Source organism: Pseudomonas sp. MPC6 (assembly GCF_006094435.1).
Taxonomy (GTDB): Bacteria; Pseudomonadota; Gammaproteobacteria; order Pseudomonadales; family Pseudomonadaceae; genus Aquipseudomonas.
Map to the genome: position 1 here is coordinate 962,865 of NZ_CP034783.1, position 57,671 is coordinate 1,020,535.

45 protein-coding genes, 2 tRNA genes, 3 rRNA genes and 1 pseudogene (2 of these 51 cut by a window edge) are annotated in these 57,671 nt (G+C 59.2%); 26 read left to right on the plus strand and 25 right to left on the minus strand.

Translation table 11 applies throughout. From position 1 onward, the window contains the following. Both ELQ88_RS06425 and pilB read right to left on the minus strand, forming a co-directional pair. Window positions 1-138, minus strand: partial view of a type II secretion system F family protein gene (locus ELQ88_RS06425; RefSeq protein ID WP_128870806.1) — the 5' end (the start) only. It extends 1,080 nt beyond the left edge of the window; the window shows 138 of its 1,218 coding nt (coding positions 1-138); the start codon lies at window positions 136-138; its stop codon lies beyond the left edge, outside the window. A gap of 2 nt (window positions 139-140) precedes the next feature. Next, the gene (pilB, locus tag ELQ88_RS06430; protein WP_138964222.1) at window positions 141-1,835 is read right to left on the minus strand and encodes a type IV-A pilus assembly ATPase PilB; all 1,695 of its coding nucleotides are present in this window, start codon (window positions 1,833-1,835) and stop codon (window positions 141-143) included. A 225-nt stretch (window positions 1,836-2,060) separates the two neighbouring features. Between pilB and ELQ88_RS06435 the strand changes: the two genes are divergently transcribed. Continuing rightward, complete coding sequence (locus ELQ88_RS06435) at window positions 2,061-2,480, plus strand: pilin (protein WP_138964224.1); 420 nt, start codon at window positions 2,061-2,063, stop codon at window positions 2,478-2,480. Between the two features lie 315 nt (window positions 2,481-2,795). Then, a complete protein-coding gene (locus ELQ88_RS06440; protein WP_138964226.1) occupies window positions 2,796-3,149 on the plus strand; it encodes a BON domain-containing protein in 354 nt (117 codons plus the stop codon). Window positions 3,150-3,458: 309 nt separating this feature from the next. On the opposite strand, the gene ELQ88_RS06445 is transcribed toward ELQ88_RS06440, so the two are convergent. The 14 genes from ELQ88_RS06445 to gluQRS all read right to left on the minus strand — a co-directional run bounded on the left by ELQ88_RS06445 (window position 3,459) and on the right by gluQRS (window position 23,739). Continuing rightward, a complete protein-coding gene (locus tag ELQ88_RS06445) occupies window positions 3,459-3,755 on the minus strand; it encodes a DUF2845 domain-containing protein (protein WP_128870675.1) in 297 nt (98 codons plus the stop codon). Continuing rightward, a complete protein-coding gene (locus ELQ88_RS06450) occupies window positions 3,755-6,706 on the minus strand; it encodes a DUF748 domain-containing protein (protein ID WP_138964228.1) in 2,952 nt (983 codons plus the stop codon). The genes ELQ88_RS06445 and ELQ88_RS06450 overlap by 1 nt, the downstream gene beginning before the upstream one ends. Before the next feature lie 92 nt (window positions 6,707-6,798). Continuing rightward, window positions 6,799-7,815 (minus strand): class I SAM-dependent methyltransferase, encoded by a 1,017-nt coding sequence (locus ELQ88_RS06455; RefSeq protein ID WP_138964230.1) that lies wholly within the window; start codon window positions 7,813-7,815, stop codon window positions 6,799-6,801. Between the two features lie 234 nt (window positions 7,816-8,049). Next, on the minus strand, window positions 8,050-8,916 hold the full coding sequence (locus ELQ88_RS06460; RefSeq protein ID WP_128870647.1) for an oxygenase MpaB family protein: 867 nt from the start codon (window positions 8,914-8,916) through the stop codon (window positions 8,050-8,052). 157 nt (window positions 8,917-9,073) lie between these two features. Then, complete coding sequence (gene acs / locus ELQ88_RS06465; RefSeq protein ID WP_138964232.1) at window positions 9,074-11,011, minus strand: acetate--CoA ligase; 1,938 nt, start codon at window positions 11,009-11,011, stop codon at window positions 9,074-9,076. A 322-nt stretch (window positions 11,012-11,333) separates the two neighbouring features. Further along, a complete protein-coding gene (gene pgi, locus ELQ88_RS06470) occupies window positions 11,334-12,998 on the minus strand; it encodes a glucose-6-phosphate isomerase (protein ID WP_128870649.1) in 1,665 nt (554 codons plus the stop codon). 470 nt (window positions 12,999-13,468) lie between these two features. Beyond that, a complete protein-coding gene (panC, locus tag ELQ88_RS06475; protein WP_138964234.1) occupies window positions 13,469-14,329 on the minus strand; it encodes a pantoate--beta-alanine ligase in 861 nt (286 codons plus the stop codon). Next, a complete protein-coding gene (gene panB / locus ELQ88_RS06480; RefSeq protein ID WP_128870651.1) occupies window positions 14,326-15,126 on the minus strand; it encodes a 3-methyl-2-oxobutanoate hydroxymethyltransferase in 801 nt (266 codons plus the stop codon). The genes panC and panB overlap by 4 nt, the downstream gene beginning before the upstream one ends. Window positions 15,127-15,492: 366 nt before the next feature. Further along, a complete protein-coding gene (gene folK, locus ELQ88_RS06490) occupies window positions 15,493-15,978 on the minus strand; it encodes a 2-amino-4-hydroxy-6-hydroxymethyldihydropteridine diphosphokinase (protein WP_138964236.1) in 486 nt (161 codons plus the stop codon). A 3-nt stretch (window positions 15,979-15,981) separates the two neighbouring features. Further along, window positions 15,982-17,382, minus strand: coding sequence for a polynucleotide adenylyltransferase PcnB (locus tag ELQ88_RS06495; RefSeq protein WP_128870653.1), 1,401 nt, complete (start codon window positions 17,380-17,382; stop codon window positions 15,982-15,984). 809 nt (window positions 17,383-18,191) lie between these two features. Continuing rightward, window positions 18,192-19,628: a sigma-54 dependent transcriptional regulator gene (locus ELQ88_RS06505; RefSeq protein WP_128870655.1), complete on the minus strand. Its 1,437-nt coding sequence runs from the start codon at window positions 19,626-19,628 to the stop codon at window positions 18,192-18,194. Between the two features lie 22 nt (window positions 19,629-19,650). Beyond that, window positions 19,651-22,605, minus strand: coding sequence for a sensor histidine kinase (locus ELQ88_RS06510; RefSeq protein ID WP_168187334.1), 2,955 nt, complete (start codon window positions 22,603-22,605; stop codon window positions 19,651-19,653). Next, window positions 22,589-22,765: a hypothetical protein gene (locus ELQ88_RS06515; RefSeq protein ID WP_003176118.1), complete on the minus strand. Its 177-nt coding sequence runs from the start codon at window positions 22,763-22,765 to the stop codon at window positions 22,589-22,591. Before ELQ88_RS06515 ends, ELQ88_RS06510 begins: the two co-directional genes overlap by 17 nt. Before the next feature lie 77 nt (window positions 22,766-22,842). Further along, window positions 22,843-23,739 carry a tRNA glutamyl-Q(34) synthetase GluQRS gene (gene gluQRS / locus ELQ88_RS06520; protein WP_128870657.1) on the minus strand — a complete coding sequence of 299 codons (897 nt, stop codon included), beginning with the start codon at window positions 23,737-23,739 and terminating at the stop codon, window positions 22,843-22,845. 53 nt (window positions 23,740-23,792) lie between these two features. Here gluQRS and ELQ88_RS34560 point away from each other — a divergent pair. Then, window positions 23,793-23,882 (plus strand): annotated as a pseudogene (locus ELQ88_RS34560) (outer membrane lipoprotein carrier protein LolA); the annotation flags it as partial. Window positions 23,883-23,959: 77 nt separating this feature from the next. Here the strand turns inward: ELQ88_RS34560 and dksA are convergent. Then, a complete protein-coding gene (gene dksA, locus ELQ88_RS06530) occupies window positions 23,960-24,400 on the minus strand; it encodes an RNA polymerase-binding protein DksA (protein WP_007902025.1) in 441 nt (146 codons plus the stop codon). A gap of 332 nt (window positions 24,401-24,732) precedes the next feature. On the opposite strand from dksA, the gene ELQ88_RS06535 reads away from it, so the two are divergent. Both ELQ88_RS06535 and sfsA read left to right on the plus strand, forming a co-directional pair. Then, window positions 24,733-25,905: a pyridoxal phosphate-dependent aminotransferase gene (locus tag ELQ88_RS06535; RefSeq protein WP_128870658.1), complete on the plus strand. Its 1,173-nt coding sequence runs from the start codon at window positions 24,733-24,735 to the stop codon at window positions 25,903-25,905. Continuing rightward, window positions 25,905-26,618, plus strand: a complete 714-nt coding sequence (gene sfsA, locus ELQ88_RS06540) for a DNA/RNA nuclease SfsA (protein WP_138964238.1) — start codon at window positions 25,905-25,907, stop codon at window positions 26,616-26,618. Before ELQ88_RS06535 ends, sfsA begins: the two co-directional genes overlap by 1 nt. Here sfsA and ELQ88_RS06545 read toward each other — a convergent pair. Further along, on the minus strand, window positions 26,615-26,932 hold the full coding sequence (locus tag ELQ88_RS06545; RefSeq protein WP_138964240.1) for a Rieske 2Fe-2S domain-containing protein: 318 nt from the start codon (window positions 26,930-26,932) through the stop codon (window positions 26,615-26,617). The two genes, sfsA and ELQ88_RS06545, sit on opposite strands and share 4 nt — an antisense overlap. 168 nt (window positions 26,933-27,100) lie before the next feature. Here ELQ88_RS06545 and ELQ88_RS06550 point away from each other — a divergent pair, with 168 nt between their 5' ends. Genes ELQ88_RS06550 through ELQ88_RS06565 form a run of 4 tightly spaced genes read left to right on the plus strand, consistent with a single transcriptional unit; the run spans window position 27,101 to window position 30,647 of the window. Beyond that, the gene (locus tag ELQ88_RS06550) at window positions 27,101-27,973 is read left to right on the plus strand and encodes an ABC transporter substrate-binding protein (protein ID WP_138964242.1); all 873 of its coding nucleotides are present in this window, start codon (window positions 27,101-27,103) and stop codon (window positions 27,971-27,973) included. A 50-nt stretch (window positions 27,974-28,023) separates the two neighbouring features. Next, window positions 28,024-29,007: an iron ABC transporter permease gene (locus ELQ88_RS06555; RefSeq protein WP_168187335.1), complete on the plus strand. Its 984-nt coding sequence runs from the start codon at window positions 28,024-28,026 to the stop codon at window positions 29,005-29,007. Continuing rightward, the gene (locus tag ELQ88_RS06560; RefSeq protein WP_128870663.1) at window positions 29,007-29,774 is read left to right on the plus strand and encodes a heme ABC transporter ATP-binding protein; all 768 of its coding nucleotides are present in this window, start codon (window positions 29,007-29,009) and stop codon (window positions 29,772-29,774) included. Before ELQ88_RS06555 ends, ELQ88_RS06560 begins: the two co-directional genes overlap by 1 nt. Before the next feature lie 21 nt (window positions 29,775-29,795). Then, window positions 29,796-30,647 carry a ChaN family lipoprotein gene (locus ELQ88_RS06565; RefSeq protein WP_138964243.1) on the plus strand — a complete coding sequence of 284 codons (852 nt, stop codon included), beginning with the start codon at window positions 29,796-29,798 and terminating at the stop codon, window positions 30,645-30,647. 413 nt (window positions 30,648-31,060) lie between these two features. Here the strand turns inward: ELQ88_RS06565 and ELQ88_RS06570 are convergent, their stop codons facing one another. From ELQ88_RS06570 to ELQ88_RS06580, 3 genes are all read right to left on the minus strand, one after another. Continuing rightward, window positions 31,061-31,333: a TfoX/Sxy family protein gene (locus ELQ88_RS06570; RefSeq protein ID WP_007971093.1), complete on the minus strand. Its 273-nt coding sequence runs from the start codon at window positions 31,331-31,333 to the stop codon at window positions 31,061-31,063. Between the two features lie 295 nt (window positions 31,334-31,628). Then, window positions 31,629-31,973, minus strand: a complete 345-nt coding sequence (locus ELQ88_RS06575; RefSeq protein ID WP_138964245.1) for a pentapeptide repeat-containing protein — start codon at window positions 31,971-31,973, stop codon at window positions 31,629-31,631. 91 nt (window positions 31,974-32,064) lie between these two features. Beyond that, a complete protein-coding gene (locus tag ELQ88_RS06580; RefSeq protein WP_128870666.1) occupies window positions 32,065-33,621 on the minus strand; it encodes a bifunctional aminoglycoside phosphotransferase/ATP-binding protein in 1,557 nt (518 codons plus the stop codon). Between the two features lie 118 nt (window positions 33,622-33,739). On the opposite strand from ELQ88_RS06580, the gene mrcB reads away from it, so the two are divergent. The 3 genes from mrcB to ELQ88_RS06595 are packed head-to-tail and all read left to right on the plus strand — an operon-like array spanning window position 33,740 to window position 37,150. After that, a complete protein-coding gene (mrcB, locus tag ELQ88_RS06585; protein WP_138964247.1) occupies window positions 33,740-36,064 on the plus strand; it encodes a penicillin-binding protein 1B in 2,325 nt (774 codons plus the stop codon). A gap of 16 nt (window positions 36,065-36,080) precedes the next feature. Continuing rightward, window positions 36,081-36,815 (plus strand): tetratricopeptide repeat protein, encoded by a 735-nt coding sequence (locus ELQ88_RS06590; RefSeq protein ID WP_128870668.1) that lies wholly within the window; start codon window positions 36,081-36,083, stop codon window positions 36,813-36,815. Continuing rightward, window positions 36,815-37,150 (plus strand): YqcC family protein, encoded by a 336-nt coding sequence (locus tag ELQ88_RS06595; protein ID WP_128870669.1) that lies wholly within the window; start codon window positions 36,815-36,817, stop codon window positions 37,148-37,150. The genes ELQ88_RS06590 and ELQ88_RS06595 overlap by 1 nt, the downstream gene beginning before the upstream one ends. A 115-nt stretch (window positions 37,151-37,265) precedes the next feature. On the opposite strand, the gene ELQ88_RS06600 is transcribed toward ELQ88_RS06595, so the two are convergent. Further along, window positions 37,266-37,688, minus strand: a complete 423-nt coding sequence (locus ELQ88_RS06600) for a DUF4124 domain-containing protein (protein WP_138964249.1) — start codon at window positions 37,686-37,688, stop codon at window positions 37,266-37,268. A 400-nt stretch (window positions 37,689-38,088) separates the two neighbouring features. On the opposite strand from ELQ88_RS06600, the gene ELQ88_RS06605 reads away from it, so the two are divergent. The 14 genes from ELQ88_RS06605 to ELQ88_RS06675 all read left to right on the plus strand — a co-directional run bounded on the left by ELQ88_RS06605 (window position 38,089) and on the right by ELQ88_RS06675 (window position 53,555). Next, window positions 38,089-39,813, plus strand: a complete 1,725-nt coding sequence (locus ELQ88_RS06605) for an acetolactate synthase 3 large subunit (protein WP_128870671.1) — start codon at window positions 38,089-38,091, stop codon at window positions 39,811-39,813. Between the two features lie 2 nt (window positions 39,814-39,815). Beyond that, window positions 39,816-40,307: an acetolactate synthase small subunit gene (gene ilvN, locus ELQ88_RS06610; protein WP_003176102.1), complete on the plus strand. Its 492-nt coding sequence runs from the start codon at window positions 39,816-39,818 to the stop codon at window positions 40,305-40,307. A gap of 48 nt (window positions 40,308-40,355) precedes the next feature. Next, the gene (ilvC, locus tag ELQ88_RS06615) at window positions 40,356-41,372 is read left to right on the plus strand and encodes a ketol-acid reductoisomerase (protein WP_122540428.1); all 1,017 of its coding nucleotides are present in this window, start codon (window positions 40,356-40,358) and stop codon (window positions 41,370-41,372) included. A gap of 144 nt (window positions 41,373-41,516) precedes the next feature. Next, window positions 41,517-42,371 (plus strand): CDP-diacylglycerol--serine O-phosphatidyltransferase, encoded by an 855-nt coding sequence (gene pssA, locus ELQ88_RS06620; protein ID WP_128870672.1) that lies wholly within the window; start codon window positions 41,517-41,519, stop codon window positions 42,369-42,371. Between the two features lie 58 nt (window positions 42,372-42,429). Beyond that, entirely contained in the window at window positions 42,430-43,443 is a 1,014-nt protein-coding gene (gene msrP / locus ELQ88_RS06625; RefSeq protein WP_138964251.1) for a protein-methionine-sulfoxide reductase catalytic subunit MsrP, read from the plus strand. Then, on the plus strand, window positions 43,443-44,063 hold the full coding sequence (gene msrQ / locus ELQ88_RS06630; RefSeq protein WP_138964253.1) for a protein-methionine-sulfoxide reductase heme-binding subunit MsrQ: 621 nt from the start codon (window positions 43,443-43,445) through the stop codon (window positions 44,061-44,063). The genes msrP and msrQ overlap by 1 nt, the downstream gene beginning before the upstream one ends. Window positions 44,064-44,607: 544 nt before the next feature. Then, window positions 44,608-46,144: ribosomal RNA gene (locus ELQ88_RS06640) — 16S ribosomal RNA — on the plus strand. An 83-nt stretch (window positions 46,145-46,227) separates the two neighbouring features. Continuing rightward, a tRNA-Ile gene (locus ELQ88_RS06645) sits at window positions 46,228-46,304 on the plus strand. A 34-nt stretch (window positions 46,305-46,338) separates the two neighbouring features. Then, window positions 46,339-46,414, plus strand: a tRNA-Ala gene (locus ELQ88_RS06650). A gap of 250 nt (window positions 46,415-46,664) precedes the next feature. After that, a 23S ribosomal RNA gene (locus ELQ88_RS06655) occupies window positions 46,665-49,556 on the plus strand. Window positions 49,557-49,725: 169 nt separating this feature from the next. Beyond that, window positions 49,726-49,841, plus strand: a 5S ribosomal RNA gene (gene rrf, locus ELQ88_RS06660). Together the 16S, 23S and 5S rRNA genes with 2 tRNA genes alongside form the textbook arrangement of a ribosomal RNA operon. A gap of 148 nt (window positions 49,842-49,989) precedes the next feature. Beyond that, complete coding sequence (locus ELQ88_RS06665) at window positions 49,990-50,649, plus strand: paraquat-inducible protein A (RefSeq protein WP_128873660.1); 660 nt, start codon at window positions 49,990-49,992, stop codon at window positions 50,647-50,649. After that, on the plus strand, window positions 50,636-51,259 hold the full coding sequence (locus tag ELQ88_RS06670; protein WP_138964255.1) for a paraquat-inducible protein A: 624 nt from the start codon (window positions 50,636-50,638) through the stop codon (window positions 51,257-51,259). Before ELQ88_RS06665 ends, ELQ88_RS06670 begins: the two co-directional genes overlap by 14 nt. After that, complete coding sequence (locus ELQ88_RS06675) at window positions 51,252-53,555, plus strand: MlaD family protein (RefSeq protein ID WP_138964257.1); 2,304 nt, start codon at window positions 51,252-51,254, stop codon at window positions 53,553-53,555. The genes ELQ88_RS06670 and ELQ88_RS06675 overlap by 8 nt, the downstream gene beginning before the upstream one ends. A 144-nt stretch (window positions 53,556-53,699) precedes the next feature. Here the strand turns inward: ELQ88_RS06675 and mksF are convergent, their stop codons facing one another. The 3 genes in view from mksF to mksB are tightly spaced (each overlapping or abutting the next) and all read right to left on the minus strand, a layout consistent with a single transcriptional unit that may run on beyond the window. Next, entirely contained in the window at window positions 53,700-56,540 is a 2,841-nt protein-coding gene (mksF, locus tag ELQ88_RS06680) for an Mks condensin complex protein MksF (RefSeq protein WP_138964259.1), read from the minus strand. Further along, window positions 56,537-57,238: an Mks condensin complex protein MksE gene (mksE, locus tag ELQ88_RS06685; RefSeq protein ID WP_128873663.1), complete on the minus strand. Its 702-nt coding sequence runs from the start codon at window positions 57,236-57,238 to the stop codon at window positions 56,537-56,539. Before mksE ends, mksF begins: the two co-directional genes overlap by 4 nt. Further along, a protein-coding gene (gene mksB / locus ELQ88_RS06690) for an Mks condensin complex protein MksB (RefSeq protein ID WP_224790917.1) crosses the window boundary here: on the minus strand, window positions 57,228-57,671 show its end. It continues 849 nt past the right edge of the window; 444 of the gene's 1,293 nt are visible here — the last part of the coding sequence; the start codon falls outside the window, past its right edge; its stop codon occupies window positions 57,228-57,230. The genes mksE and mksB overlap by 11 nt, the downstream gene beginning before the upstream one ends.

Below are 57,671 nucleotides of genomic sequence, written 5' to 3' on the forward strand. Positions count from 1 at the left end.
GGGATTGATCCCTTGTTTGCGCAACTGCGCCTTGATCAGCGCCGGGTTCTGACCGCTGAGTTCGCCGGTCATTTTCGAGCCTTTCCGGTCCGTGCCTTCCCAGGCATACACGCTGATTTTTGCTGCTTTGACCGCCATGTTCAGTCCTTGGTGACCCGGTTGATTTCTTCAAGGCTGGTGATGCCCTGCATGGCCTTGATCAACCCGGACGTGCGCAGGTCGTTGAACCCGTCCTTGCGCATCTGGGTATCGATTTCCAGCGAGTTGCCCTCGGCCATGATCAGCCGTTGCAATGCGGGTGTGTTCTTCACCACTTCATAAATCCCTACGCGCCCTTTATAACCGCCGTTGCAGTGATCGCAACCGACCGGTTCATAGATCGTGAACGAGCCGATGCGTTCCGCAGGAAAACCCTCCTTGAGCAGCGCCTCCCGGGGAATCTCGATCGGTCTCTTGCAATGGCTGCACAGTTTGCGCGCCAGGCGCTGGGCGATGATCAGGCTCACCGAGGTGGCGATGTTGAAGCCCTGGATGCCCATGTTGTGCAGGCGGGTCAGGGTTTCCGCAGCGCTGTTGGTGTGCAGGGTCGACAGCACCAGGTGCCCGGTCTGGGCGGCCTTGATGGCGATTTCCGCCGTTTCCAGGTCGCGGATTTCGCCGACCATGATGACGTCCGGATCCTGTCGCAGAAACGAGCGCAGCGCCTGGGCAAATCCCAGGCCCTGCTTCGGATTGACGTTGACCTGGTTGATGCCTTCCATGTTGATTTCCACCGGGTCTTCGGCGGTGGAAATGTTGATGTCCACGGTGTTGAGGATATTCAGGCCGGTGTAGAGCGACACGGTCTTGCCTGAGCCGGTGGGTCCGGTGACCAGAATCATCCCCTGTGGCTGCTTGAGCGCGGCCATGTACAGGTCTTTCTGGTCGGGTTCGTAGCCGAGGGCATCGATGCCCATTTGCGCGCTGGACGGATCGAGGATCCGGATCACCACTTTCTCGCCCCACAGGGTCGGCAGGGTGTTGACCCGAAAGTCGATGGACTTGCTCTTGGACAGGCGCATCTTGATCCGCCCGTCCTGGGGCCGACGCCGTTCGGAGATGTCGAGGCTGGCCATGACTTTCAGCCGCGAAGCGATGCGGTTGGCCAGTTGAATCGGCGGTTTGGCGACTTCGCGCAGCATGCCGTCGGTGCGCATCCGCACGCGGTAGGTTTTTTCGTAGGGCTCGAAATGCAGGTCGGAAGAGCCGCTCTTGATCGCATCGAGCAACATCTTGTGGACGAAGCGCACCACGGGTGCGTCATCGCTATCCTGGCCGGCGTCCCGATTGTTGTCGTCTACCGACTCGATGTCCACGCCATCGAGGTCAATGTCGGCCATGTCTTCCAGGCCGGTACTGTGGCTGTCGAAGAATTTCTCGATGGCGTCCGTGAGTTTTTCGTCTTCGACCAGAATGGCTTCGGTGCTGAGGCCGGTGCTGAACTGGATATCGTTGATGGCCTGGTGATTGGTTGGATCGGAAATCCCCACGAACAGCTTGTTGCCACGTCGCCAGAGGGGCAGGGCGTGGTGCTGGCGGACCAGTTTCTCGCTGACCAGCCCTTTGGGTTGTGACTCTTTATCCAGGCAGTGGAGATCCAGCAGCGCCATGCCGAAATGCTCCGAGGCAATCTCGGCAACCTGACGGCTATTCACCAGTTTGTTTTGCACCAGGTAGTTGACCAGGGAAATCCGGTTGCGCTGGGCTTGCTGATACGCCTGTTGCGCGCTTTTGTCAGAGAGCAGTTCGGCCAGGACCAATTGCTTGGCCAGGCCGCTAAGGGCGATGTCATTCATGGGGATACCGGACGCAAACAATGCATGACTTATAGCCTAGTCAAGCGGCGGAGCCAAACCTGTGGGGCTGAGGTGACAATAATTGTCAGATAGTGCGGATCCTGGGGGTAGGAAAAGGCGATTGCCTCGGCTCAACCCCTGAAAGCAGCAGTTGACGGGTTTGGCATGGGCTGTGCTGTGGCTCATTCAGATCATGAGATTTTGACTCATGCATGGAGCTTGACTATGAATACTCAGAAAGGTTTTACGCTTATCGAATTGCTGATCGTGGTGGCGATCATCGGGATTCTGGCGACGTTTGCGTTGCCGGCTTACTCGAAGTATCAGGCGAAGGCCAAGGTCACCGCTGGCCTGGCGGAGATTTCGGCGCTGAAAATACCATTTGAAGACCTGATGAATAACGGGAACGGTCCGGCAGATGTGACGGCAATTGGAGGAGTTACCCCAACCTCGAATTGCGCACTAACTGCTTCTGGAACAGCCACTAGTGGTGCTGGCACAATTGTTTGTACGATCGTTAACGCGCCTGCACCGGTTCTCAACAAGACGATCACGCTGACGCGCTCGAACACTGGCTGGGTTTGCACCAGCACTGCGGACCAGGACTTCTTGCCTAAAGGTTGCACCACTGCCGCTGGCGCTTAACGTTTCACAAAGCTTTAGTACGCAAAGCCCCGCCCTTAAAGCGGGGTTTTTTTTGACAAACTCCTTCGAATCTCCAGAACACAAGAAAACCCCGACAATTCATGGCCTTAGGCCCACGCTAAAACCCGCAACTTGCATGTAGATAATTTCGAAGTCATGCATTTTGCATGATTTCGAAAATCAGGTGATTTTCTAAGTTGCTGATTTATAACGATTTGTTGACTGTCTCAAACTTGGCACAGCGTTCGCAATATACCCAGTAACCCTGCTGACAAGACACGCAGCAGACTTTATGAAAAAACAGGAGTTACTCGTATGAAGAAGTTCGCTATCGCTGCCGCTACTGCTACCGCGCTGACCCTGACCCTGGGCAACGTTGCATTTGCCCAGACTCAAGCCACTCAAGCGCCAATGGTGCTGGCTGCCGGTGAAATGACCAAAGCCACAGAAGCTACTTCCGATACCTGGATCACCACCAAAGTCAAAGCAGACCTGGTCACCGAAAAAGGCATTCCTGGTACTGACATCAAGGTTGAAACCAACAAAGGTGTTGTTTCCCTGTCGTCTACCGTTGCCGTGACAGACGCACAGAAAGCCACCGCCGTGGCTATCGCCAAGAAAATCAAAGGCGTCCAAGCGGTCTCCGCTGACGGCCTTAAAGCCGAGTAAGGCAAGACTTCTCGCCTGGACCGGGAGAAGGCGCGGCAGACGGGCCGAGTCATACGCCTGCCGCAACTTGAGAGTTCATGCGAAAGGCCACAAGGACGTGGCCATTACAGGCCTCGGACATTCGTGTTCGGGGCCTGTTCTATTGGCAAAAGCAAAAGATAGCAGCTTCGACAGGTGTACGCCGATCCCCTGTAGGAGCCGGCTTGCCGGCGAAGGCGGTCAGTCAATAACAGTGTCGACTGACACACCGCCTTCGCCGGCAAGCCGGCTCCTACAGGTATTCAATCCATTTGGACGATCTTTTGATCTTCAGTTACCGCGTTTGCTGGTGATCTGTTTCAAGCGATTACCTTCAAACCGCAAATACTGGTACATCCCGCCATTGGGCCCATAGGTCCATTCCTCGACCTGGAACTCCTCCCGTCGATCGGCGCTGCGTTTGTAGCCCAACACATCACGGCTGACTGGCTCACCGCATTTCTGCAGCACCTCGCCGGACCTGTCCCCGACGCTTATCAATTGACTGCCGCAGCGCAGAGTCTCCGCGGCGCAGGCATGACTGGCGGCCAGCGCCAGAGCCAGGCCTGTCAGCAATCGTCTGAGCATCATTCGGCGTCCAGGTGCAGTGGCGTAATCACCCGACCGTCGCTTTCCGGCTGACCCAGGCTGGCGTCGACAAAGTACACGCGCTCGTCGGCCAACTGAGTCTTGTCGACCAGATAGTCCTTGATGCTGCTGGCGCGATCCTGACCCAGCTGTCGCAACAACACATCGCTGGAGCTCCAGAATTTGATCACGCCCTCACGCATTTTCGCGGTGCGTTCTTCCTTGCCCAGATCCTTCCATTCGGCGGGGGGTTGAGTCTTCAGGCGTGTGCGGTAAATGCCTTCCAGCAGCGGGCCTTTCTCGCTGTCCGGGACCTCCACCAGCGCGGCTTTGGCCGGTACCTTGTCACCGCGGCGTTGCAGCATTTTGTAGTAGTTGTACTTGTATTCCCGTTCCAGGCGTTGCTCGGCAATCAGCGGGCCATCGCTGCTTTGCGCAGCAGTCCCTTCGATCTCCAGGCGCAGGGCCGGACGTTCCTTGAGCGCCTGGGACAGTTTGATCAACGAGCCCTCGGCCTCCTTGCTCAGGTCGCTGGAACCCGGCGCAAACGAGACCGTGCCCAGATCTTGCGAACCACCGCCACTGACCAGGCCACCAATCATCTTGAATGGCGCAGCGGCAGCCTTGACGACCAGGTTGCGCAGGGTCTGCCAGATGATAGGCATGACGCTGAACTGCGGGTTGTTCAGGTCACCGGTCACCGGCAGCTCGATGGAAATCTTGCCGTCCACGTCTTTCAGCAAGGCGATGGCGAGTTTCAATGGCAGGCTTACCGCATCCGGACTGTCGACTTTTTCACCCAGTTGCAGCTGTTCGACCACCACCTTGTTTTCCGCCTTTAACTGGCCTTTGGTGATCATGTAGTGCAGGTCGAGATTGAGCCGGCCCTTGCGGATGCGGTAGCCCGCGAATTTGCCGGAGTAGGGCGTCAGGGTCGTCAGTTCCACCCGTTTGAAACTGGTGGCGATGTCGAGACTGGCCATCGGGTCGAACGGGTTGACCGAACCCTTGATGGTCACCGGTGCATAGCGGTCGACCTTGCCTTTGATGTCGACACTGGCCGGTTTCGCCTGGCGACTGTCGATGGTGCCGATCTGTCCATTGAGCTGTTGGACGGCAGTGGCGAAGTTCGGCGTCAGGCTGAAGTCGGCGAAGTTGGCCGAGCCGTCGTTGATGGCAATGCCGCCAATGTGGATGCCCAGTGGTTTGTCCTTGGCGGCGGGTTTGGCGGCGGCGGTCTTGGCACTGGCGTCAGGCGGTTGCGGGATCAGCAGGTCATCGACGTTAGTGGTGCGGTCGTCGTTGATCATGAAGCGCGCATAGGGCTGGAACAGGTTGACCTTGTCGATCGACAGGCTGTCGCCGTGCTGGTAGTTCAGGCCTTCGAGCACCAGTTGCTGCCACTTGAGAAAGTCACGGGTTTTCAGGGTGTCGAGGGTGTGTAGCTGATCGACCTGAGCGCGGCCAGTAACGCTGAATGCCAGTGGCTCGGTGCTTTTCAGATCGACTACCAGATCACTGCCGAGCATGCCACTGCGCAGTTCGAGGCGAATGAACGGGTTGATATAGGACTGCGCGACCCGCAGGTCGATGTCCTTGGTGTGCACGTTCAGTCTGGCGCTGACCGGGGCCAGGTTGACCTCTCCGTCCGCCAGAAGCTTGCCTTGCTTGCCCACGCCCGTATCGACCTTGAGTTTGAAGGGCGAGCCATTGAGGCTGTCGAAATTCTGCAAGTCCAGGTTCAGCGGGCCGACGTCCAGTGCCACGGGCGGTTGCGCCTTGCGGTCGGCCAGATGCACCTGGTAATCGCGCAGTTGCACGTCTTTGAGCAGCACTTGCCAAGGCTTGCTCGGCGGGGCAGGTTCAGGGTTTGGCGAATCGGCGGCGGCTGGCGTACTCACCGGTTCGGCTTTGGCTTTGACCGCCGCTTTGGATGGTTGGCTGGCGAACAGCTTCTGCCAATCGAGTTGTCCGTCCGCTTCAAGGGCCGCCCAGGTCTCCAGTTTATTGCTGCGGATCTTGCCGACCACTACTTGTTGCCTGGCCAGGTCCACTGTGGTTTCGCTGATGTCCAGGCGCGCCAGTTTCGCCAGCGGTCGGCCGTCCGGAGCCTTGATGGCGAAGGGCGCAACACTGACTGCGACGTTCCTCAGCAGCAGCTCGGTTTCCTTGGACAAGTTCAGCTTGTAGTCGGTGCTGAGGTTGAGGACGCCCTCTTCGAGCACCAGTGGCACTGCGTCGCGCACATAGGGCCAAAAGGACTTCATCTTGCCATCGGTGATTTTCAGCTTACCTTCGGAGGCAAGCGGGATCAGGCTGAAGTTGCCGGTCCAGTCGAGCCGTCCACCGCCCGGGCCGACGGCCATCAACGTCATGTCGGCACTGTCTTCGGGCAGGGTGCTGAGGTTCTTCAGCTCGAAGTCGAGCTTGTCGTAGAGGAACTCGATGGGTTCGCTGGGGCGTGCATCCTGGAAGTGCACGTAGCCGCGGGCCAGTTTGACGCGCTCGACCCGCAGGGGGAACGGTTTGGCATCCGGATCGGCCGGAGTCGGCTCGCTGGCGGGCAGTTTGAACAACCCCAGCAGGTTGAGCTTGCCGTCCTTGCCGAAGAGGATTTCAGTCTTGGGTTTGTCCAGCTCGATATCAGACAGGTGCAGCGCCTTGGTCCAGAGGCTGTCGATCTGCAGATTGGCGTACAGGCGCTCGAAGCCGACCTGTTCCTTGCCCGGCTCACCAATGACAAGGCCCCAGAGGGTGACCTCAAGGCTGAACGGGTTGAGCTCGATTCGCTGGATCGTGGCGGGCGTCGTGGCATAGTTGGCCAACTGCTGGTTGGCCACTCGCAACGCGATACCCGGCAAAATCAGAAACCCCAGCAGGCTGTAGAGGGCCAGCGCGGTCAACAGAGCGCCAATGGCGCGAATCAATCCTTTGGGCATGTGCGGCTTCATTTGTCTGAATCGGAGTGCCTTGGAGTATGGCACGCGATTCTGGTTCCGAAGTCACTGCGCTTTGAGGATTTGTTTTACGTTATTGCTGAATCTCAGAGTTGCAGGATCAGCGTTTTCAGCGGCGGCTGTTGGTCCATGGACGGGAAATCGCCGCCCGGCTTCATCACTGTCCACTCGCGCACCGGCCGCCCGGCCTTCTCGGCACAGCGCAAAACCTGTTCGCGCCAGTCGTCCATGCTGACTTTTGCCAGGTTGTTGCAGCAGATCAGCACGCCATCGTCGGCGGTGGTCAATAACGCCGGTTTCAGCAGGCTCTGGTAGTCGCGCAGCAGGTCGACGGTGCCGAATGCGCTCTTGGCCCAGGCCGGCGGGTCCAGCAGCACCAGATCGTACTGGCGTGGTTCCAGGCGCGGATAACTCGGTAGTTTCTGCCCGCGACGCTGGCTGATCGGCAGGCCGGCCAACTGCCGGATCGCCGGAAAGTAGTCGGACTGGATGAACTGCATGCCTGGCAGCTGCGGATTGAGCAGGCCGTTCTCGCGACCGACCGCCAGGTTGCCTTCGGCGAAGTCCAGGTTGCACACCTCGCTGGCACCACCGGCTGCGGCGCTCAAACCGACGGCGCAGGTATAGGCGAACAGGTTCAGCACTGTTTTGTCCTGGCTGTGCGCCTTGACCCAGCCCCGGGTGTTGCGCAGGTCGAGGAACAGCAGTGGGTCCTGGCCTGCATGGCGTCCGCGAACCCTATAGTTCAGGCCCCATTCATGGCCGATCAGGTCTTGCAGGGCGGCTTCATCGGCACGGTAGACCGCGTCTTCGCGGTCGATGCGCGAGTTGCCCCCGGAGCGGTCGTTGTACACCAGCAGGGTGTCGAGGCCGAGGTGCTGATTGACAGTGTCGTGCAGTTGCAGCAGGGCATCGCGCACCAGGGGCTGGTGGAAGCTTTGCACCAGCAGTTGCGGGCCGTAGCGGTCAATTGTCAGGCCGCCAGCACCTTCCTGGCTGCCATGGAACAGCCGATAGCAATCGGTGCCTTGCTGGTGCAGCTCGGCGAGCAGGTCCTGGCGATGATCGAGGGCGGCGCGCAGCGCCTGATTCAAGGAAGACATGCTGGGCGCCTTGCAGAAGGGAATTTGGGCGCGGGAGTTTAACAGTTTGAGCCATGAAGAACCTGTGGGAGCGAATTTGCTCGGGGCGGCGTTCCGACGATGGGCGCCAACGATAACCCGCAGTATCAAACAGCACGTGTCGTCCTTGCGTTCTTCGCGAGCGAGCTCGCTCCTACAGGGTGCGATTTTGTAGATACTCGTCGACGGTCAAGCTTCCGCCAGCAAATATCGCTCCTACAACCCCATCCGTCGCCTGGCCCGTTGTACCGACCCATTACGCACCGCCCAGCGCAACATCGGCGCACTGCGATTGACGCTGGCGCGGATCAGCTTGCGTTGCAGCGGGCCCTGGTTCACGCCCAGCATGTCGCTGGCCCAGTCCGGCAGCAGGTCGATCCCGGCCTGCATCATCAAGCCGCCGAACGGCTTGGCCAGGCGGCTGGGGGCGGGGGCGTTCAACAGCAGTCGCACCACTTCCCGACTGCGCTCGTCGCACAATAGTTGTGGGCGCATATGCTCAAGGTAGTCGGCAATGGCCTGTCGTGACCGGGGTACATCGCGTGCGCCCAGACGCTCTGCAACCATGGCGATTTCGGCGTAATAGCGATCCTGATCGGCCAGCGACAGCTTCGGGTTGCGGTAACGCAGGTGCGCGGCGAGGAAATGGCTGACTTCGGCCACATGGACCCAGGTCAGCAGCTCGGGGTCGCTGGCGGCATAAGGCCGGCCATCAGGGGCCGTGCCGGTCACTTGCAGGTGGATGGTGCGGACTTTCTCGATCAGCCAGTCGGCGTCCTTTCGTGAACCGAACGTGGTGCCGGAAATGAATTGCCCCGTGCGGCGCAAGCGGCCGAGCATGTCCTGGCGAAAATTCGAATGGTCCCAGACCCCGGCCAGGGCCAATGGATGCAGGGCTTGCAGCATCAGGGCACTGATGCCGCCGATCAGCATGCTGCTGAAGTCGCCATGCACTTGCCAGCTCACCGAATCGGGTCCGAACAGGCCGGGATCGCCCTTGGGGTTTTCCAGGTCGAGCTTGCCCAGGGACAGGCCTGTCAGGCTCATGATCTGGGTTTCGATGCGGGTGCGGATGAATTCCATGGCGACTCGGAGGGGGAAGAAGTATCTGGCGCGGGCCTGATGCGCCCCCCCTGTAGGAGCTGGCTTGCCAGCGAAAGCGGTGTATCAGTTCATACATGTGTCGACTGACACACCGCTTTCGCTGGCAAGCCAGCTCCTACAAGGGCGCGTGCACACCTTACTGGTTCAGGCGTTTATCGACCAGCTCCTGCACCACGCTGGGATCAGCCAGGGTCGACGTGTCGCCCAGCGTGTCCAGCTCGTTGCACGCGATCTTGCGCAGAATCCGCCGCATGATCTTGCCTGAACGGGTTTTCGGCAACGCCGGGGCCCACTGGATCAAGTCCGGTTTGGCGAAACTGCCGATTTCCTGGCTGACATGCGCCAGCAATTCTTTCTTCAGTTCGTCATTGGGTTCGGTGCCGTTCATGGGGGTGACGAAGGCATAGATGCCCTGGCCTTTGACATCGTGGGGATAGCCGACCACCGCCGCTTCGGCGATGCTGTCATGCAGCACCAGGGCGCTTTCCACTTCGGCGGTGCCGATGCGGTGTCCGGAAACATTGATCACGTCGTCGATACGCCCGGTGATCCAGTAGTCGCCGTCTTCGTCGCGCCGCGCGCCGTCGCCGGTAAAATAATAGCCGGGGTACGGCTTGAAGTAAGTGTCGACCATCCGTTGCGCGTCCCCGTAGACACTGCGGATCTGCGCCGGCCAGCTGGATTTGATCGCCAGCACGCCGCTGCCGGCACCCTTGATCTCCTTGCCCACTTCATCCAGCAGCACCGGCTGCACGCCGAACATCGGTTGCGTGGCGCAACCGGGTTTGATGCGTTGGGCGCTGACCAGGGGGCTGAGCATGATGCCGCCGGTTTCGGTCTGCCACCAGGTGTCGACGATCGGGCAACGCTGCTCGCCGACGGCATTGAAGTACCATTCCCAGGCTTCCGGGTTGATCGGCTCACCGACACTGCCGAGTAATCTGAGGCTCGCGCGGGACGTTTCCTTCAAGGGTTCGAGACCTTCGCGCATCAGCGAGCGCAGGGCAGTCGGTGCGGTGTAGAAGATGTTCACGTGGTGCTTGTCGATGACCTGCCAGAAGCGCGAGCTGCTCGGGTAGCTGGGTACGCCTTCGAAGATCAGGGTGGTGGCGCCGTTGGCCAGCGGACCGTAGACGATGTAGCTGTGGCCGGTGACCCAGCCGACGTCGGCGGTGCACCAGAACACCTCGTCGTCGCGGTAGTCGAGCACGTACTTGAAGGTCATTGCCACCTGCAGCAGATAGCCACCCGTGGTGTGCAGCACACCTTTGGGTTTACCTGTGCTGCCGGAGGTGTAGAGGATGAACAGCGGGTCTTCAGCGTCCATGGGCTCAGGCGGGCAATCGTCACTGACCTCATCCAGCGCCTGGTGATACCAGAGATCGCGACCTTCGACCCAGTCAACCTCGCCCTGGGTGCGCTCGACCACAATGACCGTGCTGACGTTCGGGCAACTTAGCAGCGCCTTGTCGACCTTCTGCTTGAGCGGCACGACTTTACCGCCGCGCACGCCTTCATCGGCGGTGATCACGGTACGGCAGTCGGCGTCGAGAATCCGGTCGCGTACAGAGTCCGGGGAGAAACCGCCAAACACCACCGAATGCACCGCACCGATCCGGGTGCAGGCGAGCATGGCATAGGCCGCTTCGGGGATCATCGGCATGTAGATGCACACCCGATCGCCTTTCTTCACGCCACGGCTTTTGAGCACGTTGGCCAGGCGACAGACGTTGTGATGCAGTTTTTTGTAGGTGATCTGTACGGATTCAGCGGGGTCGTCGCCTTCCCAGATGATTGCGACCTGATCGCCGCGCTTTTCCAGGTGACGGTCGATGCAGTTGTAACTGACATTCAACTTCCCGCCGGCGAACCAGCTGGCCTCACCGGTTTTCAGGTTGTAACGCTGGACGGTGTCCCAGGGCGTACTCCAGTCAAGAAAACGAGTGGCCTGTTCGGCCCAGAAGGTGCTGGGATGTTCGATGGATTGGCGGTAGAGGCGGTGGTAGTCGTCTTGACTGAGGTTTGCAGCCCGGCGGACGGCATCGGCTTTGGGGAATGTGCTGATATCGAACATGACGGTTCCTTATTCTTGTTTTGAGACAAGAGGGGAGCTACACGACCCTCGTAGGAGCTGGCTTGCCAGCGAAGGCGGCGTATCAGTCGACACATAGGTTGCTGACACACCTCCTTCGCTGGCAAGCCAGCTCCTACAAGGTTAGCTTGCCAGCGAAGGCGGCGTATCAGTCGACACATAGGTTGCTGATACACCTCCTTCGCTGGCAAGCCAGCTCCTACAAGGTTAGCTTGCCAGCGAAGGCGGCGTATCAGTCAACATTCAAGTTGACTGACACACCGCTGTCGCTGGCAAGCCAGCGCCTGCAGGGAGTGGCGTCAAATCACCCGCGGTGACGACCGCGGAAGTAGTTGATCAGGCCTTGGGTGGAAGCATCGTCAGCCGGGGTTTCTTCTTTGCCGACCAGACGGTTGTAGACGCCTTTGCCCAGCTCCTTGCCCAGCTCCACGCCCCACTGGTCGAAGGCGTTGATGCCCCAGACCACGCTTTGCACGAAGACTTTGTGTTCGTACATCGCCACCAACGCGCCGAGACGACGCGGGCTGATGCGCTCGACCACCAGGGTGTTGCTCGGACGGTTGCCCGGAATCACCTTGTGCGGTGCGATTTTCTGCACGTCTTCTTCGCTCACGCCCTTGTCACGCAATTCGGCTTCTGCCTCGGTGCGGTTCTTGCCCAGCATCAGCGCCTGGCTTTGCGACAGGCAGTTGGCGTACAGCCACTGGTGGTGGTCGGACACCGGGTTGAAGCTGACGATCGGCACGATGAAGTCGGCCGGGATCAGTTGGGTGCCCTGGTGCAGTAACTGGTGATAGGCGTGCTGGCCGTTGCAACCCACGCCACCCCAGATGACCGGGCCGGTGTCGGTGGACACGGGAGTGCCGTCCTGACGCACGCTCTTGCCGTTGGATTCCATGTCCAGCTGTTGCAGGTGTTTGGTGATGTTACGCAGGTAGTGGTCGTACGGCAGGATCGCATGGCTCTGCGCGCCCCAGAAGTTGCCGTACCAGACACCGAGCAACGCCAGCAGCACCGGCATGTTCTGATCGAATGGCGCGCTCTGGAAGTGCTGGTCCATGGTGTAGGCACCGGACAGCAGTTCCTTGAAATTCGACATGCCGATGGCCAGGGCAATCGGCAGGCCGATGGCCGACCACAGCGAGTAACGCCCGCCGACCCAATCCCACATCGGGAAGATGTTTTCTTCGCGGATACCGAACGCCACGGCCGCCGCGTTGTTGCTGGAGACGGCGATGAAATGACGATACAGCTCGGCCTCCGAACCACCTTGAGCGAGGTACCAGGCACGCGCGGCCTGGGCATTCTTCAGGGTTTCGAGGGTGTTGAAGGATTTCGACGAGACGATGAACAACGTGGTCTCGGCGCGCAGCTTCATGGTCAGTTCGTGGAACTCGCTGCCGTCGATGTTTGCCAGGTAATGGCAGCGCACGCCTTTTTGCGCGTAGGACAGCAGCGCTTCGGAGACCAGCTCCGGGCCGAGGAAGGAGCCACCGATACCGATGTTCACCACGTCGGTGATTGGCTTCTCGGTGTAACCACGCCACAGACCATCGTGAATACGGCCCACGAGGTCGGTGATCTGGTTCAGTACCTTGTGCACTTCCGGCATCACGTTGACGCCGTTGACCGACAGCTTGTCGCCCACCGGGCGGCGAAGGGCGGTGTGCAAGGCCGGACGACCTTCCGAGGAGTTGACGATTTCGCCGTCGAACAGCGCTTTGATCGCGCCCTGGAGGTCGACTTCGTTGGCCAGGCCCACCAGCAGATTGCGGGTCTCGGCGTTGATCAGGTTCTTCGAATAGTCGAGAAACAGACCACAGCTGCTGAGGGTGAATTGAGTAAAGCGCTGCGGATCGGCATTAAAGGCTTCGCGCATGCTGAAATCCTGCATGGCTTGGCGGTGGTCATTCAACGCTTGCCAGGCGGGCAGAGCGGTCACATCGTGAGGAGTGCGGTAGTACGCCATCGCTGCGGGTTTCCTTTTTACTTGAACGGCCTTTTGAACACTAAAAATCGCGGAACGCTGTGGGTGGGCGTTCCGGTCAACTGCGTCGACACGATTTCATGGCGCAGGGCGAATACAGTAACTCCCGCGCGGTGATCTGTCTTGACTTTGTCTGACCTGTTTCCGGTACTTTTTTAACATCTGGCCGAGGAACAGTCCGACAGGCGGAGGGGGAGGAGGATTTTGGTTTCGATCGATCGGACAGGATTGTCAACATGATCGAAGGCAGGAATGCGGTGTTGAAACTGCCGCAGAACCCTGTAGGAGCTGGCCAGCGAAGGCGGTGTGTCAGTTAATACATGTGTCGACTGACACACTGCCTTCGCTGGCAAGCCAGCTCCTACAAGGGATTGCGGTGTATCAGTCGACATTGATGCTGAATGACATGCCGCCTTAGCTGGCAAGCCAGCTCCTACAGGGGATTGCGGTGGTCAGGCGGATGCGTCGAGGTTCAGGTGCAGGTTGTCGATCAACCGCGTGGTGCCGAGGAAAGCCGCCACCAGAATCACCAGGTCCCGATCCTGTGCAGTTGCCGGGCGCAACGTCTGGGCGTGGCGAATCTCCAGGTAATCAGGGCGCAGGCCAGCCGCTTCAAGCTGCTGGATCTGTGCCGAGATCAACCCAGGGAAATCGCGGTCGCCTTGTTTGATGGCATCGGCAATCGACGACAGCGTGCGATACACAATTGGCGCAACGGCCCGCTGCTCTTCGCTGAGAAAGCCATTGCGCGACGACAGCGCCAGGCCGTCGGCCGCACGCACGGTCGGTTCACCAATGATCTGGATCGGCATGTTCAGGTCATGGACCAGGGATTTGATCACCGCCAATTGCTGGAAGTCTTTCTGGCCGAAAATTGCCAGGTCCGGCTGGACCATGTTGAACAACTTGCTGACGACCGTCGCCACCCCTTCGAAATGCCCGGGACGGCTGGCACCGCACAAACCTTCGGAGAGTTGCGGAACACTGACTCGGGTCTGGCCGGCGATGCCGTCGGGGTACATCTCTTGGACGGAGGGCGCGAACAGCAAATGGCACCCGGCCTGGAGCAATTTTTCCTGGTCGGCGGCGAGGGTCCGGGGGTATTTGTCGAGGTCTTCGCCCGCGCCGAATTGCAGCGGATTGACGAAAATGCTCGCGACCACGAAATCCACCCGTTGGCAGGCTTTGGTAATCAGCGCGACATGCCCGCTGTGCAGGTTGCCCATGGTCGGCACGAAGCCGATGCGCTTGCCTTCGCTGCGGGCGCGGGCCACGGCGGCCCGCAGTTCGCGTACGGTTTTTACGGTGTTCATGCAGAGAATCCGTGTTCGATACCTGGGAAAGAGGCCGCTTTGACTTCAGCGACGTAGGCGCTCAAGGCCGCGTGAATGCTGGTTTGGCCAGTCATGAAGTTCTTCACGAACTTTGGCACGCGGCCGGTGATGGACAGCCCCAGCATGTCGTGCAGAACCAATACCTGGCCATCAGTGCCGCTGCCGGCACCGATGCCGATCACCGGGATCTTCACCGCCTGGGTGATTTCTTCGGCCAGTTCACTCGGCACGCATTCGAGCAGCAGCATTGCCGCGCCAGCCTGTTCGAGGGAGATCGCGTCGGCACGCATCTGCCGCGCCTGGTTTTCGTTGCGGCCCTGGACTTTGTAACCGCCAAGGATGTTCACCGACTGTGGCGTCAGCCCCATGTGCGCGCATACCGGAATGCCGCGCTCGGCCAGCAGACGGATCGAGTCCGCGAGCCACAAGGCACCTTCGACCTTGACCATGTGCGCACCGGCCTGCATCAACAGCGCGCTGTTGGTCATGGCTTGTTCGGTGGTGGCGTAGGCCATGAAGGGCAGGTCGGCGAGAATCAACGCATCGGCGTTGCCGCGTTTGACGGCTGCCACGTGATAAGCCATTTCAGCGGTGGTGACCGGCAGGGTGCTGTCGTGACCCTGCAAAACCATGCCGAGGGAGTCGCCCACCAGCAGCACTTCGATACCCGCTTCATTGCAAGCGTGGGCGAAAGTGGCGTCATAGCAGGTCAGCATGGTGATTTTTTCACCTTTTTGCTTGAGACCTTGCAGCGTGGTCAGGGTGATGGCTGGCATGAAAAGTTCCTCATTCAGGCGCTGTGGAAACTACTGCGAGTAACGCGCGTGATTCTTCGTTAAATACAGGCGCACGGTCTGTTGTCGTGCTTTGAAGGCCTGGATTGCGCCCTTTAACGCCGTATTGGCGGCAGCGGGACGCCTATAGTCGTGAGGAGAACTCGGGAAGTCAATTGGGTGTGTTACCGCGTTGTTACGTGTGGGGTGTTACCGGGGTAACTGATGCGTTTCAGCAAGCGCAGGTCTTATATTCGACACCGATCACTGTGGGAGCGGGCTTGCTCGCGAATGCGGTGTGTCAGGCAACATGTGTGCGGAATGATCCACCGCATTCGCGAGCAAGCCCGCTCCCACAGGGGATCTGCGTCAATTCGGGGGGAGGCGTTCCAGGCCGACGAATGGGCAAGCTGCGAGCAATTCCGTGAGGCAGCGGCCATCAGCCAGACGCAAGCCCGCAGGCGCCAGTTCGGCCAGGGGATACAGGACAAAAGCCCGTGCCTGCAGGTGGTAATGAGGCACTTTGAGGCGAGGCTCGTCGATCAGCCGATCACCGAACAGCACAATGTCGAGGTCCAGCGTACGCGGCCCCCACCGTTCCAGGCGCTCGCGGCCCTGTTCGTTTTCGATCGCTTGCAGCGCATCCAGCAGCTCCAGGGGTGGCAGCGTGCTATCGAGGGCGGCAACCGCGTTGGTGTATCGCGGTTGCCCGGGCAGCAGCGAATCGCTTTGATAAAACGCGGAAACCCCGACCAGTTCGGTCTGCGGCAACTGCGCCAGCGCATCGACCGCGCTGCGTAATTGTTCGGCGGGGTCAGCCAGATTGCTGCCCATGCCGATGTAGATGCGTTCCATGGCTTACTCGCCCGGGGCGCTCGGTGCGCCAGCGGCGCGTTTGCGCTTGGCGCCGCCGCTGCGGCGACGTTTGCGCGGGGCGCCGGTGCCGTCATCCTTGCCGCTGAGGTCGCGGATCATGTCCCGACGTTCGCTGTCGTTGGCGTCCTGGTAATCGGTCCACCATTCGCCCAGGCCGTCGGTCTGCTCGCCGGCGCTTTCGCGCAGCAGCAGGAAGTCATAACCGGCGCGGAAGCGTGGATTGTCCAGCAACAAGTCAGCACGTTTGCCGCTACGGCGGGGCAGGCGTTCCTGCATGTCCCAGATTTCGCGGATCGGCATGGTGAAGCGTTTCGGAATCGCGATCCGCTGGCACTGTTCGGCAATCAGTTCATGGGCCGCTTCCTGCATGGCCGGAATGGGCGGCATGCCACGTTCCTGCAAACGCAAGACGCGCGCCGGCAGGGCCGGCCAGAGCAAGGCAGCGAAGAGGAACGCCGGGGTCACCGGTTTGTTCTGCTTGATCCGCAGGTCCGTGTTGCTCAAGGCGTCACTGATCAGCGTATGGGTGTACGTCGGGTTGTATTCCAGCGCTTCGGCACTGGCCGGGAACAGCGGATCGAACAACTGCAGGTCGACCAGCATCTCGAAGGTGTCCGCGGCATGACCGGAGAGGAACAACTTGAGTACTTCTTCGAACAGGCGGGCCGACGGGATCTCGCGCAGCATCGGCGCCAGTTCACGAATGGGCGCAGCGCTGTGTTTTTCGATGCCGAAATTCAGCTTGGCGGCAAATCGCACGGCCCGCAACATCCGCACCGGGTCTTCCTGGTAGCGTTGCTTCGGATCGCCGATCAGGCGGATCAAGTGATTGCGAATGTCGTGTACGCCATTGGCGTAATCGAGAATGCGTTCACTGACCGGGTCGTAGTACAGGGCGTTGATGGTGAAGTCGCGGCGTTGCGCATCCTCTTCCAGCGTGCCGTAGACGTTGTCGCGCAGGATGCGTCCGCTCTCGTTGCGGGAAGACTGGTTGCTGTCTTCTTCCTCGTCGTTTTGCGGATGATTGGCGCGGAAGGTCGCGACTTCGATGATTTCGCGGCCAAAGTGGATGTGCACCAGTTTGAACCGGCGCCCGATGATCCGCGCATTGCGGAATTCGGCCCGGACCTGTTCCGGGGTGGCACTGGTGGCGACGTCGAAGTCTTTTGGCGTGATGCCGAGCAGCATGTCACGCACGCAACCACCGACCAGGTAAGCCTGGTAACCGGCGTTCTGCAGGCGTTCGACGATATTCACCGCGTAACGGCTGAACTGCGCCTTTTGCAGCGAATGTTGGCCGCTGTTGAGCACTTCAGGCGTGCTGCGAATGTGTTGCGTATGACGCTTGGGAGAACGGAATGACTGGAACAGCTTCTTCAGCATGGGATGCACTGTTTGAAGGAATGTTCGGCCAAAACGAAGAATGACCGCATGATGGGCGGGGATTCTAGCATTTAGTCGGGGGATGGTGTAGGACACTGTAGGAGCAGCCGGTCGATGCTCGATTGCTCGCGATGGTCGTGAACGATAACGGGTACAGCCAGATACCCGACGACGTCCTCAGGTGCTTCGCGAGCAAGCTCGCTCCTGCACAGGAAGCGGGGATGGGGTTGCGAATCGCGGAAACTACAAGGGGAGCCGAAGCTCCCCAAGAAAGTAGTTGCATGCTCTATTTTTATTTTTGATTCGGGCTTCTTGTTTTTGTTGAGTGCCCTCGCCATGAAGATTTTCCTTCATGACCCTCCCAATCGGGAGCCAAGAGCAAACGGATTGCTTTGGTCGCTGTGTTGCAGTGATCTTGCGATCCAACCAGTTCAGGCACTGCCTAAAGACAGTTTTTTATTATTCTCGGCCTGGTCGTGGGGCACGCCCCAAATACAACGCCTCTCCAAAAGAATCAGTTAGCTGCGCCTCTCGCCGTCTTGTTTTTATTGTGCGTGAGTCGATTCGTCTTATTTTTATTGTCTTGTGCATTGCTTGTTATTGTTCTTGTACCAAACATATAGCAGGGTGCGTGCCAACTTTTGTGAGGCCCAGCAAAACAAGGGGTTGCGTGCTCCGGACGGGTTTTTCGAGGCCCAAAAAAACCGGGGCTTCGTTACCGTAAGCCCCGGCTTCTGTTACGTGAGAAAGCTGAGGTAACAGTTTCTTCACGTTTGTCGGGTGTTACCCGCACATCGGACAGCTGCGGTTCAGCTCTCGCTGGCCACGCCGGTCTTGCGCCGCGGGATGCCCAGGCGCTGGCGGCGTTCCCACAGGCATTTGCGACTGACCCCGAGTTTGCGGGCCAGCTCGGTTTCGGTCATGTGGTCCTGATGTTCGAGAACGAAGTGCTGGAAGTAGTCTTCCAGTGACAGGTCTTCGGTCGGCTCGTGGCTGCTGTTCCCGGCGCTGTTACCCTGTTGCGGCGCCAGGCCGATGAAGTCGTCTTCTTCCAGGTCGCTCAGCTCGATGTCGATACCCAGCAGTTCGGCGGATATCTCCGGGCTCTCACACAGGATGACCGCGCGCTCGACGGCATTTTCCAGCTCGCGAACGTTACCCGGCCAGGAATAATGACGAATCGCCTGCTCGGCGTCCGCGGCAAACCTCAGGTCGGTGCGATTGACTCGCGCGCTCTGCCGCGCCAGGAAGGCATTGGCAATTTCATTGACGTCCGCACCGCGCTCGCGCAAGGCCGGCAGTTTCAAGGCTATCACGTGCAGGCGGTAATAAAGGTCTTCACGGAACTGGCCGATCTTCGCCAGGCTCTTGAGGTCCCGGTGAGTCGCAGCGATCAGGCGTACATCGACCTTCTGCGACTGCACCGAGCCGACCCGGCGAATTTCGCCTTCCTGCAGCACGCGCAGCAGGCGAGCCTGGGCTTCCAGCGGCAGTTCGCCGATTTCGTCAAGGAACAGTGTGCCGCCATCGGCCGCTTCTACCAGGCCGGCACGCCCGGCACTGGCGCCGGTGAACGCGCCTTTTTCGTGGCCGAACAGTTCGGACTCGATCAGGCTTTCCGGAATGGCCGCGCAGTTCACCGAAATCATCGGCGCCTTGGCGCGTCTGGACAGGTTGTGCAGGGCACGCGCCACCAGTTCTTTACCGGTACCGGACTCGCCCTGGATCAGGACATTGGAGTCGGTCGGCGCGACTTTGCGGATCTTGCTGTACAGATCCTGCATCGGCGGGCATGAGCCAATGATGCCGATTTCACCGTTGCTGTTGTCGACACCCGGTTTTGCCGCGCCATTGCTGGCTTTGCCGGCAACGGGTTCGCCGCTGACCTGCACCGATTGGCGGTCACGCAGGATGCGCGCGACGGCCTGGAGCATTTCGTCATGATCGAAAGGCTTGGCGATGTAATCCACCGCGCCCATCTTCATCGAATCGACCGCCGACCGCAGGCTGGCGTAGCTGGTCATGATCAGCACCGGTGTGCCCTGGCCAAGCTTGATCAGCTCGGTACCCGGGGCGCCAGGCAGGCGCAGGTCACTGACGATCAGGTCGAACGTGGGAATAGTGAAACGTTCTTGTGCTTCCTGCACTGAACCGGCTTCGCTGACCTGGTACTGGTTACGTTCCAGCAGGCGGCGCAAGGCGGAGCGGATAATGGTTTCGTCTTCGACGATCAAAATGTGCGGCATTGATTCGATACTCTCGACGGTCTCAGTTCACAGCGGACGTCGCTTCGACATGACGCGGCAATGTCACCCGGATACGGGTGCCGCGTTGGCTTTGTACATCAGCCGGGCTGTCGATGGTGATTTGTCCATAATGCTCTTCAACGATGGAATAGACCAGTGCAAGGCCCAGACCGGTGCCTTCGCCAGGATCCTTGGTGGTGAAGAAAGGTTCGAACAGTCGGTCCATGATGCTCGAGGGAATACCGCTGCCTTCGTCTTCGACGATCAAATCGACCGTGTGTTCGCCGGCTTCGCTCTTGACCCGCACCGCACTGCCGGGAGGCGAGGCGTCACGGGCGTTCGAGAGCAGGTTGATCAGTACTTGCGCCAGGCGCTGAGGGTCACCTTCGACCCAGTGGTCGGGGTCGCACAGGTTGTAGAACTGCACTTCGAAATTGCGTCGGTTCAGGGCCAGCAGGCCGATGGCATCCTGGGCCACTTCGGCCAGACAGACGGGCTCGTCGCTGTGCTGATGACTGCCGGCGTGGGCAAAGCTCATCAGCGACTGAACGATGCGTGACACGCGTTTGGTCTGTTCGAGAATCTGCCCGCTGATTTCCTTCAGTTCGCTGTCGTCTTCGCGCTCTTCGCGCAGGTTCTGCGCCAGACAGGCGATGCCGGTGATCGGGTTGCCGATTTCATGGGCCACGCCGGCGGCCAGGCGGCCGATGCTGGCCAGACGCTCGGAATGCACCAGCTTGTCTTCGAGCATCTGGGTTTCGGTCAGGTCTTCCACCAGCAGCACCAGGCCACTGTTACCCGGTGCCAGGGGTTCATCGATCGCCGCTTTGTGCAGGTTCAGCCAGCGGGTCTGGCCATCGAGGGCCAGGTGCTGCTTGTGCAAGTGCTCGTCGGGCAGATTGATGAAGCCTTGCAGCAGCGCTTTCCACGGATCGGCAATGGTGCTCAGGCGCGAACCGACTACGCGTTGTGCGGCAATCCCGGTCAATTCCTCCATAGCTTTGTTCCACATGAGGATTTCCTGATCCTTGGCCAGCGAGCAGACGCCCATCGGCAATTCCTGCAAGGTCTGGCGGTGATAGCGGCGCAGGGCATCGAGTTCGGCGGCAAGGCCGGTGAGACGCGAATGGTAATCCTCGAGCCGGCTTTCGATGAAGTGGATGTCTTCGGTCACGTAGTTTTCGCCGCCCGCCTTATAAGGCAGGAAGGTTTCGACCATGTCCTGGGCCACGCTCGGCCCCATCAGGCCGGACAGATTGGCTTCGATGCGGTCACGCAAACGGCGCAGGGCGTAAGGCCGGCGCTCGTCGAAGGGCAGATAAAGGTCGCGCAGGGCTTGCTCGACTTCTTTCTGTGCGGCCTTGGCGCCCAAGGGTTTGGCCAGCTGCGTGGCGAACTCCTGGGGAGAGGCGGCGTGCAGTTCCCGGCGTTGCGGGCGACGCACGTTATCCACGGCGCAGGCTTCGGCGGCGCTGGCCTCTTCGGCGCTGGCGTTGGTGAACAGCGAAATCAGGGTGAACATCAGCACGTTGGCTGCCAGCGAGGCGATGGCCGCCATGTGCCAGCTGGTGTCGTCCAGCACGTAGATCATGTTCAGCAGCGGAATGTAGAAACCCTGCAGATTGCCCACCAGCGGCAGCAGCATGGTGACCAGCCACACCAGGATCCCGGCGAGCAGGCCGGCGATGAAACCGCGGCGGTTGGCGGTCGGCCAGTACAGGACCGACAGCACGCCCGGGAGGAATTGCAGGGTGGCGACGAAGGCGACGATGCCCAGGTTGGCCAGGTCCTGCTCGGCACCCAGCATCAGGTAGAAACCGTAGCCGGCCATGATGATCGCGACGATCAGCGCCCGGCGGGTCCACTTCAGCCAGCGGTAGATATTGCCTTCGGCCGGCGGCTGGTAGAGCGGCAACACCAGGTGGTTCAGCGCCATCCCGGACAGCGCCAGCGTGGTGACGATGATCAGCCCGCTGGCCGCCGACAAGCCACCGATGTAGGCCAGCAGTGCCAGGGCTTTGCTGTTGGCGGCGATACCGATGCCCAGGGTGAAGTATTCCGGGTTGGTGGTGGCGCCGAGTTTCAAGCCGGCCCAGAGAATCAACGGCACGGCCAGGCTCATCAGCAGCAGGAACAGCGGCAGGCCCCAGCTGGCGCTCACCAGGGAGCGCGGGTTGAGATTTTCGGTAAAGGTCATGTGATACATGTGCGGCATCACGATCGCCGAAGCGAAGAACACCAGCAGCAGCGTGCGCCATGGCCCTTCCTGTAGCGGCGTATGCAGGGCGGCGAGGGCGGTCTGGTTTTGCAGCAGCCACAATTCCAGCTGTTGCGGGCCGTCGAACACGCCATACAGCGCATACAGGCCGACGCCGCCAATGGCGATCAACTTGATCACCGATTCGAAGGCAATCGCGAACACCAGGCCTTCATGCTTTTCGCGGGTGGCGATATGGCGCGAACCGAAGAAGATCGTGAATAGGGTAATCAGCGCACAGAAGCTCAAGGCCACGCGATGCTGGACCGGCTCCCGGGTGAGGATGCCGATGGAGTCGGCCACCGCCTGAATCTGCAAGGCCAGCAACGGCAGCACGCCGATCAGCATGAAGATGGTCGTCAGCGCCCCGGCCCAGGTGCTGCGGAAACGGAACGCGAACAAATCGGCCAGGGAAGACAGCTGATAGGTGCGGGTAATCTTCAGGATCGGATACAGCAACACCGGCGCCAGCAAGAACGCGCCGGAGACCCCGAGGTAACTGGACAGAAAACCATAGCCGTACTGGTAGGCCAGGCCCACCGTGCCGTAGAACGCCCAGGCACTGGCGTAGACGCCCAGCGACAGGGTGTAGGTCAGCGGGTGGCGAATGATCGCCCGGGGGATCATGCCCCGTTCGCTGACCCAGGCGACGCCGAACAGCACCGCCAGGTACGCGGCGCTGATCAGTATCATCTGGGTCAGGCTAAAGCTCATCGGCATCTTTTTGGCTCTGCAGGATGAAGGTCACGACGATCAGGATCAGCCAGAGCAGATAGGGGCGATACCAGGCGCCAGTAGCGTCGATCCACCAATCCATGATGGCCGGGGAAAACAGATAAATCCCCACTACCAGGAGCAGGACCAAGCGATAGATGTACATCCCGGCCTCTCTTCTTTATGCGCGTGCCCGAAAACGTGCGGCGATGGTAACGGATGGGCGCGCCACTGCAAGTGTGATCACTGAAGTTGCGCTTCGGGCAGGTTGAGTGTGCGCGGGATCTTCAGTGCATCCCAGTGGGCAATGCCCCAGTCCAGCACTTCCCGTGGCGTGGCGTAAGCCAGTTCGGCGCCCGGGGTTTGCCCGAGTGCGCGCAACGCACGCAGCAACAAGGGTGTTGCCTGATCTTCGCTCAACGGCGGCGAACGGTACGACTTGCCGAGCTTGTTGCCGTCGGGCTGGGTAATCAGCGGGATATGCAGATAACGCGGTTGCCGCAGGCCGAGCAGTTCTTGCAGGTAGAGCTGGCGCGGGGTGGAGTCCAGCAGGTCGGCGCCCCGGACAATGTCGGTGATGCCTTGCCAGGCATCGTCCAGTACCACCGCCAGTTGATAGGCGTAGAGCCCGTCGCGGCGGCGGATCACGAAATCGCCGACTTCCCGGCCCAGGTGTTGGCGGAATTCACCCTGGACCCGGTCGATGAAGTGGTATTCCAGCTCCGGAACTCGCAGGCGAATCGCGGCATCTTCGGTGCCGTGCCCGGCGTTGCGGCACAGGCCCGGATAAATCCCGTGATAGCGCTCCAGTTGTTTGCGCGAGCAGGTGCAGGCATAAGCCAGGCCAAGCTTGAACAGGCGATCGATGACTTCGGCGTAGGCGGCGTGCCGGTCACTCTGTCGGACCATCTCGCCATCCCACTCGAAACCGTAGCTTTCCAGGGCCTTGAGAATGGCCGCCTGGGCGCCGGGTTCTTCCCGAGGTGGATCGAGATCTTCCATGCGCATCAGCCAGCGACCACCCACCGCACGCGCGTCGAGGTACGACGCCAGCGCGGCGACCAGCGAGCCGAAATGCAGATGGCCGCTGGGCGTGGGGGCGAAGCGTCCGATGTAGGTGGGGGAGGTGGTGGCGGTCATGGGGGCAATGTTACTTTTTCCGGGCTGGCGCCAAACAACCTGTAGGAGCGAGCTTGCTCGCGAAGGTCGTCAACGATAACGCTGTGAGCCTGATTTTGCGCGGCGTTCTCAGGTTTTTCGCGAGCGAGCTCGCTCCTACAGTGACGGCGATTTTTGTCTCAGCGAATATCAGAAACAAAAACGGAGCGTTCGCACGCTCCGTTCTTCATTCAACCCGACATTACTTGCCGACTTGCTTTTCCTTGATTTCCGCCAGGGTCTTGCAATCGACACACATGTCGGCGGTAGGGCGGGCTTCCAGTCGCTTGACGCCGATTTCGACGCCGCAGGACTCGCACCAGCCATACTCTTCGTCTTCGATCAATTGCAGGGTCTTGTCGATTTTCTTGATCAGCTTGCGCTCGCGATCACGGGCGCGCAATTCGAGGCTGAATTCTTCTTCCTGGCTGGCACGGTCTGCCGGGTCCGGGAAGTTGGCCGCTTCGTCTTTCATGTGATCAACAGTACGGTCGACTTCCTGCATCAAGTCCTGTTTCCACTTGTTCAGGATCTTGGTGAAGTGAGCGCGCATGGGCTTGCCCATGTATTCCTCGCCCTTCACTTCTTTGTAGGGTTCGAAGCCGCTGATCGACTGATTTTGTTGCTTTGCTTGGGTGGGCATGAAATGGACCGCCTCTACTCTTGTAATCCATTGCGCAGGATTGCTCCATCACCGACACCTGCCGGCCCTGCGGCTGCAAGCGGGCGAACTTACCAGATCAAATCGGACCGCGCCACTCCCGGATGTCGAGGTAGTGGCCTTCGGTGCTTGCAAATCTATGCGAAGCCTTGTCTGGTGGTGCTGGAGACCTGATCAAATATTGATTTTAGTCAAACCTGGGGCACACGCTCGAGACGTTTGAGTCCAGAGTTATATGGCTGTGACCGCTTTAGGTTCTCGCTCGTTCCTGCGCTTGGGTAGAATCGTTTTTTTTCCCTGTTGAAGGAAGGCCAATGGCTCAGCCCTACAGTGCCCGCAGTCGCGCGATCGAACCTTTCCACGTCATGGCGCTGCTGGCGCGGGCCAACGAATTGCAAGCCGCCGGCCACGACGTGATTCACCTGGAAATCGGCGAGCCGGACTTCACCACCGCCGAGCCGATCATCCAGGCCGGCCAGGCGGCACTGACGGCGGGCAAGACCCGTTACACCGCAGCGCGTGGCATCCCGGAGTTGCGCGAGGCCATTTCAGGCTTCTATCGGCAGCGTTACGGGTTGAATATCGATCCGCAGCGCATTCTCATCACCCCCGGCGGCTCTGGCGCGCTGTTGCTGGCCAGTGCCCTGCTGGTGGACCCGGGCAAGCACTGGCTGCTGGCGGACCCGGGGTACCCGTGCAACCGGCATTTCCTGCGGCTGGTGGAAGGCGCGGCGCAGTTGGTTCCTGTCGGCCCGGAGGTGCGTTATCAGCTGACGCCGGACCTGGTGGCCCGTCATTGGGACCACGACAGTGTCGGCGCCTTGGTGGCGTCGCCGGCCAACCCAACCGGGACCATCCTGACCCGCGATGAATTGGCGGGCCTGTCTGCCGCCATCAAGCTGCGCCACGGCCATCTGGTGGTGGACGAGATTTACCACGGCCTGACCTATGGCACCGACGCGGCCAGTGTGCTGGAAGTGGATAACGACGCCTTTGTCCTAAATAGTTTTTCAAAGTATTTCGGCATGACCGGCTGGCGACTCGGTTGGCTGGTGGCACCCGAAGCCGCGGTCGGGGAGCTGGAAAAACTGGCCCAGAATCTCTATATCAGTGCCCCGAGCATGGCCCAGCACGCCGCACTGGCCTGCTTTGAGCCAGCAACCATCAGCATCCTGGAAGAGCGTCGCGCCGAATTCGGCCGGCGTCGGGATTTCCTGCTGCCGGCCTTGCGGGAATTGGGCTTCGGCATCGCCGTGGAACCGGAAGGGGCTTTCTACTTGTACGCCGATATCAGCAAGTTCGGCGGTGATGCCTTCGCGTTCTGCCGACATTTCCTCGAAACCGAACATGTTGCGATTACCCCGGGACTCGACTTTGGCCGTTATCAGGCCGGGCATCACGTGCGGTTTGCCTACACTCAAAGCCTGCCGCGCTTGCAGGAAGCGGTCGAGCGGATTGCGCGCGGTTTGCGCAGCTGGCAAGGCTGATGCGCTTTCATCCGCCACTCGAAGAAGGTCGCCTGATCCGTCGCTACAAGCGTTTTCTCGCTGATATCGAGACCGTTGACGGCGAGTTGCTGACCATTCACTGCCCAAACACCGGGTCCATGCTCAATTGCCAGGTCGAGGGCGGGCAGGTCTGGTTCAGCCGTTCCAATGATCCGAAACGCAAATTGCCCGGCACCTGGGAGGTTGGCGAAACCCCCCAGGGGCGGCTGTTTTGCGTGAACACCGGGCGAGCCAATGGCTTGATCGAGGAAGCATTGCGGGCCGGCGTTATCACCGAGCTGAACGGCTTTACCGGGCTGAAGCGTGAAGTGGCCTATGGCCAGGAAAGCAGCCGCATCGATTTCCGCCTCGATTACCCGAGCGGACCGGCCTATGTGGAAGTCAAAAGTGTCACCCTGGGTTACGACGGCTCATTGGTGGCGGCATTTCCCGATGCGGTGACGCAGCGCGGGGCCAAGCATTTGCGGGAGCTGGCCCATCTGGCCCGGGACGGGATTCGCGCGGTGCAGTTGTATTGCGTGAACCTCACCGGAGTCGATGCGGTACGTCCTGCCGAAGAAATCGATTCGGCCTACGCCGCTGCACTGCGTGAGGCGGTGGCCTGTGGGGTCGAGGTATTGGCCTACGGCGTTCGGTTGAGCCACGAAGAGATGGTGGTCGATCGACGACTGGCCGTGTTGCTCAACGTTTAAAGACTGACCCAGATCCCTTGGTCGTCCTCGCGGCAGGCGACGCTGGCCAGGGATTGCCCGGCGCACGGCCCGGAGACGCATTCGCCGTCTTCGATCAGGAACAGTGCGCCATGGGTGGCGCACTGGATCAGGCTGTTGCTGGGGTCGAGAAACTGGTTGGGGGTCCATTCCAGCCCGACGCCACGGTGCGGACAGCGATTGATGTAGACGTAAACCCGACCGCCCCGGCGCACGGCAAAGAGTTTCTGGCCGTCGATGTCGAAACCGCGGCTGCTGTTATCGGCCAGCTCGACGCCAGTACAAAGAAACTTCATGTCTATCCTCAAGTGCCGCGTCTGGTGACCGGATATGTCCGAGCTTGACGTTCAAATGCAAACAATTATCAAATGACCGCTTCGCCCATTGGCTGGGCAGGTAACGGATGCCGAGGATACTTGGCCTGTCATCTCGATGCCTGGGAAAAACTTTCAAGGAAGCTGTTTATGCGCCTGAATACCCGCGTTGCTGCGCTCTGTGTCGGACTTCTCGTCAGTTGTCACGCCGCAGCCGCCGAGTTGCCACAACGTTGGGTCAGTGCCGGCGGCGCGCTGTCGGAGTGGGTCAGTGCGCTAGGTGGCGAATCGAAACTGGTGGGTGTCGATACCACGAGCCAACACCCGCCTTCCCTGAAGGCACTGCCCAGTATCGGTTATCAGCGGCAATTGTCGGCGGAGGGTATTTTGAGTTTGCGCCCGCAGATTCTGATCGGCACCGAAGAAATGGGGCCGCCGCCGGTGCTTTCGCAGGTTCGCAGTGCCGGCGTGCAAGTCGAACTGTTTTCCGCCCAGCCGGACCTGCCGACCTTGCAGGCCAATCTGCAACACTTGGGCAAATTGCTTGGCGCGCAAGACCGGGCGGCGCAATTGCTGCAGGCCTATCAGCAGCAACTCGAGCAGCAAAAGGTCCGGGTCACCCGGGCGCAGCTGAAGGAAAAGTCGCCGGGCGTGCTGTTGCTGCTCGGCCACGCCGGCGGCAAGCCGCTGATCGCCGGCAAGGACACCGCCGCCGACTGGTTGCTGCAACAGGCCGGCGGGCACAATCTGGCAACACATTCCGGCTACAAACCTTTTTCCGTTGAATCGCTGGTGAGTCTGGATCCTGACGTGCTGGTGTTTGCCGATCGTGCGCTCACCGGCGACGCCGCGCGGGCAGCGCTGTTCAAGGAGAATCCAATCCTGGCCTCGACCCGCGCAGCCAAGGACGGGCGAGTGATGGAGCTCGATCCAACCTTGCTGGTCGGTGGCCTCGGGCCGCGGTTGCCCGAAGCGATGGAATCACTGTCTGACGGCTTCTTCCCCGGTTCTGCCGGCCAATGACCATTCTGGTTAAACCGCGTGCTTTGTTTATTGGCCTGAGCCTGCTGTGTTTGCTGGCGATCTGGCTGTCGTTGGCGCTGGGCCCCGTCAGCTTGCCGCTGTTCGATACCTTGCGCGCGGCGTTGCGGCTGATCGGCTTGCCCATTGCGGCCGACGGGTTGGAGCAGGCCGAACTGATCCTCGGCCAGATTCGCCTGCCGCGAACCCTGTTGGGTTTGGCGGTGGGGGGCGTCCTGGCATTGTCCGGCGTGGCAATGCAGGGGCTGTTTCGTAACCCGCTGGCAGATCCGGGGTTGGTCGGGGTTTCCAGCGGCGCGGCACTGGGCGCGGCGATCGCCATTGTCGGCGGTTCGCTATTCGGCGGCCTGCCGGAAGCCTTCGGGCCTTATCTGTTATCGCTATGCGCATTCATAGGCGGGCTCGGCGTCACGGCGCTGGTGTATCGGCTGGGCCGGCGCAACGGGCAGACCCATGTCGCGACCATGCTGCTGGCGGGTATCGCCTTGACCGCGCTGGCCGGTTCCGCCGTGGGGCTGTTTACCTACCTGGCCGACGACGCGACCCTGCGCACGCTGACATTCTGGAACCTGGGCAGCCTGAACGGCGCCAGCTATGCGCGACTCTGGCCGTTGTTGCTGATCACGGTGGGCGTGGCGCTGTGGCTGCCGCGCCGGGCCAAGGCGCTGAATGCGTTGCTGCTGGGAGAGTCGGAGGCCGGGCACCTGGGCATTGATGTCGAAAGGCTCAAGCGCGAGCTGGTGTTCTGCACGGCGCTGGGTGTCGGCGCGGCAGTCGCGGCCGCAGGGATGATCGGCTTTGTCGGTCTGGTGGTGCCGCACTTGGTGCGACTGCTGGCGGGTCCTGACCATCGCGTGCTGTTGCCCGCCTCGGTGCTGGCGGGCGGCAGCCTCCTGTTGTTTGCCGATCTGGTCGCGCGATTGGCGCTGGCGCCGGCCGAGTTGCCCATCGGGATCGTCACGGCCTTCATTGGTGCACCGTTCTTTCTGTATTTACTGCTCCGGGGGCGTGCCTGATGTTGCGAACGCAAAATCTGCAGATCCGTCGGGGTCGCAAGATCGTATTGACCGACATCACGCTCGAGGTCAAGCCGGGCGAAGTCCTGGGAGTGCTGGGGCCGAACGGTGCCGGGAAAAGCACCTTGCTCGGCGCTTTGTGCGGCGAGTTGCAGGCTGACCAGGGCAATGTCTGGCTCGATGAGCGCGAGTTGAGCCACTGGGCCGGGGCATTGCGCGCCCAGCGCCTGGCCGTGCTGCCGCAGGTATCGACCCTGGACTTCGCCTTTCGCGTCGAAGAAGTGGTCGGCATGGGCCGCTTGCCCCATCAGAGCGGGCGGGTCCGCGATGATGAAATCATCACCGCCGCATTACAGGCTGCCGATGCCGGGCATTTGACTGGCCGCAGCTACCTGGCCTTGTCCGGTGGCGAACGTCAGCGGGTGCACCTGGCGCGGGTACTGGCACAACTCTGGCCGGGCGAGGCGGGGCAAACCCTGTTGCTCGATGAGCCGACCTCGATGCTCGACCCGCTGCATCAGCACATCACCCTGCAAGCGGTGCGCGCGTTCGCCGATCGCGGCGCGGCGGTGTTGGTGATCCTGCATGATCTGAACCTGGCGGCGCGCTATTGTGATCGCCTGCTACTGCTCGAAGGCGGGCGCCCGGTGGCGCTCGATACCCCGGAGCAGGTGTTGCGTCCGGAACCGCTCAAGGCGGTCTTCGGCCTGGAAGTGCTGGTGCAACAGCATCCGGAGCGTGGGCATCCGCTGATCATCGCCCGCTGAGTGTCTGAAAGGGATGAGCCCATGCGTGTAATGTTGATTTTGTCAGTCCTGGTGCTGAGTGCCTGCCAGCATGTTTCGGCACCGCCCCCGATCGCCGGAGAGATCCGCGACTTGCGCAACGGCCGGAGCCTGACGCCGCAGGAACTGGTTGCGCAATTGGCCAAGCCTTCGCGGCTGATCGTCGGCGAGCAGCATGACAATCGTGATCACCATGCACTGCAGCTGTGGTTGTTGCAGTCCCTGGGTGATCAGCGACCTCAGGGCAGTCTTTTGCTGGAGATGCTCACGCCGGACCAGCAGCCACGCGTCGATGAAGTTCGCCAGGCTTCGGCACCGCCGGCGGATTTGCCCGCTGCCTTGGCCTGGCAGGAGGGTTGGGATTGGGAATTGTATGGGCCGATCGTGCGTTTCGCCCTGAGCCAACCGTATCCGCTGCTGTCCGCGAACCTGACCACAGCGCAAGTACGGGCCATCTATGCCAACCCTCCCATCTTGAGCGGCGCGCGCTCCAACGCGTCTTCGGTCAAGGACGAACTGCTGCAGCAAGTCCGCGATTCCCATTGCGGCCTGCTGCCCAAAACACAGATGCCGGCAATGCTTTCGGTTCAGCAGCAGCGTGACCGGCGCATGGCTGAGCGCCTGCTTGTCGCGCCTGAGCCTTCAATGCTGTTCGCTGGCGCGTTCCATGCACGCAAGGACGTTGGCGTGCCAATTCACCTGCTGGATCTGGGAACGCCCGAGGCGCCGACGGTGCTGATGCTGGCGCAACAGGGCAGTGAGATCACGGCGGATATGGCTGATTATGTCTGGTACACGCCGGCTATGCCGACGCCGGATTACTGTGCGCAGATGCGTAAGCAGTTTGGTAAGTAGCCTCAGCTGAACAGCCACAACTCCTGCGCATGGGCCGGGGTAAACCTGCGTAATCGCAGGTGTACCCGGGTCCATGTAGGAGCTGGCTTGCCAGCGAAGGCGGCCATAAGCCGTATAGGGCCCATGAAGACGCCTTCGCCGGCAAGCCGGCTCCTACAGTTAGCTCGGCCGAAAAACATACAAATCTTTCGCCCAAAAAAAGACCCGGCAAGAGCCGGGTCAAATAACCGTGATTAGCCTGATGAGGAGATATCTGACAGTCCGAACCAAGGGCTTTTCAAATATCGACCAGTCTCGCGACCAGTTGTGATAATCATAGCGATTCTCATTACCATGTCAACAGCTGATTTTTCATTTACTTGAAATCGGCCATCAGGCCAGTGGAAAGCCCCGACATCATGGGGCCGGGGCTTTCAGTTTTTGTGGCGCGACGAAATGGCTTCCAGCTGTTTGTTCAGGGCTTCCTTGCGCTCGGCGGGAATGTCGTTCCAGTGCACGTCCATCAAGGCGCCTTCGATCGCATACAACAACACCTTGGACGCCCGGAACCCGCGAGTGCGCACGGCCCGGTAAGCGTCCACCGCCCCCAGGCGACGCAAGTCCGAGGCACTGTGGATGCCCACGGCATGCAGCCACTGCGCTGACGTCTTGCCAAGATTCTTCAGGTGCTGCAGTTCATCATTCATCAAGCCTCCTTGCGACTGCCGAACGGTGCGTGGACGAGCCTCTCAGCAGTGTAGCCATCAGCAGGAAAAGCGTGATTGTTTGCTTGGTTTCAATGCAAATGCTTCTAAGAGGGGGCGTTTGGCGCTGAAGGGATGTCTGTGAATGCAATAGAGGAGGTCGACGCAAGACCCTGTGGGAGCGGGCTTGCCCGCGAAAGCGGTTTAAGATTCAACATGCATGTCGACTGACACAACGTATTCGCGAGCAAGCCCGCTCCCACAGTGGATTGCGTTGTGTCGGGAGGTAATGCGGGCGTTAGCGGGTGCGGTAGCGCAGGCGTGTCCCGAAATTCATCGACATCAGGATTTCATCCGCACTCAGTTCTGGCGGAAAGTAGGCCCCGGAGATCTGCGCGTGGGCCAGGCTTGCGCCTTCCAGGATCGAGGTGGTGAAGTCGATGCCGCGCAAGTCGGCGGAGCGGAAATAGGCGTTGGTGAAGTCGATGCCGTCGGCATTCAGTTCGCGCAGGTCGAGCCCTCGGAAATCGCCACCGACCATGTCGATGGTTCCTTCCTGGGGACGTTCTTTGTTGAAACCGGCGATGTCGTCTTTGTGCAGCAGGGCATAAAGCGGCGTGTCGAGAAGTTTGGGCTGGCTCATGTCACATCACCTCTTGGTGTTATGACGCCAGTGTAGTGCCACTATTTGACGACCGTGAAGCCGCTGAGGGCTTCACGGTCGAAACGCAATCTTACAATCCGGGCAGGCGTTGACGGATTTGCGCGACTACGGTGTCGAGGGTTCCGCTTTCGTTGGTCTGCACGCGTTTGCTGCAGAGAATTTCTGCGGGGGTCAACGGTTCGCGATTGGCTTGCTGCGCTTCGATAATGGCCAGGTTGGCGTCGGACGGGTCATTCTTGTCAGCCTGACGCAGCGCCAGCCAACTCTCGATCACCGCTTGCGGTGCATTGCAATCCAGGATCAGGAAGGGCGCACCGGTGCCTTCGGCGATTTTCGCTGCGCTGTCGCGCTGTTCGCGTTTGAGGTAGGTGGCATCGACCACCACCGGGAAGCCGGCATGCAGGATCACCGCGGCAATTTCATGCAGGCGGCGGTAGGTCGCGACGCTGGCGTCGGCACTATAGATGCCGGCCTGCGGGTCATTGACCACGGTTTGTTCGCCGAACAGGCGTTTACGTTCTACGTCCGAGCGCAAGCGGATGGCGCCCAGTGCTTCCACCAGGCGCATGGCCACTCGGCTCTTGCCGACCGCGGACACGCCGTGGGTAATCGCCATGAAACGTGAAGGAATGGTGCTGTAGCTTTCCGCCAGGTTCGCGTAGTTGCGGTACTGGCGCAGGGTGGTGGCGCGATGCACCGGGTCGGCCTCGGCCGGCATGCTGAACAGGCTGACCTTGGCGCGTACCAGTGCGCGATAGGCTTTATAGAAGTTCAGCAGCTCAAGGCCCTGGTAATCACCGGTCAGCTCCAGGTATTGGCTGATGAAACGACGCGCCAGGCTCTTCAGGCCGCGGTCTTCGAGGTCCATCGCCAGGAAACCGGTGTCGGCATAGACGTCGGTGAAGCGGAACGGTTCGTTGAACTCGATGCAGTCGAAGATCACGACCTTGCCGTCGATTTCCGTGGCGTTGCCCAGGTGGATGTCACCGTGGCATTCGCGGATGAAACCGTCCGCCTTGCGCTGGGCGAACAGCGGCTTTAGGCGTTCGAAGCTGCTTTCGGCCCAGGCCTGCAGGGCATCGAGTTGCAGCAGGTCGGCCTTGTCGCGGAGGAACGGGCGGATCTGTTCGAAGTTCTGGCGCACCGGCGCCATCACGCTGTCCGGGGTACCGGCGTCGTGTTCGGCGGGCACTTTCGGCGCATTGAGGTGGAATTGCGCGATCTGTGCGGCCATCTCGTCGATGTGCGTGGTGGTCAACTCGCCGTTGGCCTGCAGGGTGCTGAGCAAACCGGATTGCGGGAACTGGCGCATTTTCAGCGCATATTCAATGACCGGGCCGTCGCCGCCCAGTTGTGGCGCTTCCGGGCTGCCGGTAATCGGTAACACTTCGAGATACAAATCATGGGTCAGGCGCTGGTTGAGACGCAGCTCCTCGCCGCAGAAATGCTCACGCGCGTCGAGACTGGTGAAGTCGAGGAAGCCGAAGTTCATCGGTTTCTTCACTTTATAAGCAAAGGGGCCTGTGAGAATGACCCAGGAGATATGGGTCTCGATGACCTGGAACCCATCCACGGGATGCGGGTAGAGGGCAGGGTTTTGCAGGGCAGCGATCAAAGACTGGCTCACAGGCATTCCTTCAAAGTCTGGGGAAAATTCACGGCCGCCATTATGGCCGCAAGTCCGCCGGACGCAAACCTCCGAGGGCTTCTGTCGAGTATCGATAAAGTGCGTATAATCCGCCGCCATGACTCGTACTCGATCCCCCCGCACCCCCAAAAAACCACCTTCCAGAGGCTTGAGCCCCTGGCTGGGCTGGGCCCTTAAACTCAGTCTGGTCGGCCTCGTGGTGCTCGCCGGATTCGCGGTTTATCTCGACGCCGTGGTCCAGGAGAAGTTTTCCGGCAAGCGCTGGACCATCCCGGCCAAGGTATACGCGCGCCCGCTCGAGCTGTTCGTCGGACAAAAGCTCAGCAAGGCTGACTTTCTGACCGAACTCGATGCCCTGGGCTATCGTCGCGAAGCCGTGAGCAACGGCCCCGGCGCTGCGGCGGTCAACGGCAACACCGTCGACTTGAATACCCGTGGCTTCCAGTTCTATGAAGGACTGGAGAGCGCCCAGCCCGTGCGTGTGCGATTCTCCGGCGATTATGTGGCTGAACTCTCGGGGGCCAAGGGTTCGAAGGTTTCCGTGGTGCGGCTGGAGCCGCTCCTGATCGGCGGGATTTACCCGAAGAATCTCGAAGACCGTATTCTGATCAAGATCGATCAGGTGCCGCCGTATCTGCTGGAAACCCTGGTGGCCGTGGAAGACCGGGATTTTTACAGCCATTGGGGCGTGTCGCCGAAGTCGATTGCCCGGGCCGTCTGGGTCAACACCTCTGGCGGCAAGATGACCCAGGGCGGAAGTACCCTGACGCAACAGCTGGTCAAGAATTTCTACCTGACCAGCGAACGCAGCCTGTCGCGCAAACTCACCGAAGCCATGATGGCGCTGTTGCTTGAGCTGCATTACGACAAACGGGAGATTCTTGAGGCTTACCTCAATGAGGTGTTCGTCGGTCAGGATGGCCAGCGCGCAGTGCACGGTTTCGGTCTGGCCAGCCAGTTCTTCTTCGGGCAGCCGTTGTCCGAACTGAAACTGCATCAAGTCGCCATGCTGGTGGCCATGGTCAAGGGGCCGTCCTATTACAACCCGCGCCGTAACCCGGAGCGGGCGCTCGAGCGCCGCAATCTGGTGCTCGATGTCCTTGAACAACAGGGTGTCGCCACCGCCGAGCAAGTCGCGGCCGCGAAGAAAATGCCACTGGGCGTGACGACTCGCGGCAAGTTGGCCGACAGTTCGTTCCCAGGTTTCCTCGACCTGGTCAAACGTCAGCTGCGCCAAGACTATCGCGACGAAGACTTGACCGAAGAAGGCCTGCGGATTTTCACCAGCTTCGATCCGATCCTGCAGATGAAAGCCGAGGCCTCGGTCAATGACACCTTCAAGCGCCTGTCCGGGCGCAAGGGCTCGGATGAAGTCGAAGCGGCCATGGTCGTGACCAACCCGGAAACCGGCGAAGTCCAGGCCATGATCGGCAGTCGTCAGGCGGGTTTTGCCGGTTTCAACCGGGCGCTGGATGCGGTGCGACCGATCGGTTCGTTGATCAAGCCGGCGGTTTATCTGACGGCCCTCGAGAAACCGAGCCAGTACACTTTGACCAGTTGGTTGTCGGACGATTCGTTCTCGGTCAAAGGTGCGGATGGTCAGGTCTGGAAACCGCAGAACTATGATCGCCGTTCCCATGGCACGGTGTTCCTTTATCAAGGCCTGGCGCATTCCTACAACCTGTCGACCGCACGTCTGGGTTTGGCGGTGGGCGTACCCAATGTTCTCAAGACGCTGGCGCGCCTGGGTGTGAGTCGCGAGTTCCCGGCCTTCCCGTCGATGTTGCTGGGCGCTGGAGGCCTGACGCCGATCGAAGTGGCGACCATGTACCAGACCCTGGCCAACGGCGGCTTCAATACGCCAATGCGCGGGATTCGCAGCGTGCTGACGGCCGAAGGCGAGCCGCTCAAGCGTTATCCGTTCCAGATCCAGCAGAGCTTCGATCCGGCATCCATTTACCTGGTCCAGAACGCAATGCAGCGGGTCATGCGTGAAGGCACCGGCCGCTCGGTCTATAACGTGTTGCCCAAGACCCTGACGCTGGCCGGCAAGACCGGTACCAGTAACGATTCGCGAGACAGCTGGTTCGCCGGTTTCAGCCAGGACTTGCTGGCCGTGGTCTGGCTGGGGCGTGATGACAACGGCAAGACGCCCTTCACCGGTGCCACCGGTGCGTTGCAGGTCTGGACCAGTTTCATGCGCAAGGCCGATCCGCTGCCGCTGGACATGCCGCAGCCGGACAACATCGTTCAGGCCTGGGTCGATTCGCGCACAGGACAAGGTTCTGATGCGAACTGCCCAGGCGCGGTGCAGATGCCGTATATTCGCGGCAGTGAGCCGCCTCCCGGTCCCGCCTGCGGTGGCGACAGCCCTGTATCCGGCGAAACGGTGATGGATTGGGTCAAGGGCTGGATGAATTAAGCAAAGAGGGTTTCAAGTGAACAAGTGGTTGATTCCAGCGGTTACCGCCGTGGCTTTGCTCAGCGGTTGCTCCACCGTACAGCGCGGGTCGATTCCGGTGGTGGATTCCGGCAGCGCCGTGTCCAATAGCGAACGGATTCAGGCGAATGGCGGTTACCGTCAAACGACGGTCAAGCGGCCCGCACAAAACCAGACCCAGGCGATTCCGCAGGGCGACACCGGTGTGGTCGTGATGGTGCCGGGTGGCGGTGCAGTGGCATCGGCACCGATCAGCACGACGCCGATCACTCCGGGGCCGATCACGCCCGGCCCGGCTTACTCGGCACCGGTCCAGGCCGCGCCGGTCAATCAGGGCAGCTACAGCATGCCGTCGACGCCAAGCGGGATCCCGTCGACAAGCTCGGGTGGCCTGTCCGCCGACGAGCAGCTGGACGGTCCGGTATTGGCGCTGCTGACCACAGCCCAACAACAACAGGCGGGCGGTGACCTCAACGGTGCCTCTTCCAGCCTCGAGCGGGCCCAGCGTGTCGCACCGCGTGAGCCGCAGGTGCTTTATCGCCTGGCTCAGGTGCGCATGGCCCAGGGCGATGCATCGCAAGCCGAGCAATTCGCGCGTCGCGGCCTGACCTTTGCCAATGGTCGCCCGGCACTTCAGGCCAGCTTGTGGGAGTTGATCGCCCAGGCGCGGGAGAAGCAGGGCGATTCCGCCGGTGCGGCATTGGCCCGTCAAAAGGCCAAGGTATCGTCGTGATGGATGCACGCTTTCCGAAGATTGCCGAACAGTTGCTGCTGATCGAGCGTGAACTGCGGGTTCAGGGGTGGTGGGACGATGTCCCGCCCTCCATTGAAGCGCTGTCCAGTGTCGAGCCGTTCTCGGTCGATACGCTGGATTTCGAGCAGTGGCTGCAATGGATCTTCCTCCCGCGAATGAAGACCATCCTCGAACAGGATCTGCCATTGCCCAATGCATCGGGGATTCAGGAGATGGCCGAAATGGTCTTCGCCGCCCGCAATGTCCAGGGCAGGGATCGGCAATTGCAGGTCTTGCTCAAAGAGTTCGACCTGCTGATCACCGCCTCCCGCTAACGCCGAGCCCCTTGTAGGAGCTGGCTTGCCAGCGAAGGCGGCGTAACATTCAACATAGATGTTGAATGTGATGGCCTCTTCGCTGGCAAGCCAGCTCCTACAGGGGTGCAGGTGATCATTGGCAGTTATCCGCAATCTGTTTCTGTGCCTCGGTAATGCGCTCCTGACGTGTCTCATCGGTCAGGCGGCGCATCTCGCCGTCGATCTCTTCCCGTAGTCGTGGATTGTTCTGCAGTTGAGCGAGGTTGGTCCGCGCCTGCTCGCAGAATGCCTTGAGCTGGGCCTGCTGCTCGGCGACCTGCTTTTTCACTGTCTTGTCGATGGCCTGCTGATCGCCGATCGTATCGCTGCGCGGCAGTGTGGACGGCTTGCCGGCAGGTACGCTGGGGGTGACCACGCTGGTGGCTTCCTGGCCCTGGGGTGGTTGCGCACCGAAATGGGTAACACCTTGGGCGTCGACCCACTTGTAGATCTGTCCGGCCATGCTCAAAGGGCTCACGCCGAGCAGCAGGCCGACGGCCAGGAAAAACGTTCGCATGCCATTTCCTTGTCTTGGGTTGCGCAATTGAAGCTAACACAGTGGCTGTTTAGCGGTTTTTTCTTGCTTTCTCATGTACTTGGTTCAATAAAGCACATAGACGACTTGACTTGCAGAGGACGAAACAGAAGAATCCAAAGTCCGCTGTAGAGGGACTGCCAGAAGCAGACCCACTCGGCAGATCATGAGGCGCACATCCGCGCCGACCTGTTACACCCGCAACGCGTTACCTCGCGCTGGGTGGGAAAGCCCCGCAACACTTGGGACGATCCCAATACTTGCTCAGTCAGTGCTGACGTAGTCGGCGACCACCGTCGCTCATGCTCTGCCGAGAAGTAAACCTATTAAGACCCGTCCTCTTGTGAGTGGACGGTATTCTGGCGTTTTAGAGGTGAACAACGTGGAGCTTTTATCTGGCGGTGAGATGCTCGTCCGCTTTTTGCGTGACGAAGGCGTCAAGTACATTTACGGGTACCCGGGTGGTGCTCTTCTTCATGTCTACGATGCCCTGTTCAAAGAACCGGAAGTGACCCACATCCTGGTTCGTCACGAGCAGGCTGCGACCCATATGGCTGACGGCTATGCCCGTGCCACCGGCAAAGCCGGCGTGGTACTGGTGACCTCGGGTCCGGGCGCCACCAACGCCATCACCGGTATTGCCACGGCCTATATGGACTCCATTCCGATGGTGATCATTTCCGGCCAGGTGCCTAGCACCATGGTAGGCACCGATGCGTTCCAGGAAACCGACATGATCGGTATCTCCCGGCCGATCGTGAAGCACAGCTTCATGATCAAGCACGCTTCGGAAATCCCGGAAGTCATGAAGAAAGCGTTCTACCTGGCGCAATCCGGTCGTCCTGGGCCGGTCGTTGTCGATATTCCGAAAGACATGACCAACCCGGCCGAGAAGTTCGAATACATCTTCCCGAAAAAAGCCAAGCTGCGTTCCTACAGCCCGGCCGTTCGCGGTCACTCGGGGCAAATCCGCAAGGCAGCCGAAATGCTCCTGGCGGCCAAGCGTCCAGTGATGTACGCAGGCGGCGGCGTGATCCTCGGTGGTGGCTCTGCGCCGCTGACCGAATTGGCGAAGATGCTCAACCTGCCAGTGACCAATACCCTGATGGGCCTGGGTGCCTACCCTGGCACCGACCGTCAGTTCATCGGCATGCTCGGCATGCACGGCAGCTACACCGCCAACCTGGCGATGCACCATGCGGACGTGATCCTCGCCGTCGGTGCGCGTTTCGATGACCGCGTGATCAACGGCCCGGCGAAGTTCTGCCCGAACGCCAAGATCATTCACATCGACATCGACCCGGCTTCGATTTCCAAGACCATCAAGGCCGACGTGCCAATCGTTGGTCCGGTGGAAAGTGTCCTGACCGAAATGGTTGCGATCCTCAAGGAAATCGGCGAGACCCCGAACAAGGAGTCCGTGGCCAGTTGGTGGAAGCAGGTGGATGAGTGGCGCGGTGATCGCGGCCTGTTCCCTTACGACAAGGGCGACGGCAGCGTCATCAAGCCGCAGACTGTGGTCGAAACCCTGTGCGAAGTGACCAAGGGCGATGCCTATGTCGCATCGGACGTGGGCCAGCACCAGATGTTCGCCGCGCAGTACTACAGGTTCAACAAGCCCAACCGCTGGATCAACTCCGGTGGCCTGGGCACCATGGGCTTCGGTTTCCCGGCGGCCATGGGCATCAAGTTGAGCTTCCCGGATGCCGACGTCGTCTGCGTGACGGGCGAGGGCAGCATCCAGATGAACATCCAGGAACTGTCCACCTGTCTGCAATATGGCTTGCCGGTCAAGATCGTTATCCTGAACAACGGTGTTCTGGGTATGGTTCGCCAGTGGCAAGACATGAGCTACGGCAGCCGTCACTCGCATTCCTATATGGAATCGCTGCCTGATTTCGTCAAGTTGGCGGAGGCCTATGGTCACGTCGGCGTGCGCATCACCGAATCGAAAGATTTGAAGACGAAGATGGAAGAAGCGTTCGCCATGAAGGACCGTCTGGTGATCATCGATGTTTCGGTCGACACCAGCGAGCACGTCTACCCGATGCAGATCAAAGACGGCTCCATGCGCGATATGTGGCTGAGCAAGACGGAGCGTACTTAATCATGCGGCATATTATTTCCTTGCTTCTGGAAAACGAACCGGGCGCCCTGTCTCGTGTAGTCGGCCTGTTCTCGCAGCGCAACTACAACATCGAAAGCCTGACCGTGGCACCGACCGAAGACCCGACCCTGTCGCGTCTGACGTTGACCACGGTTGGTCATGACGAAGTGATTGAGCAGATCACCAAGAACCTGAACAAGCTGATCGAAGTGGTCAAATTGGTCGACCTGTCGGAAAGTGCTCACATCGAGCGCGAACTGATGCTGGTCAAGGTCAAGGCTACCGGCGCCCAGCGCGCCGAGATCAAGCGCACCACCGATATTTATCGTGGACAGATCGTCGATGTCAGTGCCAGCGTGTATACCGTTCAACTGACCGGTACCAGCGACAAGCTCGACAGCTTCATTCAGTCCATCGGCACCGCCTCGATCCTGGAAACCGTCCGCAGCGGCGTAACCGGTATTGCTCGCGGCGACAAAGTACTCAGCATCTAAACCAAATTAGCGAATGGCCTGAACGGCCTGGATATATAGGGGAATTTCATGAAAGTTTATTACGAAAAAGACTGCGACCTGTCGATCATCCAGGGCAAGAAAGTTGCCATCATCGGTTACGGCTCCCAGGGCCACGCTCAAGCGTGCAACCTGAAAGACTCCGGCGTTGACGTTACCGTTGGTCTGCGTAAAGGTTCGGCCACCGTGGCCAAAGCCGAAGCTCACGGCCTGAAAGTGACTGACGTTGCTTCCGCCGTAGCCGCTGCCGACCTGGTCATGATCCTGACCCCGGACGAGTTCCAGTCCGCGCTGTACAAGAACGAAATCGAGCCGAACATCAAGCAGGGCGCTACCCTGGCCTTCTCCCACGGCTTCGCGATCCACTACAACCAGGTTGTTCCGCGCGCCGACCTCGACGTGATCATGATCGCGCCGAAAGCACCGGGCCACACCGTGCGTTCCGAGTTCGTCAAAGGCGGCGGTATCCCTGACCTGATCGCTATCTACCAGGATGCTTCGGGCAACGCCAAGAACGTTGCACTGTCATACGCCGCCGGCGTTGGTGGCGGTCGCACCGGCATCATCGAAACCACCTTCAAGGACGAGACCGAAACCGACCTGTTCGGCGAGCAAGCCGTTCTGTGCGGCGGTACCGTTGAACTGGTAAAAGCCGGTTTCGAAACCCTGGTTGAAGCTGGCTACGCGCCGGAAATGGCCTACTTCGAATGCCTGCACGAACTGAAGCTGATCGTTGACCTCATGTACGAAGGCGGTATCGCCAACATGAACTACTCGATCTCCAACAACGCCGAGTACGGCGAGTACGTGACCGGTCCGGAAGTGATCAACGCCGAATCCCGTCAGGCCATGCGCAACGCCCTGAAACGTATTCAGGACGGCGAATACGCCAAGATGTTCATCAGCGAAGGCGCGACCGGCTATCCTTCGATGACCGCCAAGCGTCGTAACAACGCCGCTCACGGTATCGAAATCATCGGCGAGCAACTGCGCTCCATGATGCCGTGGATCGGTGCCAACAAGATCGTCGACAAAGCCAAAAACTAAGTCGCGCACTTGTACGGAAAACGCGGCCTAGGCCGCGTTTTTTCGTTTGGGCGGCCGGTTCTGGTATAAAGCTGCATCGTTTGCGGCCGAACCCTCGTCCCTGACGCCTGTCGAAACTTTCCACCCTGTTGCAAGGTAATGTCCATGAGCGAACGTCCCGAAGAGCCAAACCAGGCTTCTGACGCCGAAAGCCTGCTGCCCATCGATGAACACATCGAGGAAGGGCATGACGCTGAAGGCCGTAAAGTCCGGCATCGTGGTATCTATCTTCTGCCGAATCTGTTCACCACTGCGAACCTGTTCGCAGGGTTTTATTCCATCATCAACTCGATGAGCGCCCAGAGTGCCTTGAGTGCCGGTGACACCCTCGGCGCGAGCAAGTATTTTGGCTTTGCCGCGATCGCGATTTTCGTCGCCATGGTGCTCGACGGTCTCGACGGTCGCGTTGCCCGAATGACCAATACCCAGAGCGCTTTCGGTGCCGAGTACGATTCGCTGTCGGACATGGTTGCCTTTGGTGTCGCGCCGGCGTTGCTGGCATTCGGCTGGGCCTTGGGCGATATGGGCAAAGTCGGCTGGATGGTTGCGTTCATCTATGTCGCAGGCGCAGCCTTGCGCCTGGCGCGTTTCAACACCCAGGTCGGCACCGCGGACAAACGCTACTTCATCGGCCTGGCCAGTCCGGCTGCCGCGGGTGTGGTCGCGGGTATCGTCTGGGCGTTCAGCGACTACGGCATCCAGGGTTCCAAGATGTCCTTCCTGGTGGCGTTGATGGTTGCGGCCGCGGGCATGCTGATGGTCAGCAACATCAAGTACAACAGCTTCAAGGAGCTGGACTTGAAGGGGCGTGTGCCGTTCGTGGCGATTCTCGCCGTGGTCCTGGTGTTTGCCGTCGTGTTCAGTGATCCGCCGCGCATTCTGCTGCTGGTGTTCCTCGCCTATGCAGCCTCGGGTCCGGTGCAATATCTGTTACGACTTCGTCGGCACAAGAACCAGTAATTTCCCCCATACTCCGCAGTCTATTGGTGCATAGGTTCTCCAATGCTGCGGAGTTGTCATGCTGATCAAAGTCCCCAAGGCGTCTGACTGTCATGAGTCGGACGTCACGCCCGAACCCTTCTATCTCTCTCGACGCAATGTGCTGAGTGCTGCCGTCGCCGGTCTGGCTGTGAGCAGCCTGCCTCGGTGGGCCAGCGCCGCCGATGCTGCGCGTTATCCAGGCGTAGAGCCTGGCAAGGCGCCATCCTGGTTTGCCGAAAAGCTTCCCGCTACCCAGTGGGGGGCGGTAAACGTCAAGGATGAGGCCGTCACGCCGTTCAACGATGCCACCCACTACAATAATTTCTACGAGTTCGGCACCGATAAAGGTGATCCGGCGGCGAACGCGGGTGCATTGAAGACCGAACCCTGGAGTGTGGTGGTGGACGGCGAGGTGGGTAAGCCGGGACGGTATGCGCTGGAGGACTTCATGAAGCCCTATCAGCTGGAAGAGCGCATTTACCGTCTTCGCTGCGTGGAAGCCTGGTCGATGGTCATCCCGTGGATCGGTTTTCCCATCTCGGCGTTAATCAAGGAAGTCGAACCGACCTCCAGCGCCAGGTTCATTCGTTTCGAAACCCTGCGGGACCCCAAGGTCATGCCGGGCCAGCGCTCTGGTTTTGCCTTGATCGATTGGCCTTATGTAGAAGGGTTGCGACTGGATGAGGCAATGAATCCTTTGGCCATTCTTGCAGTGGGCATGTATGGGCGTGAATTGCCTAACCAGAACGGCGCGCCTCTGCGTCTGGTAGTGCCGTGGAAGTACGGCTTCAAGAGCATCAAATCCATCGTGCGGATCAGTCTGGTCAGCGAGCAGCCCAAAACCACCTGGCAGAGCATTGCCTCCGATGAATATGGCTTCTATGCGAACGTGAACCCCACGGTCGATCACCCGCGCTGGACCCAGGCCCGTGAAAGGCGGTTACCCAGTGGTCTGTTCAAGCCGAATGTGCGTGACACGCAGATGTTCAACGGCTACTCGGATGAAGTCGCTTCTTTATACACAGGGCTCGATCTACGGAAAAATTACTGATGCGATATCCGTTCTGGCGAATCGGGGTCTTCATCGCCACTGCGGTGTGGCCACTGCTTTGGTTGTATCAGGCTTGGGAGGATGTGCTGGGGCCTGATCCAGGCAAGGTGCTGGTTGACCGGCTTGGTTTGGGGACGCTGGTGTTGCTGCTGATAACCTTGAGCATGACGCCCCTGCAGAAACTCACGGGTTGGGCGGGGTGGATTGCTGTTCGGCGACAGCTGGGGTTGTGGTGTTTTGCCTACGTAGTGCTGCATCTGAGTGGTTATACGGCGTTCATCCTCGGCTTCGATTGGTCGCAGCTGGGCGTCGAGTTGCGCAAGCGGCCGTATATTATCGTCGGGGCGCTGGGCTTTTTCTGTTTGCTGGCGTTGGCGGTGACCTCCAATCGTTACAGCCAAAGACGCTTGGGCGCGCGCTGGAAGAAGCTGCATCGGCTGGTCTATGTGATTCTCGGGCTTGGTTTGTTGCATATGTTATGGATTGTGCGCGCCGACCTGAAGGAGTGGGCGATCTATGCCTCTGTAGGTTTACTGCTATTAGTGCTGCGGTTACCGCCCGTAGCCCGCCGAATCCCGCGATTAATCGCTAAAAAGACACCTTCTGCGCGAAAGGCGTAATTAAGGCTTGACGGCAGATTCTGGAAGTCTATAATTCGCCCCACTTCCGGCGCAGTCGAAACGGAAAACTCCTTGGTAAACAAAGAGTTACGCAGTTTTCGACAGTGAGTTGCTTCAGTTCATCGAAGCCCAGAAGGAGTTGATCAGGCAGTGTGTTGTCGCCTTATCAACGGTTCGATCTTCTCGGTCGAAAGCGGAGTAAAAGAGGTGTTGACAGCAGCGAGTAACGCTGTAGAATTCGCCTCCCGCTGACGAGAGATCGGAAGCGCAAGTGGTTGAAGTTGCAAAGGAAACTTTGAAAACTTCTGAAAATAACCGCTTGACAGCAGCAGAGGAAAGCGTAGAATGCGCGCCTCGGTTGAGACGAAAGATCTTAACCAACCGCTCTTTAACAACTGAATCAAGCAATTCGTGTGGGTGCTTGTGGAGTCAGACTGATAGTCAACAAGATTATCAGCATCACAAGTTACTCCGCGAGAAATCAAAGATGTAACCAACGATTGCTGAGCCAAGTTTAGGGTTTCTTAAAAACCCAAAGATGTTTGAACTGAAGAGTTTGATCATGGCTCAGATTGAACGCTGGCGGCAGGCCTAACACATGCAAGTCGAGCGGTAGAGAGAAGCTTGCTTCTCTTGAGAGCGGCGGACGGGTGAGTAATGCCTAGGAATCTGCCTGGTAGTGGGGGATAACGCTCGGAAACGGACGCTAATACCGCATACGTCCTACGGGAGAAAGCAGGGGACCTTCGGGCCTTGCGCTATCAGATGAGCCTAGGTCGGATTAGCTAGTTGGTGAGGTAATGGCTCACCAAGGCGACGATCCGTAACTGGTCTGAGAGGATGATCAGTCACACTGGAACTGAGACACGGTCCAGACTCCTACGGGAGGCAGCAGTGGGGAATATTGGACAATGGGCGAAAGCCTGATCCAGCCATGCCGCGTGTGTGAAGAAGGTCTTCGGATTGTAAAGCACTTTAAGTTGGGAGGAAGGGCATTAACCTAATACGTTGGTGTCTTGACGTTACCGACAGAATAAGCACCGGCTAACTCTGTGCCAGCAGCCGCGGTAATACAGAGGGTGCAAGCGTTAATCGGAATTACTGGGCGTAAAGCGCGCGTAGGTGGTTTGTTAAGTTGGATGTGAAATCCCCGGGCTCAACCTGGGAACTGCATTCAAAACTGACAAGCTAGAGTATGGTAGAGGGTGGTGGAATTTCCTGTGTAGCGGTGAAATGCGTAGATATAGGAAGGAACACCAGTGGCGAAGGCGACCACCTGGACTGATACTGACACTGAGGTGCGAAAGCGTGGGGAGCAAACAGGATTAGATACCCTGGTAGTCCACGCCGTAAACGATGTCAACTAGCCGTTGGGAGCCTTGAGCTCTTAGTGGCGCAGCTAACGCATTAAGTTGACCGCCTGGGGAGTACGGCCGCAAGGTTAAAACTCAAATGAATTGACGGGGGCCCGCACAAGCGGTGGAGCATGTGGTTTAATTCGAAGCAACGCGAAGAACCTTACCAGGCCTTGACATCCAATGAACTTTCCAGAGATGGATTGGTGCCTTCGGGAACATTGAGACAGGTGCTGCATGGCTGTCGTCAGCTCGTGTCGTGAGATGTTGGGTTAAGTCCCGTAACGAGCGCAACCCTTGTCCTTAGTTACCAGCACGTAATGGTGGGCACTCTAAGGAGACTGCCGGTGACAAACCGGAGGAAGGTGGGGATGACGTCAAGTCATCATGGCCCTTACGGCCTGGGCTACACACGTGCTACAATGGTCGGTACAGAGGGTTGCCAAGCCGCGAGGTGGAGCTAATCCCAGAAAACCGATCGTAGTCCGGATCGCAGTCTGCAACTCGACTGCGTGAAGTCGGAATCGCTAGTAATCGCGAATCAGAATGTCGCGGTGAATACGTTCCCGGGCCTTGTACACACCGCCCGTCACACCATGGGAGTGGGTTGCACCAGAAGTAGCTAGTCTAACCTTCGGGAGGACGGTTACCACGGTGTGATTCATGACTGGGGTGAAGTCGTAACAAGGTAGCCGTAGGGGAACCTGCGGCTGGATCACCTCCTTAATCGACGACATCAGCTGCTCCATAAGCTCCCACACGAATTGCTTGATTCATTGAAGAAGACGATAAAGAAGCAGCCCGAAATTGGGTCTGTAGCTCAGTTGGTTAGAGCGCACCCCTGATAAGGGTGAGGTCGGCAGTTCGAATCTGCCCAGACCCACCAATTTTGCTTGTGTGGGAAACGCCTGTAGAAATACGGGGCCATAGCTCAGCTGGGAGAGCGCCTGCCTTGCACGCAGGAGGTCAACGGTTCGATCCCGTTTGGCTCCACCACTACTGCTTCTGTTTGTTGAAAGCTTAGAAATGAGCATTTCCTTCGTATGAAGGCTAAATGTTGATTTCTAGTCTTTGATTAGATCGTTCTTTAAAAATTTGGGTATGTGATAGAAAGATAGACTGGACAACACTTTCACTGGTGTTGGATCAGGCTAAGGTAAAATTTGTGAGTTGCTCTTAATTGAGTATTATCGAATTTTCGGCGAATGTCGTCTTCACAGTATAACCAGATTGCTTGGGGTTATATGGTCAAGTGAAGAAGCGCATACGGTGGATGCCTTGGCAGTCAGAGGCGATGAAAGACGTGGTAGCCTGCGAAAAGCTTCGGGGAGTCGGCAAACAGACTTTGATCCGGAGATGTCTGAATGGGGGAACCCACCTAACATAAGTTAGGTATCTTAAGCTGAATACATAGGCTTAAGAAGCGAACCAGGGGAACTGAAACATCTAAGTACCCTGAGGAAAAGAAATCAACCGAGATTCCCTTAGTAGTGGCGAGCGAACGGGGACTAGCCCTTAAGTGGCTTTGAGATTAGCGGAACGCTCTGGAAAGTGCGGCCATAGTGGGTGATAGCCCTGTACGCGAAAATCTCTTAGTCATGAAATCGAGTAGGACGGAGCACGAGAAACTTTGTCTGAATATGGGGGGACCATCCTCCAAGGCTAAATACTACTGACTGACCGATAGTGAACTAGTACCGTGAGGGAAAGGCGAAAAGAACCCCGGAGAGGGGAGTGAAATAGATCCTGAAACCGTATGCGTACAAGCAGTGGGAGCCCACTTTGTTGGGTGACTGCGTACCTTTTGTATAATGGGTCAGCGACTTATTTTCAGTGGCGAGCTTAACCGAATAGGGGAGGCGTAGCGAAAGCGAGTCTTAATAGGGCGTCTAGTCGCTGGGAATAGACCCGAAACCGGGCGATCTATCCATGGGCAGGTTGAAGGTTGGGTAACACTAACTGGAGGACCGAACCGACTACCGTTGAAAAGTTAGCGGATGACCTGTGGATCGGAGTGAAAGGCTAATCAAGCTCGGAGATAGCTGGTTCTCCTCGAAAGCTATTTAGGTAGCGCCTCATGTATCACTGTAGGGGGTAGAGCACTGTTTCGGCTAGGGGGTCATCCCGACTTACCAAACCGATGCAAACTCCGAATACCTACAAGTGCCGAGCATGGGAGACACACGGCGGGTGCTAACGTCCGTCGTGAAAAGGGAAACAACCCAGACCGTCAGCTAAGGTCCCAAAGTTATGGTTAAGTGGGAAACGATGTGGGAAGGCTTAGACAGCTAGGAGGTTGGCTTAGAAGCAGCCACCCTTTAAAGAAAGCGTAATAGCTCACTAGTCGAGTCGGCCTGCGCGGAAGATGTAACGGGGCTCAAACCATACACCGAAGCTACGGGTATCACTTAGGTGATGCGGTAGAGGAGCGTTCTGTAAGCCTGTGAAGGTGAGTTGAGAAGCTTGCTGGAGGTATCAGAAGTGCGAATGCTGACATGAGTAACGACAATGGGTGTGAAAAACACCCACGCCGAAAGACCAAGGTTTCCTGCGCAACGTTAATCGACGCAGGGTTAGTCGGTCCCTAAGGCGAGGCTGAAAAGCGTAGTCGATGGAAAACAGGTTAATATTCCTGTACTTCTGGTTATTGCGATGGAGGGACGGAGAAGGCTAGGCCAGCTTGGCGTTGGTTGTCCAAGTTTAAGGTGGTAGGCTGGAATCTTAGGTAAATCCGGGATTCTAAGGCCGAGAGCTGATGACGAGTGTTCTTTTAGAACACGAAGTGGTTGATGCCATGCTTCCAAGAAAAGCTTCTAAGCTTCAGGTAACCAGGAACCGTACCCCAAACCGACACAGGTGGTTGGGTAGAGAATACCAAGGCGCTTGAGAGAACTCGGGTGAAGGAACTAGGCAAAATGGCACCGTAACTTCGGGAGAAGGTGCGCCGGTGAGGGTGAAGCATTTACTGCGTAAGCCCATGCCGGTCGAAGATACCAGGCCGCTGCGACTGTTTATTAAAAACACAGCACTCTGCAAACACGAAAGTGGACGTATAGGGTGTGACGCCTGCCCGGTGCCGGAAGGTTAATTGATGGGGTTAGCTAACGCGAAGCTCTTGATCGAAGCCCCGGTAAACGGCGGCCGTAACTATAACGGTCCTAAGGTAGCGAAATTCCTTGTCGGGTAAGTTCCGACCTGCACGAATGGCGTAACGATGGCGGCGCTGTCTCCACCCGAGACTCAGTGAAATTGAAATCGCTGTGAAGATGCAGTGTATCCGCGGCTAGACGGAAAGACCCCGTGAACCTTTACTATAGCTTTGCACTGGACTTTGAATTTGCTTGTGTAGGATAGGTGGGAGGCTTTGAAGCGTGGACGCCAGTTCGCGTGGAGCCAACCTTGAAATACCACCCTGGCAACTTTGAGGTTCTAACTCAGGTCCGTTATCCGGATCGAGGACAGTGTATGGTGGGTAGTTTGACTGGGGCGGTCTCCTCCTAAAGAGTAACGGAGGAGTACGAAGGTGCGCTCAGACCGGTCGGAAATCGGTCGTAGAGTATAAAGGCAAAAGCGCGCTTGACTGCGAGACAGACACGTCGAGCAGGTACGAAAGTAGGTCTTAGTGATCCGGTGGTTCTGTATGGAAGGGCCATCGCTCAACGGATAAAAGGTACTCCGGGGATAACAGGCTGATACCGCCCAAGAGTTCATATCGACGGCGGTGTTTGGCACCTCGATGTCGGCTCATCACATCCTGGGGCTGAAGCCGGTCCCAAGGGTATGGCTGTTCGCCATTTAAAGTGGTACGCGAGCTGGGTTTAGAACGTCGTGAGACAGTTCGGTCCCTATCTGCCGTGGACGTTTGAGATTTGAGAGGGGCTGCTCCTAGTACGAGAGGACCGGAGTGGACGAACCTCTGGTGTTCCGGTTGTCACGCCAGTGGCATTGCCGGGTAGCTATGTTCGGAATAGATAACCGCTGAAAGCATCTAAGCGGGAAACTAGCCTCAAGATGAGATCTCACTGGGACCTTGAGTCCCCTGAAGGGCCGTCGAAGACTACGACGTTGATAGGTTGGGTGTGTAAGCGCTGTGAGGCGTTGAGCTAACCAATACTAATTGCCCGTGAGGCTTGACCATATAACACCCAAGCAATTTGATGCTCCTAGTTGAAAAGACGAAAGAGACCAGATTGCGGTGTGTGAAGACGAAATGAACCGAAAGTTCGAATCTCACTAAACACCGAAAGCTATCACATACCCGATTTGCTGAAGCGAAGCCGACTGGCTACGACTCAGTACCCGAATTTCTTGACGACCATAGAGCATTGGAACCACCTGATCCCATCCCGAACTCAGCAGTGAAACGATGCATCGCCGATGGTAGTGTGGGGTTTCCCCATGTGAGAGTAGGTCATCGTCAAGATTAAATTCCGAAACCCCTATCTGCGCATGCAGGTAGGGGTTTTGTTTTTGCCTGGAATAAAGCGCGTTTCGGCCAATACAAATTTGCACAGTTATTTTCGTTTCAGAACACTAGAATAGGTCCAACTTTTTCGGAGGCCAGAGCCTTTATGCCAGATTCGGTTGACGCCCCCGGGCTGTCAGAATTACCGCTGGACGACTTGGTGGCCTGTCACGAGTGCGACTTGCTGATGCGCAAGCCCGAACTCGCCCATGGCGAGAAAGCCCTGTGCTCTCGCTGTGGTTACGAGCTCTACGCCCATCGGCACAACGTTGTGCAGCGCAGTCTGGCTTTGGTCATCGCCGCGCTGTTGTTGTTTGTCCCGGCGAACTTTTTACCCATCATGCAGCTCAATCTACTCGGACAATCGTCGAACGATACGGTCTGGAGTGGCGTTGTCGGTCTTTTTGATTCCGGCATGCAGAGTGTTTCGCTGATTGTGTTCCTGTGCAGCATGGGCATCCCTTTGCTCAAGCTGCTCTGCCAACTGGCCGTATTGCTCAGTATTCGTTTTGATGTCGGACGCAGCTACGGCTTGTTGATCTACCGCATTTATCACCATCTACGCGATTGGGGAATGCTTGAGGTCTACCTCATGGGCGTACTGGTGGCGATCGTAAAACTGGCAGATATGGCAGCCGTTACCGTCGGCCTGGGCCTGGCGTGCTTTATCGGTTTGTTGTTGGTCCAGGTCGCGTTGGAGGTGGTGATGTCGCCCCATCAGATCTGGCAGGCTTTATCAGGAGAGGATGCCCATGCGGGCGATTGATGCGGGCATTCTGATTTGCGCCGAATGCCATGAGTTGAACAAGCAGGAAGCTGACACCGACGAGCAATCCTGCACCCGTTGTGGTGCGCTGGTTCACGCCCGCCGCCCGAACAGTGTGGTGCGCACCTGGGCGCTGCTGATCACCGCGGCGGTGCTCTACATCCCGGCCAACGTACTCCCGATCATGACCGTCAACTCCCTGGGCAAGGGCGACCCCAGCACCATCATGTCCGGTGTGATCCAACTGGTTCAGCACGGGATGATTCCAATTGCGGCGGTGGTGTTTATCGCCAGCATTCTGGTACCGACGTTCAAGTTGGTGGGCATCGCGCTGCTGCTGTTTTCGGTGCAGCGCCGTCAGCCGCTCTCGGCTCGTCAACGGATCTGGATGTACCGCTTTATCGAGTTCATCGGCCGCTGGTCGATGCTGGACATCTTTGTGATCGCCATCCTGGTGGCGGTTGTGAATTTCGGACGGCTTGCCAGCATCGAAGCCAATCTTGGCGCCATCGCTTTCGCCAGTGTGGTGATTCTGACGATGCTTGCCGCCGTTACTTTCGATCCCCGACTGATTTGGGATAACACGGAGTCGGATGACGACCATGACTGATTTGCCTACAGCGAAAACCCGACCGGCCTCGAACTGGTCCGCTATCTGGGTGTTGCCCCTGATTGCCTTGATCATCGGCGGCTGGCTTGGCTGGCGTGCCTACAACGAGACCGGCATCGAGATTCTGGTGCGTTTCGAAAGTGGTGAAGGCATCCAGGCCAACAAGACCGAGGTCGTCTACAAAGGCATGTCCGTGGGTAAGGTAAAAACCCTCAAGCTCGACGACGAAGGCGCCTCCAAGGGCGTCATCGCCACCGTCGAGATGAACAAGGACGTCGAGCAATACCTCAGGACCAGCACGCGCTTCTGGCTGGTCAAGCCAAGCGTGACCCTGGCCGGTATCACCGGCCTGGAAACCCTGGTGTCGGGTAACTACGTCGCGATCAGCCCGGGTGAAGGCGAACCGACCCGCAAGTTCAAGGCGCTGGCCGAAGAACCGCCGCTGTCCGACGCGCAGCCCGGTTTGCACCTGACCATCAAGGCTGATCGTCTCGGCTCGCTGAACCGCGGCAGCCCGGTGTTCTACAAGCAGATCAGGGTCGGGCAGATCAAAAGCTACCTGCTGTCCGAGGATCAAGGCACCGTTGAGCTCAAAGTCTTTATCGAACCCACCTACGCCAAGCTGGTGCGCAAACACACGCGCTTCTGGAATGCCAGCGGCATCAGCATCGACGCCAACCTGTCGGGCGTGAAAGTGCGCAGCGAGTCCCTTGCCAGCATCGTCGCCGGCGGTATCGCGTTCGCCACGCCGGAGAATCGCAAGGACAGCCCGGCCACCGATCCAAGCTTGCCGTTCCGCCTCTACGAAGACTTCGATGCCGCTGCCGCCGGAATTCGGGTCAAGGTCAAACTCAGTGACTTCGAAGGCCTGCAGGCCGGGCGCACGCCCGTGATGTACAAAGGCATTCAGGTCGGCACGCTTAAAGCGCTGAAGATCGATCCGGATCTGACCGCCGCCAGTGCCGAGTTGACCCTCGATCCCCTGGCCGAGGATTACCTGGTTGACGGCACTCAGTTCTGGGTGGTCAAGCCGTCGATCTCCCTCGCCGGTATTACCGGGCTGGAAGCCTTGGTCAAAGGTAACTACATCGCCGTACGCCCCGGCGACAAGGGCGCCGCACCGCAACGCGAGTTCGTGGCACGGCCCAAGGCGCCGCCGCTCGACTTGCGTTCGCCGGGGCTGCACCTGGTGCTGTTCACCGATAACCTGGGTTCGCTGGATGTCGGTAGCCCGATCCTCTACAAACAGGTCAAGGTCGGTTCGGTCCAGAGCTATCAGTTCTCGCGGACCAAAAAACAGTTAGTGATCGGCGTACACATCGAGAAGGAATATGAAGGCCTGGTCAACGCGTCGACCCGGTTCTGGAATGCCAGCGGCATTACGCTCACGGGTGGGCTGACCGGTGGAATCCAGGTCAAAAGTGAATCGCTGCAGAGCCTGATGGCTGGCGGCATCGCCTTCGAAACGCCGCTGGCAACAGCGCCATTGCAGAAGCGGATTCCGCGGTTCCGTCTGCACGCCAACCGCGAAGACGCCAATGAAAAAGGCACTGTGGTCACGATCAAGGTGGAGCGCGCCGATGGCTTGCGCAGCGGCACGCCGATTCGTTTCAAAGGTCTGGATGTCGGCAAGATTGAAGACGTCGACCTCAGCGATGACCTGCAATCGGTGCTGCTGACGGCGCGCATTACTGAAGTGCCGGAGCGTATTGCCCGGGCAGGCAGTCAGTTCTGGGTGGTCAAGCCTGAACTGGGCCTGATCAAGACGTCCAATCTCGAAACCCTGGTCACCGGGCAGTACATCGAAGTGCAGCCGGCGGCGAAAAACCTGGGGCCGCAAAAGAACTTCGTGGCCCTGGCGAATCCGCCGGAAACCGCCCGCCAGGAAGCCGGCCTGAGCCTGGTCTTGAGTGCTGCCCGCCGTGGTTCGTTGAAAACCGGGGTGCCGGTGACTTACCGTGAAATCACCGTGGGCAAGGTCACAGGGTACGAGCTGGGCCAGACCGCTGACCGGGTGTTGGTGCGCATTTTGATCGAACCGAAATATGCACCCTTGGTGCGCAGCGGTACGCGTTTCTGGAACTCCAGTGGCTTTGGTTTCGACTACGGCTTGTTCAAAGGCGCGACAATGCGCACCGAATCGCTGGAGACGCTGATTCAGGGCGGTATCGCCTTTGCCACGCCGGATGGGGAGCGCATGGGTAATCCGGCGCGACCTGAGCAGACGTTCCCGTTGTTTGACAATTTTGAAGAGGAATGGCTGACCTGGGCGCCGAAGATCGCGATCGGCAGGTAGGAGCCAGGCTTGCCGGCGAAGGCGTATTCAAGATCGCTTTCGCCGGCAAGCCTGGCTCCTGCAGGTGCGCTTGCCGGCCATCAAAAAAAAAGGCCGCGATCCATTCGATCGCGGCCTTTTTTATTGCCAAACATCTAATGCAGATCAGACCGCATCCAACTCCGGTTCATCGGCTTCGACATTGACCGCTGGCTTCACCTCATCATGCCGACGAATGTACTTCCAGTCCGCCTCGTCGATATAGATCCCGTTCGGCCCACTGCCACCTTCCAGGTCAATGGCAACACTGGCGCAGACTTGCGGCTTCACACTGGCCAGAATCGGCACGAAGCCCAGTTGCAGACTGGTTTCCAGCAGCGCCGCCTGGTTTTTCTCATCGATGTCCGCCGCCTCGTCGAGGTAGTACGGCAGGCGCACGCGACCGGCCTGGTCGCGGTCCATCAAGTGCAGCAACAAGTACATGTTGGTCAGCGCCTTGATCGTCATCGTGGTGCCGTTGGACGCCGCACCATCGATGTCGGTGTGAATCACCGGCGATCCGTTGACCTTGGTGATCTCGAATGCCAGTTCGAACAGGTCCTTGAGGCCGAGCTGGTTGTGATTTGCGGCCACCAGCCGCGCCAGGTATTCCTTGGCTTCTTCGTTCTTGTTGTCCTGATCGGCACTCTGGTTCAGGTCGAACACGGAAAGGGTTTCGCCCTCTTCATACTGGCCGGCGCTGTGGATGATCTGGTCGATGTGCTTGAGCGCTTCCTTGTTCGGCGCGAGCACGATGCGGAAACTCTGCAGGTTGGACACCTGACGCTTGTTGATCTCGCGGTTGAACAGCGCCAATTGGTGTTCGAGGCTGTCGTAGTCGCTGCGGATATTGCGCAGGGTCCGGGCGATGTCGGTCACGGCCGCACGGCGAGCCTTGCCGAGCGTCAGGGCTTCATCGGTGCGGTGCGCGTAGGCATTGATCAGCAATCGCAGGCGACGTTCCATGTCGTCTTCGCTGTCGAACTTGGCCACGCCCTTGAGGCGAACCTGGGCGTAGAGCGCCTCGATCTGACCATCGCTGCGCAGCAGGCCCTGCCAGCTGTCCTGATAGTCGTTGAGCAGCGGCAGCAGGTTATCCATGGAATCGTCGACCGGGTCCATGAACGGTGTGCCGAACGGCAGGTCGGCCGGTAACAGCTGACGGCGGCGCAGGGCGTCGTCTAGGGTGCGTTGTTTGGCTTCCATGTCGCCAATCTGCCGGCCAACCAATTGCAGCTTGGCCGACAGTTGCTGGACGCGCTCGGTGAAGGCATCGCTGGAGCGCTTCAACTCGTCCTGCGCCGCTTCCATCTGCGCGAGTTGTTCCAGCTTGTCGCTTTCTTCGGCGCTCAAGGTTTGCGCGCGACGGAAATCTTCCAGGGCTTTCTGTGCATCCAGCACTTGGCGGTACAGGGTTTCGGTCTGGGTCTTGCTCGCAGCACGGTCGGTGGCCACCGCAGCCTGGGTTTTAAGCTGCTTGAGTTCTTTTTCCAGACGCTCTTTCTGATCGCGCAACGCGGCGCGGTCAGCCAGGGCCTGCAGGGCAGGAGGTTCGATAGACGACAGATCGATGGACAGGCCCGGTACTTCGAAGCGCTCGCCCTTGAAGCCGTCGAGGATCAGCTCCAGGGATTTGACCCAGGCACCGTCCTCATCCAGCGTGATGCCATGCTCGCCCAGCGGCAGGCTGAACAAGGCGCTGTTGAACAGGCGCATCAGGCGTTCGACGTCCTGTTGCGAGAACTCTTCGCGCAGGCGGGCGTAGCTGTTGTTGTCGGCGTGATCGAGTTGCTGCCTGACCGACTTCAGGCGTTTTTCCAGATCCCGCAGACGCTCGTCGAGGTCTTCGGCACTGAACTGTCGCGACTGCGCCAGTGCGCCAGCGAGTTCATCGTGCGCGTCCTTGGCCGCGAGTAGTTGCTGCTCCAGGACTTTGACGTCATCGACCAGGGCGAAGCGATGCTTGAGCACCGACAATTCGCCGAGCCAGCGCTGGATGCCGGCGATTTCCCGCTCCAGGCGCATCAGTTCCTGAGTGCCGCCGCGCTGATTGTTTTGCAGGGCATCCTGCTCGTTGCGGTAGTGCTCGGCCTGGATCGTCAGCTCTTCCTTGCGCGCACCGGCGTAGTCCGACCAGGTGCCGAGCAGGGAATCGAGCAATGGCGAGATCCGGTGCAGTTTGCCGCGCAGGATGTCCCGTTGTTTCACGCCGTTGGCCAAGGCCTCGACCAATGGGCCGGCCGCGACCAGCGAGTTGTAGTCCTGCTCCATGCGGCGTACATCGCGGAAGGCCTCTTCGCAGGCGGCAATGTAATCGACGCTGCCGGAACGCAGGCTGTGTTCGAAGGCATCGAGGAACAGCTGCTTGAGCTTGGCCGCGGTGATTTCGCGCATGTGCAGCAGGTTGATGAACAGGGCGCGGAAGGTCTTCAGGCTTTGCTCGCTGGTGGAGCGCAGCGGGATCAACGTCAGGTCCAGGGGGATCGAGGTGTGACCGCCGACCAGCAAGCGACGCAGTTCGTCGGGTTTGAGTTCGTAAGCTTTCAGCCCTTCGCGCTCGAGGTTGGTGAACAGCTCTTTCTGGCGCAGACAGGTGTCGTTTTTCTGGTAATGGGCCAGGTCCAGCTTGCCGGCGTAGGCAAAGAACTGGTGACCGAAGCCGCCCCCCGGGCCGCGACCGACGACACCGATCACATGCGGGCCGTGGGGCAACGAGACTTCGACCAGAATGTAGCTGGTGTCCGAGGCAAAGTAGAAGCGCCGCGATTGTTCCAGGCTGTACTTGCCGAAACTCATGTCCGACATGCGGGCCAGAATCGGGAACTGCAACGCGTTGATCGAGGCGGATTTACCGAGGTTGTTCGCGCCGTAAACCGACAGCGGCTCTTCCAGAGGGAACAGGCCGAGGCTGTAACCGGCGGTATTCAAAAGGGCAAAACGGCGAATGCCGTAGCGTTCCTTGGTCATGCGTCGGTCTCCTGTTCTTCGGCAATGGCGCGGGCCAGGGCGTCTTCTTCGTGTTCTTCCTCGAAGTCAGCGAGGTCCAGCGGGTCATCGGTTTCCAGCAGCTGTTCATCGCTGTCGTCATCGATCAGTACCGGTGCCGGCAATGGCAGCACGCTGTGCAGGCTGGCCGCCAGATCACGGTCTTGCTGCACCGACAGGCAGACGTCGAGGAAGCGATGCATCGGCGGCAGGAACCGGTAGACGCCGTTTTCTTCGCCGGCGAAACCGAGCTGGGTCATGCGACGCATGATTTTTTCTTCGAGCTCTTCGACAGTCTGCACTTCGGCCTGGATGAACAGGTCGCGGTATTTTTCCAGCAGCGACGGCAGTTCATCGCGACCAAGGCTGCCACCGTCGAGCACGGCGACCGGGTCTCGGCCCTGGTCCGCCAGGTGTTCGACCAGGATGAAGGTAAACAGCGCCAGGCGTTGCGCGGTCTTGTTCACCGCCGCTGCGGCGAGGTCCGGCACGAAATAATAGAAGCCACGAGTGTCGCAGACCAGTTCAAAACCCAAGGCCTTGAACAGCGTGCGGTACTGATCCTGGAAGTTCGACAGCTGCGCGTACAGCTCAGGATCACGGCGGCTGACGTGGTAGCCCTTGAACAGCTCGCGAAAGATCGGTGCCAGCTGAGACAGTTCGGATAGATCAAGGTGCATGGGAGGTACTTGCATAGAGGGTGCTCGCAGAATCCTCGGCGGCGCTGTCGCGGGCCGAGAGCAGGGCGAAGGAGCGCAGGCTGACCTGATGCTCGTGAGTGTGGTAATCGCGACGTTCCAGACGCTCACGTTTAAAGCGTTTTTCCCGCGACAGGCGCGAGAACCAGTAGAGCAATTCGTCGGTGGCGCCGTCCGGTTCCTGTTCCAGCAACCAGGTCATCAGGTCCGGCAGCGGCAGGGCGTCTTCGCAGCGTTCGAGCATCTCCCGAACCGTGCGCGGCGCGCGCGGCACTTCGCCTTTCTGGGTGTTGTGGGCCTTGGGGAAGCGCGCCGGCTTCGGCTCGAAACGGGCCAGGGCGTAGACATAGGCTTCAACCTGACTGGCGCTGCCGAGAAAGGTGCTTTGCGGGCGGGTGAACATCGGCATCGCCGC

Bases quoted from the DNA above. Each gene is read 5' to 3' on its own strand.
- pilB (WP_138964222.1), bottom strand. From the start codon at position 1,835: ATGAATGACATCGCCCTTAGCGGCCTGGCCAAGCAATTGGTCCTGGCC.
- ELQ88_RS06435 (WP_138964224.1), top strand. From the start codon at position 2,061: ATGAATACTCAGAAAGGTTTTACGCTTATCGAATTGCTGATCGTGGTG.
- ELQ88_RS06440 (WP_138964226.1), top strand. From the start codon at position 2,796: ATGAAGAAGTTCGCTATCGCTGCCGCTACTGCTACCGCGCTGACCCTG.
- ELQ88_RS06445 (WP_128870675.1), bottom strand. From the start codon at position 3,755: ATGCTCAGACGATTGCTGACAGGCCTGGCTCTGGCGCTGGCCGCCAGT.
- ELQ88_RS06450 (WP_138964228.1), bottom strand. From the start codon at position 6,706: ATGAAGCCGCACATGCCCAAAGGATTGATTCGCGCCATTGGCGCTCTG.
- ELQ88_RS06455 (WP_138964230.1), bottom strand. From the start codon at position 7,815: ATGTCTTCCTTGAATCAGGCGCTGCGCGCCGCCCTCGATCATCGCCAG.
- ELQ88_RS06460 (WP_128870647.1), bottom strand. From the start codon at position 8,916: ATGGAATTCATCCGCACCCGCATCGAAACCCAGATCATGAGCCTGACA.
- acs (WP_138964232.1), bottom strand. From the start codon at position 11,011: ATGTTCGATATCAGCACATTCCCCAAAGCCGATGCCGTCCGCCGGGCT.
- pgi (WP_128870649.1), bottom strand. From the start codon at position 12,998: ATGGCGTACTACCGCACTCCTCACGATGTGACCGCTCTGCCCGCCTGG.
- panC (WP_138964234.1), bottom strand. From the start codon at position 14,329: ATGAACACCGTAAAAACCGTACGCGAACTGCGGGCCGCCGTGGCCCGC.
- panB (WP_128870651.1), bottom strand. From the start codon at position 15,126: ATGCCAGCCATCACCCTGACCACGCTGCAAGGTCTCAAGCAAAAAGGT.
- folK (WP_138964236.1), bottom strand. From the start codon at position 15,978: ATGGAACGCATCTACATCGGCATGGGCAGCAATCTGGCTGACCCCGCC.
- ELQ88_RS06495 (WP_128870653.1), bottom strand. From the start codon at position 17,382: ATGCTGAAGAAGCTGTTCCAGTCATTCCGTTCTCCCAAGCGTCATACG.
- ELQ88_RS06505 (WP_128870655.1), bottom strand. From the start codon at position 19,628: ATGCCGCACATTTTGATCGTCGAAGACGAAACCATTATCCGCTCCGCC.
- ELQ88_RS06510 (WP_168187334.1), bottom strand. From the start codon at position 22,605: ATGCCGATGAGCTTTAGCCTGACCCAGATGATACTGATCAGCGCCGCG.
- ELQ88_RS06515 (WP_003176118.1), bottom strand. From the start codon at position 22,765: ATGTACATCTATCGCTTGGTCCTGCTCCTGGTAGTGGGGATTTATCTG.
- gluQRS (WP_128870657.1), bottom strand. From the start codon at position 23,739: ATGACCGCCACCACCTCCCCCACCTACATCGGACGCTTCGCCCCCACG.
- dksA (WP_007902025.1), bottom strand. From the start codon at position 24,400: ATGCCCACCCAAGCAAAGCAACAAAATCAGTCGATCAGCGGCTTCGAA.
- ELQ88_RS06535 (WP_128870658.1), top strand. From the start codon at position 24,733: ATGGCTCAGCCCTACAGTGCCCGCAGTCGCGCGATCGAACCTTTCCAC.
- sfsA (WP_138964238.1), top strand. From the start codon at position 25,905: ATGCGCTTTCATCCGCCACTCGAAGAAGGTCGCCTGATCCGTCGCTAC.
- ELQ88_RS06545 (WP_138964240.1), bottom strand. From the start codon at position 26,932: ATGAAGTTTCTTTGTACTGGCGTCGAGCTGGCCGATAACAGCAGCCGC.
- ELQ88_RS06550 (WP_138964242.1), top strand. From the start codon at position 27,101: ATGCGCCTGAATACCCGCGTTGCTGCGCTCTGTGTCGGACTTCTCGTC.
- ELQ88_RS06560 (WP_128870663.1), top strand. From the start codon at position 29,007: ATGTTGCGAACGCAAAATCTGCAGATCCGTCGGGGTCGCAAGATCGTA.
- ELQ88_RS06565 (WP_138964243.1), top strand. From the start codon at position 29,796: ATGCGTGTAATGTTGATTTTGTCAGTCCTGGTGCTGAGTGCCTGCCAG.
- ELQ88_RS06570 (WP_007971093.1), bottom strand. From the start codon at position 31,333: ATGAATGATGAACTGCAGCACCTGAAGAATCTTGGCAAGACGTCAGCG.
- ELQ88_RS06575 (WP_138964245.1), bottom strand. From the start codon at position 31,973: ATGAGCCAGCCCAAACTTCTCGACACGCCGCTTTATGCCCTGCTGCAC.
- mrcB (WP_138964247.1), top strand. From the start codon at position 33,740: ATGACTCGTACTCGATCCCCCCGCACCCCCAAAAAACCACCTTCCAGA.
- ELQ88_RS06595 (WP_128870669.1), top strand. From the start codon at position 36,815: ATGGATGCACGCTTTCCGAAGATTGCCGAACAGTTGCTGCTGATCGAG.
- ELQ88_RS06600 (WP_138964249.1), bottom strand. From the start codon at position 37,688: ATGCGAACGTTTTTCCTGGCCGTCGGCCTGCTGCTCGGCGTGAGCCCT.
- ilvN (WP_003176102.1), top strand. From the start codon at position 39,816: ATGCGGCATATTATTTCCTTGCTTCTGGAAAACGAACCGGGCGCCCTG.
- ilvC (WP_122540428.1), top strand. From the start codon at position 40,356: ATGAAAGTTTATTACGAAAAAGACTGCGACCTGTCGATCATCCAGGGC.
- pssA (WP_128870672.1), top strand. From the start codon at position 41,517: ATGAGCGAACGTCCCGAAGAGCCAAACCAGGCTTCTGACGCCGAAAGC.
- msrP (WP_138964251.1), top strand. From the start codon at position 42,430: ATGCTGATCAAAGTCCCCAAGGCGTCTGACTGTCATGAGTCGGACGTC.
- msrQ (WP_138964253.1), top strand. From the start codon at position 43,443: ATGCGATATCCGTTCTGGCGAATCGGGGTCTTCATCGCCACTGCGGTG.
- ELQ88_RS06665 (WP_128873660.1), top strand. From the start codon at position 49,990: ATGCCAGATTCGGTTGACGCCCCCGGGCTGTCAGAATTACCGCTGGAC.
- ELQ88_RS06670 (WP_138964255.1), top strand. From the start codon at position 50,636: ATGCGGGCGATTGATGCGGGCATTCTGATTTGCGCCGAATGCCATGAG.
- ELQ88_RS06675 (WP_138964257.1), top strand. From the start codon at position 51,252: ATGACTGATTTGCCTACAGCGAAAACCCGACCGGCCTCGAACTGGTCC.
- mksF (WP_138964259.1), bottom strand. From the start codon at position 56,540: ATGACCAAGGAACGCTACGGCATTCGCCGTTTTGCCCTTTTGAATACC.
- mksE (WP_128873663.1), bottom strand. From the start codon at position 57,238: ATGCACCTTGATCTATCCGAACTGTCTCAGCTGGCACCGATCTTTCGC.